At 32.4% G+C, this 57,671-nt stretch carries 54 protein-coding genes, 1 pseudogene and 1 riboswitch; of the genes and pseudogenes, 20 read left to right on the forward strand and 35 right to left on the reverse strand.

Going from position 1 to position 57,671, the window contains the following annotated elements; all coding sequences use genetic code 11:
* The 6 genes and pseudogenes from AC2D8K_RS10150 to AC2D8K_RS10175 form a co-directional block, all read right to left on the reverse strand.
* A partial coding sequence (locus AC2D8K_RS10150; protein WP_484698603.1) for an Ig-like domain-containing protein occupies nucleotides 1–4,218 on the reverse strand: 4,218 nt, incomplete at its 3' end.
* A 513-nt stretch (nucleotides 4,219–4,731) separates the two neighbouring features.
* Complete coding sequence (locus AC2D8K_RS10155) at nucleotides 4,732–5,799, reverse strand: Leu/Phe/Val dehydrogenase (RefSeq protein ID WP_484698605.1); 1,068 nt, start codon at nucleotides 5,797–5,799, stop codon at nucleotides 4,732–4,734.
* A gap of 272 nt (nucleotides 5,800–6,071) precedes the next feature.
* Nucleotides 6,072–6,410 (reverse strand): annotated as a pseudogene (locus AC2D8K_RS10160) (VOC family protein); the annotation flags it as partial.
* Between the two features lie 25 nt (nucleotides 6,411–6,435).
* Nucleotides 6,436–6,900 carry a MarR family winged helix-turn-helix transcriptional regulator gene (locus AC2D8K_RS10165; protein ID WP_484698607.1) on the reverse strand — a complete coding sequence of 155 codons (465 nt, stop codon included), beginning with the start codon at nucleotides 6,898–6,900 and terminating at the stop codon, nucleotides 6,436–6,438.
* 158 nt (nucleotides 6,901–7,058) lie between these two features.
* Nucleotides 7,059–8,204: a bifunctional cystathionine gamma-lyase/homocysteine desulfhydrase gene (locus tag AC2D8K_RS10170; protein ID WP_484698609.1), complete on the reverse strand. Its 1,146-nt coding sequence runs from the start codon at nucleotides 8,202–8,204 to the stop codon at nucleotides 7,059–7,061.
* Nucleotides 8,197–9,105, reverse strand: coding sequence for a PLP-dependent cysteine synthase family protein (locus AC2D8K_RS10175; protein WP_484698611.1), 909 nt, complete (start codon nucleotides 9,103–9,105; stop codon nucleotides 8,197–8,199). Before AC2D8K_RS10175 ends, AC2D8K_RS10170 begins: the two co-directional genes overlap by 8 nt.
* 255 nt (nucleotides 9,106–9,360) lie before the next feature.
* Between AC2D8K_RS10175 and AC2D8K_RS10180 the strand changes: the two genes are divergently transcribed.
* From AC2D8K_RS10180 to AC2D8K_RS10190, 3 genes are all read left to right on the forward strand, one after another.
* Complete coding sequence (locus AC2D8K_RS10180) at nucleotides 9,361–9,891, forward strand: pentapeptide repeat-containing protein (RefSeq protein ID WP_124228249.1); 531 nt, start codon at nucleotides 9,361–9,363, stop codon at nucleotides 9,889–9,891.
* A 146-nt stretch (nucleotides 9,892–10,037) separates the two neighbouring features.
* Complete coding sequence (gene hchA, locus AC2D8K_RS10185) at nucleotides 10,038–10,916, forward strand: glyoxalase III HchA (protein ID WP_426828759.1); 879 nt, start codon at nucleotides 10,038–10,040, stop codon at nucleotides 10,914–10,916.
* Between the two features lie 199 nt (nucleotides 10,917–11,115).
* Nucleotides 11,116–11,733 carry a LysE/ArgO family amino acid transporter gene (locus AC2D8K_RS10190; protein ID WP_484698614.1) on the forward strand — a complete coding sequence of 206 codons (618 nt, stop codon included), beginning with the start codon at nucleotides 11,116–11,118 and terminating at the stop codon, nucleotides 11,731–11,733.
* Between the two features lie 77 nt (nucleotides 11,734–11,810).
* Here the strand turns inward: AC2D8K_RS10190 and AC2D8K_RS10195 are convergent, their stop codons facing one another.
* From AC2D8K_RS10195 to AC2D8K_RS10215, 5 genes are all read right to left on the reverse strand, one after another.
* Entirely contained in the window at nucleotides 11,811–13,139 is a 1,329-nt protein-coding gene (locus tag AC2D8K_RS10195) for a sodium-dependent transporter (protein WP_484698616.1), read from the reverse strand.
* A 178-nt stretch (nucleotides 13,140–13,317) separates the two neighbouring features.
* Nucleotides 13,318–13,566, reverse strand: coding sequence for a hypothetical protein (locus AC2D8K_RS10200; protein WP_002451464.1), 249 nt, complete (start codon nucleotides 13,564–13,566; stop codon nucleotides 13,318–13,320).
* Between the two features lie 27 nt (nucleotides 13,567–13,593).
* On the reverse strand, nucleotides 13,594–14,325 hold the full coding sequence (locus AC2D8K_RS10205) for an alpha/beta hydrolase (protein ID WP_484698676.1): 732 nt from the start codon (nucleotides 14,323–14,325) through the stop codon (nucleotides 13,594–13,596).
* Between the two features lie 79 nt (nucleotides 14,326–14,404).
* On the reverse strand, nucleotides 14,405–15,094 hold the full coding sequence (locus AC2D8K_RS10210; RefSeq protein WP_484698620.1) for a phosphatase PAP2 family protein: 690 nt from the start codon (nucleotides 15,092–15,094) through the stop codon (nucleotides 14,405–14,407).
* A gap of 73 nt (nucleotides 15,095–15,167) precedes the next feature.
* Nucleotides 15,168–15,875 carry a GNAT family N-acetyltransferase gene (locus tag AC2D8K_RS10215; protein WP_484698622.1) on the reverse strand — a complete coding sequence of 236 codons (708 nt, stop codon included), beginning with the start codon at nucleotides 15,873–15,875 and terminating at the stop codon, nucleotides 15,168–15,170.
* A gap of 248 nt (nucleotides 15,876–16,123) precedes the next feature.
* On the opposite strand from AC2D8K_RS10215, the gene AC2D8K_RS10220 reads away from it, so the two are divergent.
* Nucleotides 16,124–16,372 (forward strand): hypothetical protein, encoded by a 249-nt coding sequence (locus AC2D8K_RS10220; protein ID WP_171970117.1) that lies wholly within the window; start codon nucleotides 16,124–16,126, stop codon nucleotides 16,370–16,372.
* Nucleotides 16,373–16,422: 50 nt separating this feature from the next.
* On the opposite strand, the gene AC2D8K_RS10225 is transcribed toward AC2D8K_RS10220, so the two are convergent.
* The 3 genes from AC2D8K_RS10225 to AC2D8K_RS10235 form a co-directional block, all read right to left on the reverse strand.
* Nucleotides 16,423–16,794, reverse strand: a complete 372-nt coding sequence (locus AC2D8K_RS10225; protein WP_484698624.1) for a Na-translocating system protein MpsC family protein — start codon at nucleotides 16,792–16,794, stop codon at nucleotides 16,423–16,425.
* A 112-nt stretch (nucleotides 16,795–16,906) separates the two neighbouring features.
* Nucleotides 16,907–19,480, reverse strand: a complete 2,574-nt coding sequence (locus AC2D8K_RS10230) for a DUF2309 domain-containing protein (protein ID WP_484698626.1) — start codon at nucleotides 19,478–19,480, stop codon at nucleotides 16,907–16,909.
* Between the two features lie 13 nt (nucleotides 19,481–19,493).
* Nucleotides 19,494–20,984, reverse strand: a complete 1,491-nt coding sequence (locus AC2D8K_RS10235) for an NADH dehydrogenase subunit 5 (RefSeq protein WP_484698677.1) — start codon at nucleotides 20,982–20,984, stop codon at nucleotides 19,494–19,496.
* Nucleotides 20,985–21,638: 654 nt separating this feature from the next.
* On the opposite strand from AC2D8K_RS10235, the gene AC2D8K_RS10240 reads away from it, so the two are divergent.
* Together AC2D8K_RS10240 and AC2D8K_RS10245 are read left to right on the forward strand one after the other, a co-directional pair.
* Nucleotides 21,639–21,707: a hypothetical protein gene (locus tag AC2D8K_RS10240; protein WP_219350386.1), complete on the forward strand. Its 69-nt coding sequence runs from the start codon at nucleotides 21,639–21,641 to the stop codon at nucleotides 21,705–21,707.
* 65 nt (nucleotides 21,708–21,772) lie between these two features.
* Nucleotides 21,773–21,841: a hypothetical protein gene (locus AC2D8K_RS10245; protein ID WP_219350386.1), complete on the forward strand. Its 69-nt coding sequence runs from the start codon at nucleotides 21,773–21,775 to the stop codon at nucleotides 21,839–21,841.
* A gap of 202 nt (nucleotides 21,842–22,043) precedes the next feature.
* On the opposite strand, the gene AC2D8K_RS10250 is transcribed toward AC2D8K_RS10245, so the two are convergent.
* Complete coding sequence (locus AC2D8K_RS10250; RefSeq protein ID WP_002451472.1) at nucleotides 22,044–22,661, reverse strand: CadD family cadmium resistance transporter; 618 nt, start codon at nucleotides 22,659–22,661, stop codon at nucleotides 22,044–22,046.
* A 592-nt stretch (nucleotides 22,662–23,253) separates the two neighbouring features.
* Between AC2D8K_RS10250 and AC2D8K_RS10255 the strand changes: the two genes are divergently transcribed.
* Entirely contained in the window at nucleotides 23,254–24,111 is an 858-nt protein-coding gene (locus AC2D8K_RS10255) for a trypsin-like serine peptidase (RefSeq protein ID WP_484698629.1), read from the forward strand.
* A 109-nt stretch (nucleotides 24,112–24,220) separates the two neighbouring features.
* Here the strand turns inward: AC2D8K_RS10255 and AC2D8K_RS10260 are convergent, their stop codons facing one another.
* From AC2D8K_RS10260 to xpt, 6 genes are all read right to left on the reverse strand, one after another.
* On the reverse strand, nucleotides 24,221–25,420 hold the full coding sequence (locus tag AC2D8K_RS10260; protein WP_484698631.1) for a GTP-binding protein: 1,200 nt from the start codon (nucleotides 25,418–25,420) through the stop codon (nucleotides 24,221–24,223).
* A 222-nt stretch (nucleotides 25,421–25,642) separates the two neighbouring features.
* On the reverse strand, nucleotides 25,643–26,506 hold the full coding sequence (locus tag AC2D8K_RS10265) for a patatin-like phospholipase family protein (protein WP_484698633.1): 864 nt from the start codon (nucleotides 26,504–26,506) through the stop codon (nucleotides 25,643–25,645).
* Nucleotides 26,507–26,636: 130 nt separating this feature from the next.
* Nucleotides 26,637–28,178 carry a glutamine-hydrolyzing GMP synthase gene (gene guaA / locus AC2D8K_RS10270; protein ID WP_002466433.1) on the reverse strand — a complete coding sequence of 514 codons (1,542 nt, stop codon included), beginning with the start codon at nucleotides 28,176–28,178 and terminating at the stop codon, nucleotides 26,637–26,639.
* Nucleotides 28,179–28,205: 27 nt separating this feature from the next.
* The gene (guaB, locus tag AC2D8K_RS10275) at nucleotides 28,206–29,672 is read right to left on the reverse strand and encodes an IMP dehydrogenase (RefSeq protein WP_002451477.1); all 1,467 of its coding nucleotides are present in this window, start codon (nucleotides 29,670–29,672) and stop codon (nucleotides 28,206–28,208) included.
* A gap of 36 nt (nucleotides 29,673–29,708) precedes the next feature.
* Nucleotides 29,709–30,977: a xanthine permease PbuX gene (pbuX, locus tag AC2D8K_RS10280; protein ID WP_107533229.1), complete on the reverse strand. Its 1,269-nt coding sequence runs from the start codon at nucleotides 30,975–30,977 to the stop codon at nucleotides 29,709–29,711.
* The gene (xpt, locus tag AC2D8K_RS10285) at nucleotides 30,977–31,555 is read right to left on the reverse strand and encodes a xanthine phosphoribosyltransferase (protein ID WP_484698637.1); all 579 of its coding nucleotides are present in this window, start codon (nucleotides 31,553–31,555) and stop codon (nucleotides 30,977–30,979) included. The genes pbuX and xpt overlap by 1 nt, the downstream gene beginning before the upstream one ends.
* A 267-nt stretch (nucleotides 31,556–31,822) precedes the next feature.
* A riboswitch (purine riboswitch) is annotated at nucleotides 31,823–31,925 on the reverse strand.
* A 213-nt stretch (nucleotides 31,926–32,138) separates the two neighbouring features.
* Here xpt and AC2D8K_RS10290 point away from each other — a divergent pair.
* The 5 genes from AC2D8K_RS10290 (at nucleotide 32,139) to AC2D8K_RS10310 (ending at nucleotide 38,717) form a co-directional block, all read left to right on the forward strand.
* On the forward strand, nucleotides 32,139–32,546 hold the full coding sequence (locus AC2D8K_RS10290) for a general stress protein (protein WP_484698640.1): 408 nt from the start codon (nucleotides 32,139–32,141) through the stop codon (nucleotides 32,544–32,546).
* 172 nt (nucleotides 32,547–32,718) lie between these two features.
* The gene (locus AC2D8K_RS10295) at nucleotides 32,719–33,387 is read left to right on the forward strand and encodes a hypothetical protein (RefSeq protein WP_002451481.1); all 669 of its coding nucleotides are present in this window, start codon (nucleotides 32,719–32,721) and stop codon (nucleotides 33,385–33,387) included.
* 116 nt (nucleotides 33,388–33,503) lie between these two features.
* Entirely contained in the window at nucleotides 33,504–34,373 is an 870-nt protein-coding gene (locus AC2D8K_RS10300; RefSeq protein WP_232133765.1) for a hypothetical protein, read from the forward strand.
* Between the two features lie 174 nt (nucleotides 34,374–34,547).
* Nucleotides 34,548–37,061, forward strand: coding sequence for a CDP-glycerol glycerophosphotransferase family protein (locus tag AC2D8K_RS10305; protein ID WP_484698642.1), 2,514 nt, complete (start codon nucleotides 34,548–34,550; stop codon nucleotides 37,059–37,061).
* A gap of 267 nt (nucleotides 37,062–37,328) precedes the next feature.
* Nucleotides 37,329–38,717, forward strand: a complete 1,389-nt coding sequence (locus AC2D8K_RS10310) for an L-cystine transporter (protein ID WP_002451484.1) — start codon at nucleotides 37,329–37,331, stop codon at nucleotides 38,715–38,717.
* A gap of 149 nt (nucleotides 38,718–38,866) precedes the next feature.
* Here AC2D8K_RS10310 and AC2D8K_RS10315 read toward each other — a convergent pair whose 3' ends face one another.
* Nucleotides 38,867–39,622 carry an NADPH-dependent oxidoreductase gene (locus AC2D8K_RS10315; RefSeq protein WP_002451485.1) on the reverse strand — a complete coding sequence of 252 codons (756 nt, stop codon included), beginning with the start codon at nucleotides 39,620–39,622 and terminating at the stop codon, nucleotides 38,867–38,869.
* A 222-nt stretch (nucleotides 39,623–39,844) separates the two neighbouring features.
* On the opposite strand from AC2D8K_RS10315, the gene AC2D8K_RS10320 reads away from it, so the two are divergent.
* The 7 genes from AC2D8K_RS10320 to AC2D8K_RS10350 all read left to right on the forward strand — a co-directional run bounded on the left by AC2D8K_RS10320 (nucleotide 39,845) and on the right by AC2D8K_RS10350 (nucleotide 47,632).
* Entirely contained in the window at nucleotides 39,845–40,750 is a 906-nt protein-coding gene (locus AC2D8K_RS10320) for a LytTR family DNA-binding domain-containing protein (RefSeq protein ID WP_232133767.1), read from the forward strand.
* 98 nt (nucleotides 40,751–40,848) lie between these two features.
* A complete protein-coding gene (locus AC2D8K_RS10325; protein ID WP_002451487.1) occupies nucleotides 40,849–41,712 on the forward strand; it encodes an ABC transporter ATP-binding protein in 864 nt (287 codons plus the stop codon).
* Entirely contained in the window at nucleotides 41,699–42,400 is a 702-nt protein-coding gene (locus AC2D8K_RS10330) for an ABC transporter permease (RefSeq protein WP_002451488.1), read from the forward strand. The genes AC2D8K_RS10325 and AC2D8K_RS10330 overlap by 14 nt, the downstream gene beginning before the upstream one ends.
* Nucleotides 42,401–42,898: 498 nt before the next feature.
* Nucleotides 42,899–43,468, forward strand: coding sequence for an alkyl hydroperoxide reductase subunit C (gene ahpC, locus AC2D8K_RS10335; protein ID WP_002451489.1), 570 nt, complete (start codon nucleotides 42,899–42,901; stop codon nucleotides 43,466–43,468).
* A gap of 17 nt (nucleotides 43,469–43,485) precedes the next feature.
* Nucleotides 43,486–45,009 (forward strand): alkyl hydroperoxide reductase subunit F, encoded by a 1,524-nt coding sequence (gene ahpF / locus AC2D8K_RS10340; protein ID WP_002451490.1) that lies wholly within the window; start codon nucleotides 43,486–43,488, stop codon nucleotides 45,007–45,009.
* Between the two features lie 207 nt (nucleotides 45,010–45,216).
* A complete protein-coding gene (locus AC2D8K_RS10345; protein ID WP_002451491.1) occupies nucleotides 45,217–46,866 on the forward strand; it encodes a hypothetical protein in 1,650 nt (549 codons plus the stop codon).
* A gap of 139 nt (nucleotides 46,867–47,005) precedes the next feature.
* Nucleotides 47,006–47,632, forward strand: coding sequence for an NDxxF motif lipoprotein (locus tag AC2D8K_RS10350; protein ID WP_002451492.1), 627 nt, complete (start codon nucleotides 47,006–47,008; stop codon nucleotides 47,630–47,632).
* 119 nt (nucleotides 47,633–47,751) lie between these two features.
* Here AC2D8K_RS10350 and AC2D8K_RS10355 read toward each other — a convergent pair whose 3' ends face one another.
* The 3 genes from AC2D8K_RS10355 to AC2D8K_RS10365 all read right to left on the reverse strand — a co-directional run bounded on the left by AC2D8K_RS10355 (nucleotide 47,752) and on the right by AC2D8K_RS10365 (nucleotide 49,476).
* Nucleotides 47,752–47,949 carry a hypothetical protein gene (locus AC2D8K_RS10355; protein WP_484698647.1) on the reverse strand — a complete coding sequence of 66 codons (198 nt, stop codon included), beginning with the start codon at nucleotides 47,947–47,949 and terminating at the stop codon, nucleotides 47,752–47,754.
* Between the two features lie 298 nt (nucleotides 47,950–48,247).
* On the reverse strand, nucleotides 48,248–48,826 hold the full coding sequence (locus AC2D8K_RS10360; protein ID WP_002451494.1) for a histidine phosphatase family protein: 579 nt from the start codon (nucleotides 48,824–48,826) through the stop codon (nucleotides 48,248–48,250).
* A 20-nt stretch (nucleotides 48,827–48,846) separates the two neighbouring features.
* On the reverse strand, nucleotides 48,847–49,476 hold the full coding sequence (locus AC2D8K_RS10365; protein ID WP_002451495.1) for a LysE family translocator: 630 nt from the start codon (nucleotides 49,474–49,476) through the stop codon (nucleotides 48,847–48,849).
* A gap of 414 nt (nucleotides 49,477–49,890) precedes the next feature.
* On the opposite strand from AC2D8K_RS10365, the gene AC2D8K_RS10370 reads away from it, so the two are divergent.
* On the forward strand, nucleotides 49,891–50,067 hold the full coding sequence (locus tag AC2D8K_RS10370) for a hypothetical protein (RefSeq protein WP_002451496.1): 177 nt from the start codon (nucleotides 49,891–49,893) through the stop codon (nucleotides 50,065–50,067).
* A 74-nt stretch (nucleotides 50,068–50,141) separates the two neighbouring features.
* On the opposite strand, the gene AC2D8K_RS10375 is transcribed toward AC2D8K_RS10370, so the two are convergent.
* The 10 genes from AC2D8K_RS10375 to AC2D8K_RS10420 form a co-directional block, all read right to left on the reverse strand.
* Nucleotides 50,142–50,396 (reverse strand): GlsB/YeaQ/YmgE family stress response membrane protein, encoded by a 255-nt coding sequence (locus AC2D8K_RS10375; protein WP_002451497.1) that lies wholly within the window; start codon nucleotides 50,394–50,396, stop codon nucleotides 50,142–50,144.
* Between the two features lie 558 nt (nucleotides 50,397–50,954).
* On the reverse strand, nucleotides 50,955–51,188 hold the full coding sequence (locus tag AC2D8K_RS10380; RefSeq protein ID WP_002451499.1) for a hypothetical protein: 234 nt from the start codon (nucleotides 51,186–51,188) through the stop codon (nucleotides 50,955–50,957).
* A 2,465-nt stretch (nucleotides 51,189–53,653) separates the two neighbouring features.
* Nucleotides 53,654–53,791 carry a hypothetical protein gene (locus AC2D8K_RS10385; protein ID WP_484698650.1) on the reverse strand — a complete coding sequence of 46 codons (138 nt, stop codon included), beginning with the start codon at nucleotides 53,789–53,791 and terminating at the stop codon, nucleotides 53,654–53,656.
* Nucleotides 53,775–54,260 (reverse strand): terminase small subunit, encoded by a 486-nt coding sequence (locus AC2D8K_RS10390; RefSeq protein WP_002467120.1) that lies wholly within the window; start codon nucleotides 54,258–54,260, stop codon nucleotides 53,775–53,777. The genes AC2D8K_RS10385 and AC2D8K_RS10390 overlap by 17 nt, the downstream gene beginning before the upstream one ends.
* 52 nt (nucleotides 54,261–54,312) lie before the next feature.
* On the reverse strand, nucleotides 54,313–54,615 hold the full coding sequence (locus tag AC2D8K_RS10395; protein WP_484698653.1) for a hypothetical protein: 303 nt from the start codon (nucleotides 54,613–54,615) through the stop codon (nucleotides 54,313–54,315).
* Nucleotides 54,608–55,204, reverse strand: coding sequence for a pathogenicity island protein (locus AC2D8K_RS10400; RefSeq protein ID WP_484698655.1), 597 nt, complete (start codon nucleotides 55,202–55,204; stop codon nucleotides 54,608–54,610). The genes AC2D8K_RS10395 and AC2D8K_RS10400 overlap by 8 nt, the downstream gene beginning before the upstream one ends.
* 12 nt (nucleotides 55,205–55,216) lie before the next feature.
* Entirely contained in the window at nucleotides 55,217–55,750 is a 534-nt protein-coding gene (locus AC2D8K_RS10405; protein WP_484698657.1) for a hypothetical protein, read from the reverse strand.
* A 14-nt stretch (nucleotides 55,751–55,764) separates the two neighbouring features.
* Entirely contained in the window at nucleotides 55,765–56,109 is a 345-nt protein-coding gene (locus AC2D8K_RS10410; protein WP_484698659.1) for a pathogenicity island protein, read from the reverse strand.
* Nucleotides 56,110–56,394: 285 nt separating this feature from the next.
* Nucleotides 56,395–57,036: a pathogenicity island protein gene (locus tag AC2D8K_RS10415; protein WP_484698661.1), complete on the reverse strand. Its 642-nt coding sequence runs from the start codon at nucleotides 57,034–57,036 to the stop codon at nucleotides 56,395–56,397.
* A 1-nt stretch (nucleotide 57,037) separates the two neighbouring features.
* Nucleotides 57,038–57,400, reverse strand: coding sequence for a pathogenicity island protein (locus AC2D8K_RS10420; RefSeq protein ID WP_484698663.1), 363 nt, complete (start codon nucleotides 57,398–57,400; stop codon nucleotides 57,038–57,040).
* Nucleotides 57,401–57,671 lie beyond the last annotated feature (271 nt).

The raw sequence follows: 57,671 nt of genomic DNA on the forward strand, positions 1-57,671 counted from the left end.
TGTATCATCACTTGTTACTGGATTGACAGTTGGTACAGATGGTGCTGTTGTATCTGTTACTTCAGTTGTCGCAACATCAGATTTATTACCAGCTTTATCTGTAGAAGTCACTGGTAACTCTTCTCCACCTTTTAAGTCTTCATCAGTAGGAATATTGATAACATAATTGCCATCTGCATCCGTTGTACCAGTAGCTGTATTTCCATCTGGGAACGTTACTGTTACTGTTGAACCTGGTTCCGCATGACCTGTAATTGTTGTATCTTCACTTGTTACTGGATTAATTGTTGGTACTGTCGGTGCCGTTGTATCTGTTACTGTCGTAGTCGCTGCACCAGATTGGTTACCTGCGCCATCTGTTGATGTCACTGGTAATGCTTCTCCACCTTTTAAATCTTCATTGGCAGGGATATCAATTGTATAATTACCGTCGCCATCTGCTGTCGCATTCGCTGTTGTACCATCTGGGAATGTTACTGTTACTGTTGAATTTGGCTCTGCTTTACCTGTGATTGTTTTGTCTTCACTTGTTACTGGGTTGATGGTTGGTACTTCAGGCGGTGTTTTATCTAATACTGTTGTACCAGCATCGACTGACACATTACCTGCTGCATCTGTTGCAACTACACTTAATTCTTCATCACCTTTTAAGTCTTCAGAATCTGGAATACCAATTGTGTAATTACCCGAAGCATCTGCTGTCGCTGAAGCCTTTGTACCATCTGGGAATGTTACTGTTACTGTTGAGTTTGGTTCTGATGTACCAGTAATTGTTTTATCTTCACTTGTTACATCATTAATTACAGGTTCTTTTGGTGCTGTAACATCTACAACTGTTGTATTTGCAGCCGTCGATGTGTTTCCAGCTTTATCAGTTGAAGTAACGCCTAGTGTTTCGCCACCTACTAAATCAATATTGGTAGGTACAGCCACTCGATAACTACCATCTGTTGCTGTAATGGCTTGAACTTTAGTCCCATCTGGGAATGTTACTGTTACTGTTGAGTTTGGTTCTGCTTTACCTGTGATTGTTTTATCTTCACTTGTTACTTGATTGACCGTTGGTTGATTTGGTGCTGTCGTATCTGTCACAGTCACGTTTGAATCAACTGATTTATTGCCTGCAGCATCTTTAGCTGAAGCTTTAATTGTTTCGCCACCAGTAAAGTCTTCATTAGCAGGAATATTAACAGTATAATTACCTGATGCATCCGCAGTTGTAACTTGCGTAGTGCCGTCTGGGAATGTAACTGTTACTGTTGAATTCGGTTCTGCTTTACCTGTAACCGTTGTATCATCACTAGTTACCGGGTTAATCACTGGCGCATCTGGTGCTGTTGCATCTGTCACTGTTACTTTTGGTGAAACCGCACTTGTTTTACCATTTTTAGTTGCAGTTGATGTTAATTGAGTTCCTGCAGCTAAAGGTTTTGATAAAGTTAACGTACCAGTTGTACTGTTTGCACCTAATGTAACTGTACCAATGACATTGTTATTACTATCTTTTACTGTCACTGTTGAACCAGCAGTACCATGAACGCCAATAGTCGTGTCGTTATCATCGACAGGATCCACTAATGGTGCTGGAACAATAGTATTATCTACAATATTAAATGTATTTGTTTCATCATTATCATAATTTGGTGCATCAATAGCAATTGTGTATTGACCAGCAGCTGATTTTGGAATCGTTACAGCAAATGTACCATCACTATTAACAGTAGACGTACCAATAACTTGACCCGCTGAATTTATGACTTTAGCAGTTTGTGTACCTGCATTTGGTTTTAACGTTACTGAACCACTAACTTTAGTGTCATTAATCGTAATATCTGCAGCATTAGGTTGACCTACTAATGGTGATGTATGATATGTTTTCACTTCGTCTCCATCATTTTTAGTATCGCCATCTGTGTCTGCATTATTGGCATCAGTTAATGATACTTCTCTTTCATAACGATCTAATAAGCCATCTTTATCATAGTCTTGTAATTCTAACGAAGATGTACCTAATGTGTTATTAATTAATTTACCAGCATTATCTGTAAGGTAGCCAGCAAATGTAAAATCTTCAACTTGGTCAGTTGTAGAACTAATTAAATTACCTTTGGCATCATATTGTGCATCTTTAGTTAAAATATTATTGGGACTTTGGTTTAATTTAATAACGATTCTCATACCTACTGTTTCAGGTAAACCATTATTAAATTCGATTAATTTATTTAAATCACTTGCTGTAATCGTACCATTACCATTGGCATCGATAGATAAATCAGCTACTTTGTTAGCAGCATTATATGTTTTATCAAAACCTTTTAATCCATCATAATCATATTTATCTAATTCAACACTTTGAATAAATGGAATTAAATCTTTATCAATTTGATAATTGTAGCTCCATTGTTTATTTTGAGCGCCACCATATCCGAAGATACCATTTTTGATAACTTGTTGGTCAACGATAATTGCGCCATTGTCGCCTACTTTAGTGTCTAAACTAGCCGTAGCACTACTTGCTTTAAAATCATTTGAGTTTGCTGTTGAAGTATTATTGTTTAAATCAACTAAATCTTTATCTGCATCTGTAAGGAAGTAACCACTGCTTTCAGACGTACGAATAATTGTATTATTAGAAGAATCTCTAACATAAATTTGATAATTTAATTTATTATCAGATAAATCTCCTGCATTATTTAAAATATTACTCACAGTATCATCTAATTCAATTTTACCGCCTGATGCAGTTTTAGTTGCTAAAATTTCTGCACCACCAAATAATCCACCGCTAGCTCGAATATAATTCACTTCCCAAATATTAGAAGGTGTACCGTCATCATTTTTTAATCTTGTAAATTGAACCGGTGTATTACTTCCAGCTGGGTTAACTGATATTTTCGTTACATGATCAGCAATTTTAGAGTCTAAGTTTAAGTCGATTTTATATCTTGTTCCTGAGTTAGCACCCGACATATAAGCATCAATATTAAATGGAATTGATGTACTATTTTTAACAGCATCTGAATTTAATGCTTCTGGGTCAAACACTAATGACGCAAATGTATAGTTATCTGATGTCGCTAATAATTTTTGAACATCTTGATCAGGGGATGTTACAGCTGCTGCCAACATTCTAGGTGTAGCCATTGCACGCATAAACGTTCTAGTTTTAGGTGGCGTAGCTAATGTTTCTGTACTCTTCTGTTTGTTTGCCATTTCAGTTAATGCAGCTTGTAAAACGGCTTGATTAATTTCTTCGTCTGTTGCTTTATTGAAATCAACATCTGTATTATTTAAAATTTCTTTAGCTTCTGTTTTAGACACTTGATCATTTAAGAATGATTGAACAGCTTGTTCTTTATTATCTGATGCTGCTAATTGTTTACCAAGTTCTGTATCCACTTTATTTTCATATGTTGTAGTTTGTGGCTCATTAACTTTTTCTGTTGAACTTGCTTTCTTTGATGTATTAGCAGTTTCCTTAGTTGATGTTGTTTGCTTTTCTTGAGATGAATTGTCTGTTGTTGAATTTTCATTTGTTGATTGGTCTTGTGAGGAAGTTTCTTTAGTTGTAGAGGCCGACTTATTATCTGTTGATTGAGTTTCTTTAGTAGTCGTTGTTTCTGTAGTTGGTTCTTCTGATATTTTACTTTCTTCTGCAGTTGTTGTTTTGTCATCGTTATTCTTGTCAGTCGTTGAAGAAGCATCTGATTTTTCATCAGTTACTGATGTAACACCTTTATTATCTTCAGTCGTTGTTGATGTTTTATCATTTGTTTTATTAATTGTGTCTTGTTCTATATTAGAGGAGTCTTTTGTTGTTTGATTTGAAGAAGCTTTTTCTGTGTTTGCTTGTTCGGTATTTTGTGTCTCTTCCGTATTAGATTTTTCTGTTTGACTAGTATCTTGAGTCGTTGCTGTCGTTTGATCAGCATGATTAGCTTCTTCTGACACATTTGTAGTTGCTTTGTCAGTTGCTTGATCCTCTGTACTAGCTGTTTCGTTAGTATTAGTCAGTTCGGTTATATCGACAGGTTCACTTTTATCTTTATTGCCGTCGTTATTTTGTGACGATGCATTATCTAATTCATCTGCTCTCGCTACATTTCCTACGCCAAATACTAATGTCGCACCTATTAATAACGATGCAGTACCTACCGTAAATTTTCTAATTGCATATTTGTTTAATTTGTTTGGTAAAAAGCTTTGTCTATTCTTCATTCATGAATCACCTCATATATTTTTCACAACTTTAACATTGTACGTACATATAATACTTAATTGATTGAAAATTTACAAATGTTGCAAAACCATATATATCCACGCTTTATATTCAAAAGTAAATAGAATTATTATTACCTAAAAACGAAAAAGTATTTATTCTTTTTTAGAAATAAAATCACAACTCTTAGCAAATCGACATAAATAAAACATTTGTTTGCAAATTATTTGGAACTCAATTCAATTTGTCGTTACATTTAATAATCAATTAATATTTCAGAAATTAAATTTTATGATGTTATATGCATAAAATAATAAAGTTGTGCTTTCGTATATTTCTATTAACCGAATTCATTAATAATAAACCCGAATATTCATATTTAATTTTTAATCTCCTCATTCGTTAATTTAAAATTCCATGATATTTTGTTTATACATTTTAACTATCATTTCATCCTAAAAAGTAACCCAGGACATTAATCCTGGGTTGCTTTATTGATATTTTCAGTTATTTTATTTTCTAATATCTTGAATATGGGACATTTGTTTCAATCGTGTTTCTGCAAAATGTTGTGACGCTTCTAATGGTGTTTTATGTTGTTCTTTGGCGATATCAAAGATATGTTTCACAATTTTATCTATACCTTCAATACTTTCCTTAGCACGCGTTTCATTATATCCATTCAACTCATCAGCAGTGTTGATTACACCACCACTATTCACAATATAATCTGGTGCATATAATATACCTTTTTCTTCTAACATTTGACTATGTTTGTTTTCATCTTTTAATTGGTTATTTGCTGAACCACAAATCGCTTTAACTTTTAATTGAGGAATTGTATCGTCATTTAATATACCACCGAGTGCACATGGCGCGAAGATATCCGCTTCTACTGAAAAGATATCATCTGGTTCAACAAATGTCGCATTAAACTCATCTACTGCACACTGTGCATTATCTTTATTAATATCAGTAACAATCAACTTAACACCATCTTCATGTAAAAGACGACAAAGTTCATAGGACACGTGTCCTACACCTTGAACTGCTACGGTCTTACCTTCAAGAGATTCACCATTAAATTGTTCTAAAGCCGTACGCTTCATAGCAATATATATACCATAAGCTGTCATAGGACTTGGATTACCTGCTGAGCCGAACGACTTACTTGTACCACAAACATAAGGTGTTTCTTTATGAATAAGGTTCATTTCATGCTCTGATGTACCTACATCTTCAGCTGTATAATAACGACCATTTAATGTATGAACATAACGCCCTAATGCTCTATAGAATGCTTCTTCATCTTCTTTATTAGGTGATCCCATCACTACTGTCTTACCTCCACCAAGGTCTAAGCCAGCTGCAGCATTTTTATATGTCATTCCACGTGCTAAATTCATAGCATCCTCAATTGCTTCTTCTTCTGATGCATAATCATTTCTCACGCGGCAACCACCTAATGCTGGTCCAAGCGTTGTATCATGAATACAAATGATTGCCTTTAGACCCGTTGATTGATCTTGGCAAAATACTATTTGTTCATAATCTTCTTGTTCCATTGTTTCAAAAATCATTCAAATACTCCTCCCATAAAATTAATCTACATTATTCGCATACCCTGACAATATGGGAATAATCTCGATTTGAAACACGCACAATATTAGCTAAATTATGAATTATAAGAAAATTTTTTCGTCTTTATGTTTACATTAAAAAACTGAGACAATTCAACATGTCTCAGTCACTATTTATATTTCATATCTTCAAATTGCCAATATTTTAAATGCTATTTATTGTAGTCTGCGAAATATGAGTGTACATATGTTTCTGTTTTTTCTTGTACTTCACAATAAACTTCTACTGTAAAATTGCCTGGTGCTTTAAAGTAAAAAGTATATGTTGCATGCGCCATTTCAGGATCCCATACTTCATACCCGTCATTTTTTAAGATTTGATGTATACGATCCACCTCTTCTTTACTTTCTTGCGGGAAACCAATATGGCATGTATCTGGATAATTTATATTTTCTCCTTCTATTAAATTAAACAGAAATCCATCTTCGTCATTCATAGCTGCAAACATATTGCCAGCACTACCAATACAAACTAAATCGAAATACTTTTCAAAAAATGCTCGCGTTGTTTTTACATCGTTGACCGTTATATTAATATGATTAATTTTCATAATTCAGACCTTCTTTTTCTTTATTTTATTTCTTACGTTCAATTTCATTATCTAAAATAGCTGTTGTTGCTTTTAGAAACGACTGAATGGTTTCCATTTGCTCTGCCGTATATTGATTTGTCAGTTCAGTCATATGTTGATTCAATGTTTCATAAACGTGTTGTACTTCTGATTTATCTTCATACTGTGGAACAATCATAATACTTCGACGATCTTTAGGATGACGCTCACGTTTAACATAGCCTGCTCTTTCTAATCGATCGACCAATGCTGTAACACTTCCCGTTGTAAGTCTAACTCTTCTACCTAATTCACCAGCAGTGATAGGCCCCGTCTCACTTAACATATCAATCGTAGTCCAATCATGGTTATATACATCTAATTGTTCTGCAATTTTATGTTGGTATAAAACAACTCGCCGTCCTAAATCTCTAAATGAAGTCACCATATCATCATGTTTAACATCATTTTGATTGTTATCATCATTCATTTTTAAACCACCTCTATTTACCTTGATTATCAATATATTCGATTATCTAACTACTTTAACACAATTCAGATTCTAATGAAAGATTCTTAACTTTATTTATGTAATTGCTCAAAAAAGGCCTAGGGACAACTCCCTAGACCTTAAAAATAGTGATAGCATTAGTTTAATGTATCAAGTGCTTGTTTTAAATCATTGACTAAATCATCTGTGTCTTCAATACCAATTGATAAACGGATTAATCCATCTGTGATACCCTCTTTAGCGCGTACATCTGCTGGAATAGATGCATGTGTCATTAATGCAGGAACTGATATTAAACTTTCTACTGCTCCTAAACTTTCAGCTAACGTGAAATATTGCGTGGCATGAATCACTTGTTTCGCAGCTTCTGTGTCTTTCACTTCAAATGCAATAACGCCTGTATGTCCATCTGCTTGTGCAGCATGAATATCATAGTTTAAGTGACTTTTAATACTTGGATGGAATACTTTTTGTACACTATCGTGAGACTGTAACATATCAATCACTGCTTCTACGTTACGATTAATTTGTTCCATACGTAAACCTAACGTCTTGATTCCTCTTACTAATAAGTAGCTATCCTGTGGTCCAAGCACACCACCAGTTGAATTTGAGATAAAGCCTATACGTTCTCCTAATTCATCGTCTGCAGTCACTACTAATCCTGCAACTACATCACTATGTCCACCAATATATTTAGTAGCAGAATGTAAAACTATATCAATACCAAAATCTAATGGATTTTGATAATAAGGTGTCATAAATGTATTATCTACTACAGAAATAAGGTTATGTTTTTTAGCAATCGCTACAGCACCTTTAATATCTGTCACACGTAATAATGGATTAGAAGGCGTTTCGATATATAACATTTTTGTTTCTGGTTTAATATATTTCTCAACATTTTCAATATTGGTTGTATCTACAAAATCTACGTCTAATCCGAAGCGTGTAAATACTTTTGTTAAAGCGCGGTACGTACCACCGTATACATCTGAATTTAAAATAAGGTGGTCTCCTTTATCTAATAACATAATCACTGCACTAATAGCTGCCATGCCTGAACCAAATGCGAAACCATGTTTACCATGTTCTAAGTCTGCAATAACATTTTCTAAAGACGCACGTGTTGGATTGGCAGTACGTGAATATTCATAACCTTGGCGTAAATCTCCGATATCGTCTTGTAAATATGTACTTGTTTGGTAAATTGGAGTCGTTACAGCACCTGTATAATCATCTGTTGTATGTCCGCCATGTATCATTTGTGTTTTTTTATTCATTATTCTCATTCTCCTTATAACTAAATATTTGTTTTGACATGTATCGGTCGCTACCATCAGGGAATATCGTCACGATAATCCCTTTATCTATTTGTTTTTTTAATTCAAGTGCACCTTGAAGTGCAGCGCCGGATGAGCTACCTACTAGTAACCCTTCTTGTTTAGCGATGGCTTTTACATTATCAAAGGCATGTTGATCACTAATTGTAAAAATACCTTCTACTAATGATTTCTCTAGAAAGCTAGGCCATTTTTCTGAACCAATACCTTCTGTGGCATGCGTATGACTTGGACCGCCATTTAATATCGACCCCTCAGGTTCGACGATATAATTTTTAACACCTAATGGTTGTAAGTGTCTCGCGACGCCTGTAAATGTACCGCCCGAGCCAGCACCAGCAACAAAGTAATCAATATGATTTAGTTCATCTGTTAACGCTTTACCTAATTTATGAGTATAGGCATCTGGATTATGTGTTGTTTCAAATTGATTCATATAAATCGATTGCGTGTCTTCAGCATACTGTCGGGCAACTTGTTGTGCACCTATCATGCCTTCAGCTTTTACAGTTCTTTTAACATCAGCACCTAAAGCACGCATAATTGATATTTTCTCTTCGGAAAAGCCTTCTGGTGCAAATATCACGCAATTAAGTTGGTAACGATTGGCAGCTATTGCTAAACCAATCCCTGTATTACCAGCTGTAGCTTCTACAATGGTATCACCGCGATGTAGACGCCCCTCTTCAATCGCTTGTTCAACTAAATACTTTCCTAGTCGGTCTTTTACACTTCCGCCTGGATTAAATTGTTCGAGTTTCGCATAGATTTTTACGTCTTCATCACTAAAACTCTCTAATAACACGAGTGGTGTCTCTCCTATTAAGTCATATGCAATCATATTCTATATATTCAATCATCCTTTATTCAGTGGAAAATTGAACATTCCCTTCTTTCTCAAATGGATTAATTAATTCTTATTTAACAGGTATGAATTATAAAGGATTGTACACAAATTTGCAATTTCATAGTTTATAAATTTTTATATTTTTTTACATCATTATTTTTAAATTCAATCAAATGTGTCATCTACTTTATTCTGTTATGATAATGATAATACCGTTCATACAATACAAGTAAAGGAGTTCACAATAAGATGTCAAATAAAGACTTATCATTATCTGTATTCACTAAAGAAAATTATAAAAACTTGAGCCATACAGCGACTAATTTTAGAAATTCAATGTACGATGAATTAGAAGTTAATAAAGGTCGCTTTAAAAATTGTAATTTTGATGAAGGTATTTTCAAAAATATTAATGCTATTTCTAACAGTAAAGTGGTTAATAGTAGTATGAATGATTGTATTTTTGAACAAGTGAATTTTTATAAAAACCTCTTCAAAAAAATCTCTTTTGAAAATACAACATTTGATGAAACAACGATCAATAATACAACATTCCAAGATGTTGTATTCGACGGAAATACTTTTAGCGACGTTAAAATCACAGATACTGTATTTAAAAATGTTGTTTTTAAAAAGACAGAAATTAGCAATTCAACATTTGAAAATATCAAATTAAAACATTGTATCTTTGATCATGTCACATTTAAAAATTGTAGTCTTCCTAAAAACATTGAAGAAGAATTAAAAAAACAAAATGTTGTTTTCGAAAATATTCAATAGATCATTAAACCTGTTTACTTTGACTCAACCATGATGTCTAAGTACACTTTTTTATTGATGATTCAGTATGATGAATGCGTTATTGAATGTTTAAGAGACTATTTTCATGGATATAAGCATACAAACTTAGGAAAGAAGGAATATAAATGACTCAAGATTCTAGTCAATTAAGTAAAGCACCAACTCCTGACAAAGCGGAGGATAATGCATTTTTCCCTTCACCATATTCATTAAGTCAATATACAGCGCCTAAAACAGATTTTAATGGTGTTAATCATAAAAATGCTTATACCGGTGGCAAATGGAAAGTATTAATGATTGCCGCTGAAGAACGTTATGTATTATTAGAAAACGGTAAAATGTTTTCAACAGGAAATCATCCAGTTGAAATGCTATTACCGTTACACCATTTAATGGAAGCAGGCTTCGATGTAGATGTCGCTACATTAACTGGTTACCCTGTCAAACTAGAGCACTGGGCAATGCCTACGGAAGATGAAGCAGTACAAGAAACATATAATAAGCTAAAAGAAAAATTAAAACAGCCTAAAGTATTATCTGAAGTCATCAAAAATGAACTTGGCCCTGATTCAGATTATATTTCACTCTTTATCCCTGGTGGACATGCCGCTGTTGTTGGCATTTCTGAAAGTGAAGATGTTCAACAAGCTTTAGATTGGGCATTAGATTATGATAAATTTGTTATCACATTATGTCACGGCCCGGCAGCATTATTATCTGCTGGATTAAATAGAGATAAATCTCCATTTGAAGGATATTCTGTATGTGTCTTCCCAGATGCATTAGATGAAGGCGCAAATATCGATATCGGTTATTTACCTGGTAAACTTAAATGGTTAGTCGCTGACTTATTGACTAAACAAGGACTTCAAGTTGTAAATAAAGAAATGAGTGGCCAAACTCACCAAGATCGTAAATTATTAACTGGTGATAGCCCACTGGCTTCTAATAAACTTGGACTTCTTGCAGCGGATGCATTAGTAGAAGCCGTCCAACAATCATAAGTAAAATCATATTTAATCGATATATTTTCATGCCCTAGATACATTCGTAATGATGTATCTAGGGCATTTTAAAATGGCTAAACGATTCAATGTTGAAAATTATATATTGCTTTTGTATAATTTTTTAAATATTCTGATATTTGTTTCTTAATTTATCATTTTACTTAATTTCAAGTCAAAAGTGAGAGAGGTATTTTTTATGCAACCGATCATTCACGGTTTCTTATTAGCACTAGGTCTGATTCTACCTTTAGGTGCTCAAAATGTATTTGTATTTAATCAAGGTGCAAATCAAAAGAAATTAACTAAATCATTACCAGTGATCGTCACAGCTGGCTTATGTGATACTACTTTAATAGTGTTAGCTATTTTAGGCGTATCCTTAATCTTAATGTCTCTTCCTATTTTACAGTTAGTCATTTATATCATTGGTCTCGCCTTTCTATTATATATGGCATGGTCATTATGGAATGAAAAGCCTAGTCATTTAGAACATATGGAACCCATGAGCCCCAAAAAACAAATCGGCTTCGCATTATCCGTTTCATTACTTAATCCTCACGCAATTATGGATACGATTGGTGTAATTGGAACAAGTGCGTCTATGTATCATGGCACCGAAAAGATATTATTTGCTGGCGCTACTATTTTAGTATCTTGGATTTGGTTTATCTTATTAGCGATACTCGGTAAAATGATAGGTTCGATCGATAAAACAGGAAAATACATTATTATTCTAAATAAAGTTTCAAGTGTTATCGTACTCATCGTAAGTTGTATAATTATCAAAAATATCTGGCATATTTTAGCCAATTAATACAAATAGGGCTTATCGAAATTTAAATTTCGATAAGCCCTATGGCATTTATAATGATGTTGTTCTCATCGTATAAATTAAAATAATTGAACAATAAATACTAAAATAATGACTACTGGCATTACAAATTTAATTAAATAATACCATGGTAAAAACAATTTGAATTTGTCTCTTCCAAAGCTTTCTTGTAGCAGCTGTTTATCCAACAATTGTCCTACTACTAATGTTGTGCCAAGTGCCCCTAAAGGCATTAATATATTCGAAACGACAAAATCCATATTATCGAATATTGTACCTGCGCCAAATTTAACGCCACTCAAACTTCCAAATGATAATGTCGCTGGAATACTAATTAAAAAGACCAGTATACTTGCGATCAATGCGACAGGTTGACGTTTCGTATTATCATTTTTCGTAAAATTAGAAACGTTTAATTCTAACAGTGAAATGGATGATGTTAACGCTGCAAATAAGAATAAAATTAAAAACATCAGATAAAAGGCAATACCAAAGTGCATTTTATCAAATACAAGCGGTAGTACTTTGAATAATAATCCTGGACCTTCTTGTGGTTGATAACCAAATGTTTTCAAAGCAGGAAAAATAGCTAAGCCCGCTAAGACCGAAACTAAAATATTCATCAATACAATGGAAACCGCTGATGATTTAATAGTCATTGTCTTCGGTGCATAACTTGCGTATGTAATCATTCCAGTTGTTCCTAATGATAAGGTAAAGAATGATTGACCTAACGCAAATAAAAAACCTTCCATTGAAATATCTTCCACTCTAGGTTGTAACAAGTAACGCACACCCTCTAGCGATCCGTCTAAAGATAATGATTTTACCACTACAATAATTAAAAAGATAAATAATAGTGGCATCATGATTTTGGATGCTTTTTCCAACCCTTTTTCTACACCTAACATAACAATGATCATCGTTAAGAAGATAAAAATACCCTGTCCTAAAACAGTAAGCCATGGATTACTAATCATTGCTTCAAAATTGAGTTGTGTCAGGTGAGTTGTATTTAAACTCAATATTTGCCAAATAACATTCCCCATATAAATAATAATCCATCCGCCAATGACACTATAGAAACCAAACAATATAAAAACTGCTAAATTCCCGTTCCACCCAATCACATTGAGCCACTTTTTACCTGTGAGTTTACTATAGATTTGAGTTGTATACGTTCTTCCCATTTTCCCTACTGTAAATTCCATAATTAATAATGGCAGTCCTACAAAAATGGTAAAAATTAAAAACATTAATAAAAAGGCGCCACCACCATATATACCAGCCATATAAGGAAACTTCCACATTGCTCCTAATCCAATTGCGGAACCGGCACTTGCTAATATAAACCCAGTAGAAGTTTTCCATTCTGATTGCTTACTCATATTCACTCACTTCCTTTAATGCGTTAAAGCGTTTATGTACTTAAGTAACACTTTACCATTAGTTAGTTATAAGTGCAATATTCATACAAATTATCAGAATAATAAAAAAAGAACAGCCCATAACGTTGCCTTTCATTTAATACATTGATTAGCATCAGTTATGACTATTCTTTATATTTTAATCTTCGCTACTATAAGTAATCGTTTGGCCATCATTTACTTCTTCAATTTCTAAACTTTCAATATGATCGACATTAATATAATGTATTGAATCACCTTTTTCTAGATAAAGATAAGGTAATTCATCAAACTCATCTATAATTCTTCTAACACATTTGTCCTTATCGATGCCCTTATCAAAAGTCTTAAATTCTGTATATCTGTGGCCTGAAATCGTAATATAGGTTAATAAAAATGTTCTCGTCACAGTTGAACACCACCTTATTGCTAGTTTTTATTTTTGAGTGAAAAACTCAACGATATCTTGTTCTAATTCATCTCTTCCTTCACCGTGGGTCATTAAATGTTGATTTAGTGGAAAATCTTGAATTGATTTATTATCGCTACTAATTTGATTAAAAATATAGTGTGCACTTTCTTCATAAGCCGCTTCATCTTGTCCACCATATAAAATTCTAGAGGTCGATTGAATATCATGTAAATTTGACATAATATCATTAATAACACCTTGAAATACTTTAATTTCATCTTGATATTGGTCAATTTGGGCTAATAATTCATCACTCTCATCCTCAGAAAGTCTCATAATCTGATTCATGCGTTTGCCATATTTTTCTAAGCGCCAAGCTATACCAGCTTCTGTTTTCTCGCTAGGTGCAGACATCACTACGATACGATTTAATTCAACAGTTTCAGCTAATCGTAATGTAAATAATCCACCTAACGATACACCGGCTGCATTAATGACTTCGTATCCTTCTTTCTTTAAAAACTGGTACGCTTCTTGCACACATGCCCACCAATCATTAACATCATACTTATTAAACTGTGTAACCGGTAATCCATGACCAGGATAGTTAGGTACATAACACGTGAATCCTTGTTCATTCAACGTTGTAGCAAGATGCTTTACGTCTTTAACAGTACCTGTGAATGAATGTAATAACAATATAGCTTGTTGACTTGTCCCTTTTAAATAAAGTGGACTTGGTGATTTAATATTCATCATAAAATAACTCCCCTAGTTTTAATTATCGTATATACAACGGAAACATGCCTATATATCCATTCTCATTTTACAATTATTAATGTATAACATGTTTATTCTTTTTAAACTTGATTCGCTCAAACAGTGGGTAAACCATTAACCATAAAGCTATCCAGGTTAAACCTAATGTCACGCCACCAACTACATCTGACAGATAATGCGCATGGAAATATAATCGACAAATCAAAACGCTTATCCATAATATTAATGCAAGACCGCTCAAAATAGATTTAAAGACCGCTCTTTTAATTAAAGGCATCACCACAATCAATAAAGTGATAAAAAACAATGTACTCGCATTAGAGTGCCCACTAGGAAAAGAAAACCCTGAGTCAATGGCTAAATGATTATACGGTCTCATTCGTTCGATTGTCATTTTAATCAAAATATTAATTAATGTTCCACTTAATATTGTGCAAATAAACCATATAGCTAAACGCGGATATTTAAATAATAATATTATTGTAATGATCACTGACATCACAATGACACCACTAACATCACCAATCGTGGCACAAAATGTCATATAATAGTTCAACATGTCTCCTTCAAATTGACGTTGTGGCGTACCGAATGTAGTAGTAAACCAGTCTAGTGAATGGCTATCGACAAATTTTAAAAATGGTATATCTTGTATAACGCCGACAGCCATTAAAATAAATATCATCATACTTATGATAAATAAAGGAATCGTAAACATACCTGTTGTTGCCCGTCTATTTTTCATACTTTCTCCTTTATCCTTTATCTTATTCAATCATTCCTTATCTCTATTTTATAAAAAACAAAAGGAAATTCGCTCAGTCTCGTGCCCTATTTATATCTTGTAATCGAATACGTTGTTGACCGGCTTCATCAAAATTATTCGGACTTAACCATTGTTCGAAACGTTCATTTAATATCGGCCATTCCTTGTCAATCATTGAGTACCATGTTGTATCCCGATTACGTCCCTTATATATTACTGCCTGTCTAAACATACCTTCGTAAGTAAACCCTAATCTCAATGCTGCCTTTCTAGAAGGTTCGTTTAAACTGTCACACTTCCATTCATATCTACGATACCCTAATTGTTCAAACACATATTTCGCTAGCAAATATTGAACTTCAGTGGCGACTTTCGTCTTTTTTAATCCATTTGAATAATGGACATTTCCAACCTCTATCTTGCCATTAATCGAATCAATATTCATTAATGATAAGTAACCTAACGCTTTTTCACGCTTATGATCAATAATAGCAAAATAATACGAGTTTACATTAGACATTAAACCTTTAATATACTCTGAAAAAATACTGTAATCATGGATTGGTTCGCTAAACAAATAAGTCCAATTCGCATCATTATCTTCATTACATAATACGTCAAACAAATCATTAATGTGTGTTTCACTTAATTTAACTAATGAACTATACCGTCCGTCTAATTGTTTAATATCCGGGAAATTCAGCGGTTCAAAATCTGTTACGGACTCACCTATTGGTTGATGATGTATATTCCTTTTCATAAACAACCATTCCTTCATTTTTGAAATCTTAATATGTATTATAACTGATTCTTTTATATTACGTACCTTATAATATTCGATTATAAAATATAAAATGAAATACTATAGCATTCTTTATTTCTAATACCTTTTGCATATAAAATATTGTATAATTGAAATAATTATAAATTTCAAATATATGACTATCACACATTAAACCTTGTACCACATACACTAATCCATTGTGCTTGATAGTAGGGAAGGCATTCATTATGAGCAAAATAATTATGATTTATCTCGCATTATTAATTACATTATTTCGCTTTTTCTTACCTATCCATCCATCATTCGAAACATTATTATTTTGGTTATTTGTCCTTTATATGATACCTATCATTTTATGTGTCATTGGTTTCAAAGGCGACAAATTAATCGCCACTATGGTTATAATTCCAAATTTATTAGGTATTATTTATCGACTATATGTCTACATTATGTATTTAATATATTTGAAATAAAAAACAGTATGACCTTTTCATTCTCGTAAGATCATACTGCTCTATAAAATTTAACTTTGGTTAATCATTTTCTCAAAATTATCTTCTAATTTAAATACAATTACTCTCTCTCCAGTAACTGTACTCAAATCACTATGAAAACTACTTACTTTGACACCAGTAATCTCATATATAAGGTCATTGAGATCATCTTGTCCTGACTCTACTAATTCAGATCTTGTGCGTTTGATATTTAACAATCCTTCACTGGTCTCACATACACGATATTCTGCAGGTGTTAATATACCTTGTAAATTGATAATGATCATATCTCTTAATATGTCTGTCTTAACCGATAATGAACCTCTACCTAAAAAATCTTTTTCCCATTGCGTGATGGCTTTACTGATTTCAGCTTCATATACACCTTTAGATTTTTTCATATAGACGACTCCTAAACATTAATTAACTATAGTTTAACATCTTATCTACTATTCGGAAATAATAGGATCATCGCTATAATCTACAATTACTTTTTAATATACCGCCTATATTTTACCAATCTTTCCAACTGTTTTTTTCATCTATGCTAGCTAGTCTCACCCATCCATGGTCCACTTTTTGTGCAAATTTCTGATTTTCATTAAGTAATCTTTGAATATGTGTGTCTGGTGCTTGAATAACAACTAATAAACGTATGGGTGAATGATAAATTTCATTATCTTGTGCCATCACTGATTGCCATGGTAAACCATACATCAAATCACTGGAGTTCCCTTGCATAACACCAAGTCCAGATGTTACAGATTGCGTTCTTTTATTACCGCTGCCATAAAAATGAGGTGCCACAGTAGATGCGTAATATTGTAAGTTAATCCATTGTGCAACAAGCGCTGGGCCTGAAATAATTGTATTCAGAATATGACCATCTTCATCTTGTGACCAATCATAATTATGCAAGAATGCACGTGCTTCTAAATTACTATTTTCAGTAATCGAACGTTTCCCAATAATAAATTCTGCATTTTTAGCCAAGCCCCATTCAGGTCTAATTTCACTCCAGTCACTTGCATATTGATACGCTTCAGCAACTGGATCTTTATGTACTTTATCTAAGTTTGGTAAATGTGCTAAACGCTCTAAATTAGACTTGTAACTCACTTGAGGCATAACTGATTCTAATAAATCAAAGGCTTGTTTTGCACTTTCAGTTAATTCTGGTACATAAATCCATTCTAATTCATCTACAGACGTTTTATGTTCGGCTGCCACAAATACAGTTTCATCTGGAATGATAATGCCATCTTCTTTAAGTGCTGTTCTGACTGATGACTGGTTACATAATATAGCTAATAACTTAGCATTGAAACCACTAGACGCACCGCCACATGCACCACATTCTAAAGAAGAATGGTATGGGTTATTATGCGATTCACTACCGTGACCGCCTAAAACGATGAGTGGTGCAAAGTCTTTGGTTAAGTCCATTAATTGTAATGCTTGCTTACTAAATTGAATTTGTTCTTCCTCTGTTAATCCGATTGGCAATTCCGAATACACGTGATGTTCACGATCAATTGATAATTTTGTCTCAGGTTTTTGAAGCCATTTCTTTGTAAAACGATGAACAAACTGTCTAGCTTGGGTAGGTATGAGTGTATTAGCAATCGTATTTATACTTAAGAATGGTCCGCTTAATTCTGGTAATAATAAACTAGGTAACACGTTATGTTTCATTAATTTAAATGTATAAAACATTGATGTAATCGTATGTTGTTGTTGTTGATAACGTTCTAGTTTATGTCGTTCTGCATATTCTTGAATTTTATATGCTGGTGGCACCATCACCGGTAAAGATTCATGCTCAAATTGAGCATCAATCACTTCTTTTTTTATAGGTAAACCAAAGAACCCAGCAATACCAATCGTTTCAAACGGTCCTTCACCTTCAAGATGGCGACGAAATGGTTCAGAACGGACATCGATACAAAATGCTAACTGCGCTTGTATCTTTTGAGACTTATTTCCAGATTGCGATTCATAAATCGTATTGACTAAGTCACGTTCATGCGTTTCTTCCCAAGCGTTAAGCCATAAATTTTGAAAATATTGACGTTGAAATAGACGCGCAAAATTAAGATATCTTAACTTTAGTTCATCTGATAGGTTAAGCCATTCTTCTAACGATAATTCCGCATAAAATATAAACGCACAAACGAATTCAATTTCTTTATGATGATGTAACTCTGATAATTGAAATTGATCTTTAGTAGTGGTTAATAATACATATTCGGTAGCTAATCTGATTGCTACATAATCTGTTAATAGCTCCCGCTCTGATTCATTTTCTTCCGCTCTGTAATACATCATCCCTGCCCATCCAGGCAAAGCCAGTAACTGACCTTCTATATAAGATTGCCTATTATCATTAGTAATATCTAACTTGGTTAATACATGATTAATTAATTCATGTGACTTTGATGGCATGTGGCGGATCAATTGTCTAGCTTCTTTAGTTAAAGCAGGGTCATGTTGTGCTAAGTGTAACCACGCTGTATAAAAGCCTTCTTCTCGTTTAGGCATCGTCCAACTCGATTGAAATTGATCTAAGTATAATTTAGACCACTTAATGATATGTACATCTACCTCATCAATTAACTTTTCATTTTTATGATTAACACGGTCCGCACTCTTAGGTCTGTGTAAATCTGTTTGCTTATTCTTTTTAATTTGATCCGGCAATGATCTCAAAATATCACGACGTATTTGATTACCTAAAAGGTGATCTGGCACACGCTTAATATGTTGAATATTATTGATATAGCGTTTTTCAAGGTCAGTTTCAATATTAATTTCCGCCGTTTGAAGTGCATCATTTAATAAAGATTCAAAAATATCTACATCGATTTCTCCATGTTCTTTAGCATCTTCGATAGCATTGTGATTAGGATAAATATCAACATCTCTGATATCTTTCAACCAAGTTGCTACTTCGTTAAAAGTTTGGTTTTCTAAACCTTCCCAAGGATTTCTTGCCGCAAAAATCGAAATCGGAGACAACGGTGTAATAACACGTTTCGCATTTGAAACAATCATTGCTATATCATTCTGTTGTTGTGAATTAACCATATTTTTCACCCTTTTATAAATACTTTTTCAAATAATTCGGATGGCTTTCAATGGATGCAGATTTAGCTTCACCCAATTTAACTAGCCATAAATACAACACAGCAAAGGTGTGTGAATTTCGATGACGTGCTACCCAAATACTTAGAATACTTCCAAATACAATGATGCCAATACTTAATATACTGCTTAGTAATGGGGGATGTGTCACACTAATATACACTGTGTTTAATAAATAATTAAAGAAATGATGTGTCACGATATACACTAAGGCAACAATAACAATCATGCCGATACCAATTACTTTGCCCATTGCAGATTTACTAAATGCAACGAGTTGATTCCATGACACCATTAATGACCATGCTAAAATAAGTGCACTAATTAATTCATATGCGCTATGATCACTATTGAACCAGAAAGCAAATGCAATCACTACCGCTAACAATCTGCCAAGTACAATCCAACTATATGATTGCTTAGCTGTGAGTGGTGTAGGAATATTAAATCTACCCACAACAGAACCAGATTGTAAAAATAATGTAGCTTTAAATACACCGTGCAATACTAGATGTATAATAGCTGCTGAATATGCACCTAATGCACATTGCACTAACATAAAGCCCATTTGACTCATCGTCGACCCAACAAGTTGACGTTTGTAGTCAACATGAACAAGGCTTATCCCTGAACCTAACAATACAGACACACTCGCGATGAATAACAACACTGTAATCGCGATTGGGTTGTCAAATACTGGAGAGAAGCGTGTTAATATAATACCCCCAGCGTTTACAATACCTGCATGCATAATTGCTGATACAGGTGTAGGCGCCGCAACAGATTCTATCAACCAACTTTGGAAGGGAAATTGAGCCGCTGGGATAATCACAGCAAGCACAATAAATAAATCAATAATCAATTTCATACCAAAAGACAGGTGACTATAATCAACAGCTACTGCGTCGATATACCAATGACCAGTTGAAACAAATAACAATAGCACGGCAATCACTAGTGATAACCATCCAACGATAAACAGTTTAGCTGAAATTTTCGCCGCTTCATGCGGCACTTTCCAGAATCGATTGATCCTGATTAATAAAGTCAGACACAACAACGTTGCACCCCAACTTAAAACCATTAGTCTTAGATCCCCACTTAACCAAGCGACAGACGCAAATACAGTGATGAGTGTAAACAGCGGAAAGTATTGTCGATAGTTTTTATCACCAAGCAAATAACGTACACAAAACTTTTGTATAATAAACCCTAATATTAAAATAAAACTTCCCATTAACCACGCTAATTTATCTAACGTAAAAGGTCCGATGATTATTGGATTATTTACTGTAAATAATCCAATTAGGCCTACTATGATTGGTAAAACAATAATATACATATGTATCTTGATATATTGCGTAGGAATCGAAGCAGATAAAAATATTAATCCGCTAATCATTGCTAGCAACAGTGTAATAAGAAACAAAATTAAGAGTACACTCATACTGACTCTAGATACCTCCTTGATAAAGATTCGATCATTTAAATTTATGTATAATAAAAAGCCTACAATAGTCACTTCCCCAATTTTTACATATGAGAAACTTGCTACTGTAGGCTTCATTTTAACTTGAAATATTATCATTAAGATTTCAACATTCAATACTAAAGCATACATTCTCTATCTAAAAAGTATGTATCTTAATGTACTATCTATGTTAAAATCCTTCATTTACTTGATTGATTCTATTTCCATTTAAAAAGCTACCTGCTTATCAATATATCCGTTCAAACGTTAATTACTCCTTGTCTTTCGACATACACTTAAAAAATAATTAGCATACATCGCTAGCTAAGGCTTAATTTTACTTTTGAGCATAACAATATAAATATAGTTGATTCTATTTATTATGTCAAACTTCATACAAATCAAGAGACTTTTCTCTAAAAAAGTCATTATATTACAACTTTAAAACAACTTTGTAAAGTGAATGTAAACGATTCCAACACAGTACACACTTAGGCATGAAAGACTGTACTGTTTTCATATAAACGAACCACTTATGACCTCTAACATACGAGTTAGGAAATTTCACCATATCTACTGAATATCCTCGTTACAATGTAATTAACAAATCAATCGAGGGAGGTAATTATCATGGGAATCATTTCAGGTATTATTTCTTTAGTTAAAACAATCATCGACCTTGTTAAAGGTAACAAATAATTCACCTTATTACTTGCTACACAAACCTAGATTTCACTAAAAATTTGAATTGGAGGGATATTATCATGGGAATCATTTCAGGTATCATTTCTTTAGTTAAAACAATCATCGACCTTGTTAAAGGCAACAAATAATAAGATGACTTCAAAACTTGTACAAACCCAAAATAAACTACAATTGATAGAAATGGAGGACTAAATCATGGAAATCGTAACAAGCATCATTTCAATCATCAAAACAATCCTTGGTTTCTTCAAATAATAAATCATGATACATAAAAGAGGTGGGACTTATTCCCACCTCTTTTATTTTTGGTCGAGAGCATCTATTGCATAGTTAAAATATAAAATGAAATAGTGTAGTTAGCGTATCATTTTCAACTATAATAAAGATTCCGAGAGCTATATAAACAACTGCCATAATCCAACGATTAAATTTTTCAACGATTTCTCCAATATCCTTAATATCGGCTAACCGTTGTGCTGTATAAATAAGTACAAAAATAAGAATCACGAATACAATGAGCGTCACAATAAGCTGACTGAAATTTAAAGACACAAAGTAAGGTACAAACAAACCAATATTATCTGCACCACAACTTGCTATCGTTACCAGAGCAACAATCCCCACTAATTTTGACAAACCCTTATCATTTAAAGCATCTTTTGCTCTTTTTTCTCCTTCACAATCATCAAAAATAGCAACTTTAATGCCCAAATAAATGGGTATTAAACCTAATAATCCAAGCATCCATTTTTCAGGAACATAGTGTAATACAAAAGCAAAAAATAAACTAATAATAATTAACGTCATCGATCCTAAAAATTGGCCTATATAAATATCTCGATATTCCTTTTTAGTATGTGCTCTAGCGAAATAAATTAATAAAATGACTAACAAATCTATGGCAGTTGCCGTGTATAAAACTATCGCTGTAAATATAATTGAAAGCATCCATATCACACTCCATCTATACATAGCTATTGTACATCATCTCTGTTTATTTTTTTAAAATCTATGATAGATGACATAAAAAAGAGATTAGAACAAAAAGAAACGCCCCCACTTTATAAGAAAAATGTGACATCTCGATATCAGGATTTCCCCGATTAGCTCACAATACGTCAAATTTTTAGAAGCATCTAGTTTAAATGTAACGTTTAACACATCGTTAAGGTCTAATGAAACCTTGAGGAGCTTTATTCTAACCTCTCATTGGATAAAATGATTTTTCTTTATAATAAAAATTATCATATCTATATAAGAAAAGATATAGATATTTCGTGAAATTATTTGGTAACACCATATTTTTGATATATAAACATGTAGATGGGCACTATAGTTGAAAGGATTAATATTTGAACCTTTATCCTAAAATTAACAAATAATCATTCTATTAATATCATTAAATAATTATAAAAAGATTTGCGTTTTCTATTGTAATACAACTTATTTCGCATATAATTGGGGATAACAAAGTTTAAAAATGGATAAACACATATTTTAAATGATTTCATACTAACCAATCACAAAGGGGATTTATATTTTGCCATATTTCAAACCAATTAAAACAATGATTTGTAGTACATTAATCGCTTCACTTGCAATGTCTACAACAGCCACACTGTCAAACCAGGCACATGCAGACACAGATTATTACTATCGTGATGGATTAAATTATCCTTCAGATCAACAAGCATATCAAAAAGCTAAAAAAATTAGTAAAAGTTCGATTAGCATTCAACATTATACGAAAGCGAATCAAAATAATTTAAAAGCCATTGGTCGTGTATCTAACATGAACGGTCATAAAGGGAAAGGTAAGGATTCGATGGGAACAGGCACTGTAATTGGTGATCATACTTTAATTACCAATGCACATGTCATCGATGATAAAAATGGAAAAGCTGCTTCCGCTAAATATATTACTTTCGCAATGAATCGTGACGGCAAGCATATCCCATACAAATTCCATGCATCTAATGTTAAAAAACTACCGCATTATGATATTGCTATTGTACATACTAAAGAAAAAATGTCTAAATATGCTAAGCCTATTCGTATCGCATCAGATAAAGAAATCAATAGTCTAAAATTTAATACACCACTTTATTCACTAGGCTACCCTTGGCAAAATGGTGATAATACGAAAGCCTATTACAGTCAATTAAGACTCACACAATTTTCAGCCAATGGTACTGAAATAATGACTAAAGATATCTTTAGAGCAGGTGCCTCAGGTTCTCCAATGTTAGATAGTAAATATTCAAAAATTTATGGTCTACGTACTTATGGTTATAATTTATGGAACAATTCTACTGACAAATATGCCAAACAAGAGATGGCTGGCGGTGAATCTTTTAAAGGTAAAGCAGGTCAATTTGTAAAAGATAATATTAAATAATATCAAAAGGTACGCAAATCACTACAATTATCATTTAAAGTAGTATCATTGCGTACCTTTATTTTTATATGTTTTTTTCACGTGAAACTTTTTGATTCATCCATTGTAATTATTGTTGTGTGATAGTCCAATGATATGGGTCTGAAAATTGTGACCAATCCGCATCGATTTCACAACTATCTAATAAACACTGATCTAGTGATTTAACAATCTCTTCTTTCTCTAAATCTGTCCCAATAATCACAAATTGTGTATGTCTATCTCCATATTCTATATCCCATTCTTCAGCAACATCAGGACGTTCTTCCAGAATACTCTCCTGTTGAGCCTTTGACATACTTGCTACCCAATACGTCACTGGATGAATCGAACATGATGATCCTGCTTGTGATAACAGGCAAGCGACATGATTATATTGCGCTAACCAAACAATACCTTTGGCCCTTACAATATTATCTGGCATTTGTTTTAACCATGCATTAAATCTTTCAGCATGAAATGGAAGTCGACGGCGATATACAAATGAAGAAATCCCATACTCTTCTGTTTCTGGTGTATGTTCAGCATGTCCACCTTCTGTTAATTCTTTAATCCACCCTGCAGACTCACTCGCCTTTTCAAAATCAAAACGCTGTGTATTCAATACTTCTTTTAAATCGACTTCTGAATTAACTGTTTTAATGATCTTAGCATCCGGTTGTAATGTAGTTAAGAATTGTTCTAAACGTCCCAATTCTTTTTCGGAAACTAAATCTGTTTTATTAATAATCATTACATCACAAAATTCAACTTGGTCAATCAGTAAATCAGCAATCGTTCTTTCATCTTCATCACTTACACTTTGATCACGATCCATTAATAAATCTTCTGAATTGATATCATTGATAAATCGATTTGCGTCGACAACTGTAACCATCGTATCTAACCTACAAATCGCTGTTAAATCAATACCTAATTCTTCATCTATATATGAAAATGTCTGAGCCACTGGTACAGGTTCAGAAATACCTGTAGATTCTATAACAATTTGATCGATGCTACCTTTTTTAACAATACGTTCAACTTCTTTGAGTAAATCATCTCTTAATGTACAACAGATGCAACCATTAGATAACTCTACTAATTTTTCATCCGTACGTGACAAGCCCCCGCCTTCTGCCACTAAGTCTTTATCAATATTAACTTCACTCATATCATTTACAATAACTGCGATACGTCGTCCTTCTCTGTTTTGTAAAATATGATTTAATAACGTCGTCTTACCAGAACCTAAATATCCACTTAATACAGTTACTGGAATTTTAGCCATAATATACGCCCTCTCTTATTTTCAAATAGTAATTATTACGTTTTACATTTTATCGGATTAATTCCGATTTATCAATAACGATTTTTATCTTAATAGGACTATTCATCATATTATTTTTACAAATATAAAAGGCATAGTCTTAAGCATCTAGGATGTTTAACTCCCCTAAATACTTTTAACTATACCTTTCAATACAAAGAATAATATATTATATCAATTCATCTATGTGTTTAAAAAAGACTTTAATTGTTCATAATCTGCAGCACCTTGTTTAATGGCTGCTTGTGCAATTTCTTCTCTCATATCAGCATTCACAGTATTATATTGATAAGCTTGTAAAATTGACACCACTTCGTCACTAGGTTTTACAACATAAATATCTTTCCCATCAGCTTTCATTTGTTCTACGAGTTGATCAAGCGCATATGGTGTTTCAATTGGTAAGTTAGTAGTTAACATAATCACTTTATCTACATCATCAACGACATCCGGATTTTCCATTGAATAAGACCCACCATCATAATAGTGGTATCCACTAATTGGAATCGGTTGCCATACGCCTTGTAACGCAGAACTCGCTGCTAGTGCATCTATTAATGCTACACCAGATTGTGCATTAAATACTTTACGTTCAGATGTCTCTAATTCTGTTGCGACAATATTTAGTTTGTCATTCCATTCTAACGGCACACTACCTAAACGATGTCTAATCATATCACGACGTGCGTCTAGTGATACATTGGGCTGAGTATTTTTAGAGATTTCTCCCATACCATCAACCCAAGCCTTAGTTGATTTACTTTCTTTCGCTAATTGATCAAACGCTTGGAATAATTCTCCCATTTCTTTATCAGAAATAGGTGTTGTTTCATTAACCTTTTCAATAATTTGTTCCTGCCAAATTGTATCCCAATCAATCATCGACGATATCGTTGTACTTACTTGAGACCCTGCAGATGTACCAATGATATAATCCACAGTTCTTAAATCGAGTCCTTTGTCAAATAAACCTTTTAAATATCCAATGTGAAATGCGATACCATAATGACCGCCACCACTTAATGCTAATGCTACTTTTGAATTCATATGAATTAACCTCTTTATCTTTTATATTCGCTTACAATTGTAACTGGTAATTATATGTAGATAAATTTTTAAGCGTTGTAGTATAAAAAAGTCCTCTAACCTATACGGTTGAGGACTATATCATAGTATCTTATTCCCATTCTATTGTACTAGGTGGCTTAGAGGTAATATCATAGACAACGCGGTTAACGTGATCCACTTCATTAACGATTCGACTTGAAATCTTCTGTAAGACTTCCCAATCGATACGCGCAAAGTCACTTGTCATGCCATCAATTGATGTTACAGCACGGATACCGACAGTGTGATCATATGTACGGTAGTCTCCCATAACACCTACAGATTGAATGCCTGGTAATACAGTGAAATATTGCCAAATGTCTCTTTCAAGACCTTCTTCTCGCACTACTTCTCTTAAAATCGCATCTGATTCTCGTACGATTTCTAATTTATCTTCCGTAATTTCACCAAGCACTCGGATACCTAAACCAGGGCCTGGGAATGGTTGTCTCCATACTAAATGCTCAGGAATACCTAATTCGATACCTAATGCACGTACTTCATCTTTGAATAACGTATTAATCGGTTCGATAAGTTCAAATTCCATATCTTCTGGTAAACCACCCACATTATGGTGAGATTTAATTGTTTGAGCTGTTTTTGTACCTGATTCAATCACATCTGTATAAAGCGTTCCTTGGGCTAAGAAGTCTACACCCTTTAACTTAGATGCTTCGTCATCAAATACATAAACGAATTCATTACCAATAATTTTACGTTTCTGTTCTGGATCTGATACACCAGCTAATTTTTTCATGAAACGATCTTGTGCATTCACACGAATAATATTCATGTTGAAACCTTCACCGAATTGTTCCATAACCATGTCGCCTTCACCTTTACGAAGTAATCCATGGTCAACAAAGATACAAGTCAATTGATCACCTATTGCTTTGTGTAATAGTACCGCTACTACAGATGAATCAACGCCACCACTCATCGCACATAATACTTTACGGTCTCCTACACGTTCACGAATTTTTTCGATTTCAATTTCGATAAAGTTTTCCATTGTCCATTCGCCTGTACAATTACAAACACGGCGAACAAAGTTTCTTAAAAGATCATTACCGTATTCCGTATGACGTACTTCTGGATGGAATTGTACGCCGTAGATACGACGTGATTTATCTTCAATAGCAGCATAGTTTGTACTTGGACTATCTGCAATCACTTCAAAGCCTTCTGGAATTTCAATGACTTTATCTGAGTGGCTCATCCATACAGTTTGTTCTGATGGTAAACCGAAGAATAACTCGTCAGATTTTGCATTAATAATTGCTTTACCATACTCACGCTCATTAGCACGTTCCACTTTTCCGCCTAATAATTTAGTCGTTAGTTGCATTCCATAACAAATACCTAATACAGGGATACCTAAATTATAAATTTCTGGATCAATAGTGAATGAACCTTCTTCATAAACTGAATTAGGACCCCCAGATAATATAATACCTTTAGGATTCATACGTTTAATTTCTTCTATAGAAATTTCATGGTCGTGCAATTCGCTATATACACCCATTTCACGTATACGTCTTGTGATTAATTGATTGTATTGGCTACCAAAGTCTAGGACAAGAATCAACTCTTGCTCTTTCGCCATTTCCATAATTGTCGTTCTCCTTTAAATCTATAGTTAGAATGAATAGTTTGGTGATTCTTTAGTAATTTGAACATTATGTGGGTGACTTTCTGCTAAACCAGCAGGTCCCATACGTGTAAATTGTGCTTCTTCTCGTAACGTTTCTAAATCTTTAGAACCAGTGTAACCCATACCTGATCTTACACCGCCCATAAGTTGATAAATTGTATCTTGTAAAGGCCCTTTGTAAGCTGTACGTCCTTCAATACCTTCGGGTACAAATTTCTTAGGTGTTTTGTCTTCTTGGAAGTAACGGTCGTTTGAACCTCTTTCCATTGCACCTAATGAACCCATGCCACGGTATACTTTGTATTGTCTACCTTGGAATACTTCAGTTGCGCCTGGGCTTTCTTCAGTACCTGCTAATAGACTACCTAACATAACAGCATGTCCACCAGCTGCTAACGCTTTAATAATATCACCTGAGAACTTAATACCACCATCAGCAATAATCGCTTTACCATGTTTACGTGCCTCAGTTGCACAATCGTAAACAGCTGTGATTTGTGGTACACCTACACCTGCAACAACACGTGTTGTACAAATTGAACCTGGACCGATACCAACTTTAACAACATCTGCACCCGCTTCAAATAAATCTTTTGTCGCTTCTGCAGTCGCAACATTACCTGCTACTAATGTAATTTCAGGGAATTTATTTTTAATATGTTTAACTTGTTCAATAACACCTTTTGAGTGACCATGTGCTGTATCGATAACAAGTGCATCCACACCTGCTTCAACTAATTTTTCTGCTCTAATGTCAGTATCTTTAGAAATACCGATTGCTGCCGCTGCTAGTAATCGACCATTAGCATCTTTAGCCGCATATGGGAATTCAAGCACTTTTTCAATATCTTTAATAGTAATTAATCCTTCTAAACGACCATTTTTTACTAGAGGTAGCTTTTCAATTTTATGTTCTTGTAAAATTGCTTCTGCTTCGTCTAAAGTCGTACCTACTGGAGCTGTGATTAAATCTTCTTTTGTCATAACATCTGAGATTTTAATTGAAAAATCTTCAATAAAACGTAAGTCACGATTAGTTAAAATACCTACTAACTCTCTGTCATCTAAATTATTTACGATTGGCACACCTGAAATACGATATTTACCCATTAAAGCTTCTGCTTCATATACGCTTTCATCAGGTGTTAAATAAAACGGATTACTAATAACACCATTCTCTGAGCGTTTTACCTTTTGTACTTCGTCAGCTTGTTCTTCGATACCCATGTTTTTATGGATAACGCCTAGTCCACCTTGTCTTGCCATCGCAATAGCCATTTTAGATTCTGTAACTGTATCCATACCCGCAGAAATAACCGGGATGTTTAATTTAATTTTATCTGACAAGCGAACACTCAAATCAACATCACTTGGTAACACGTCTGATTGAGCTGGAATTAATAATACATCATCGAATGTTAATGACTCTTTAGCAAACTTATTTTCCCACATTTAAAAACAGCCTCCAATATTATATAGTTTGTTCTATTATTTCACATTTTCTTCACTTTGTTTATAGTTTATACCATTAAAAAAGAAATTTAAGATAATTGCAGAGATAGCGCCTAACACGATACCATTTTGAGTTAACCATGCAAATTGTTCCCCTAAACCTTTAAACGCTTGAGGTACGGCACTAATACCAGTACCTAAACCTACAGACACTGCTATAATTAATAAGTTATTTTGGTTGGCAAAGTTAATATTACCTAAAATACTAACACCGTATGCCATTACCATACCAAACATCGCTATCATCGCACCACCTAAAACTGGTAATGGAATGATATTAGCTAAGGCACCTAGTTTAGGAATACAGCCGCATATCAGTAATAAAATCACCATGCCATAAATCACTTTATTTTTCTTAGCACCTGATAAAGATACTAAACCAACATTCTGTGAATATGCTGTATAAGGGAAAGCATTAAATAATGACCCAATCACAATCGCAAGACCTTCCGCAGTGTAACCTTTTCGAAAATCTTTTCGCTCTAATCTCTTCCCAGTAATCTCACTTAATGCGTGATAGACACCAGTAGATTCGATCAAACTCACTATAGCGACAATAAAGAACACTAAAGTTGCGCCTACATCAAAACCAAAGCCTGAAAAACGGAACGGCACAGGAATGCCTACCCAGTGCGCTTCACCTACTTGCTTAATATCTACAAGACCAAATATTGCTGCTAACACTGTCCCAATAATTAATCCAATTAAAATTGCGATTGATTTTAAAAATCCTGTCGTAAACCGTTGTAAAATCAGTATCACAATGAGTGTCACCCCACCTAATACTAAATTCTTTGGATCACCATAGTTTTTAGCACCTTCTCCACCAGCTAAATAATTCATTGCCACTGGCATTAAATTGATACCAATAATCGTCACAACACTTCCTGTCACGACTGGTGGAAAGAACTTAACTAAATGAGAGAAGAATGGTGCGATGATAATTACTAAAATACCTGATAAAAATAATGAACCATATAATACGCCAAGTCCTTTTGTCTGTCCAATTAAAATCATGGGTGCTACCGCTGTAAATGTACACCCCAATACAATTGGTAATCCGGTACCTGTAACTTTGTTCACTTGTAAGAATGTCGCTATACCACACATAAAAATATCAACTGTTACTAAATATGCAATCTCTTCTGGTGTGAATTTCAAACTTGTTCCTACGATAATAGGAACTAAAATCGCTCCGGCATACATCGCTAATAAATGTTGAATACTAAGAATGAAATTTTTCATTAATTTTCACCCAATAACGTCACTTTATTACCTTTTAATGATGCTACTTTACATAAAGATGATACGTTTAGACCTTCTGCTTCGAGTCTTTGTCTACCATTTTGGAAGCTTTTCTCAACAACGATACCAACACCTGCTGTTTTAGCGTTAGCTTGTTGAACAATATCGTTCAAACCAAGAGAAGCATCGCCATTTGCTAAGAAATCATCAATAATTAAGACAGTATCGTCTTCCCCAAGAAATTCTTCAGAAACAATGACTGTGCTTGTTTTATTTTTAGTAAAGGAATGAATATCTGTTTGGTAGAATCCATCCTTTAAAGTACTTGGCTTAGCCTTTTTAGCAAATAAGCAAGGTACATCAAAATGGAATGCTGCCATTATTGCTGGAGCAATACCAGATGCTTCAATAGTTAATATCTTTGTAATACCTTCATTCTTGAATTGATCAAAGAATGTTTGCCCTACTTCATTCATTAACTTTGCATCAATTTGATGATTTAAAAATCCATCTACCTTTAATACCTTTTCATCGATGACTACACCATCTTCTTTTACTTTACGTCCTAACGACTCCACCCAGAAAACCTCCTCAATATTATGTAATCCATAGACTTGTTGATACAAAAAAATCCCCAAACTTTTAATAAGTTTCAGGATCTATGAGGGAACGTGCAATACATTGCGTATAATTGCAAATAAAGAAGTAGATACGCCAAATTAATCGATAATTAAAAATGTATACATTTAGATACAGTGGTTCCTTTGTAAGTCATTTAAAGAAACTTATATCGATGACACATTACACTAGTCCTTCGTGTTGTTTGAACGATTTAAACTGCTCCTAAGTATTGAATTGTTACCCATAGTCATGTCGTTCAAGGCGACATGGTAGAAACTTCTAAAGCCATATTCTTCAGATTATATGAGTCATATAAATTATTTTATGATGATAGCAAATTTTAGCTACTTTTTCAATAACTATTAAATACGATCATCGTTGAATTAACAGTATTTTATACTGAAAGCGTTTGACATATAATTTAAAATTAAATTAGGTAGATAAAGCAGTAAAATTATATATTTATATAAACAAAAGTTTTATAATTAAATGGTAAGGGTATAGATTTTGAAAGTAGAGAAAATATAAGGGGCGATAATCATGGCAGAAATTACAGTAGTAAAAGACAAATCTGAATTATACAACGTAATTAACCAAAAGAAATCTGAAGGCTATTTAGAAAGTGAACTTGCGGTTATCAGTCGTTCAAAATTATATTTAGATGATTTACATGACTCTCAAGTTAGTTTAATCGCTACTGGCGGATCATTTAGTGACCGTATGTCTAGATTACTTATCGGTGAAGATGGCGAACAAGCTGTTCTTACTAGATACGATTTAACTGATGAAGAAATTGAAAATCATAAGCAAGATATTCTAGACAACAAAATTTTAGTTGTTGCAAGACGCGACCGTAGTTCTCATAATGAAGTAGAAGAAAATAATGCAGCCTATGAAGAACTTGATATTACACATTATGCTGCTGAATCTAAAGGCCCAAAAGCTTAAAACAATCCCGTCAAAATGAAATGGATATAAAAAGAACACCATAACTTGTACGCTAAGCCGTTTAAGTTGTGGTGTTTTACTTTACTATCATAAACGTCACTATATTAATTTATCCATTTATAGAAATAAACTTATGCTATAATTTAAAAAATATATTTTTGGGGGTGCCGTGATGGAATTTAAAGCAATAACGTCTGTTAAAGATCCATTTTTCAAAGAAGCATTACAAATTTATGACTCAAAGTTAGATATTAGTCTTACCGAAGACAGCCATATTTTCAAACAATCATTAGAAAACAATAAAACCGAAAAGGATTATGCCTTTATCGTTGGTATTGAGAACAATGAAGTGATTAGCATGGCAACAGCACATTATGAAGCGACTACTAATTCCGCTTTCCTTATATATCTTATCACCAAAAATAAAGATAATCATGACGAAGTCATGTCTATGACCCTAGATAAAATCGAGGAACAACTCAATGTCTACGCTAATGAAATTCATGATAGAAACATTAACTTTATAATGATGGAAGTGCCTAAAGAACCCTTAACAACTGATGAAGAAACAAACAAAGTGCTTGAGCGTCGTCGACAGTTTCTCTATGAACATCAATTTGAAAAACAAAGTGAAATTGATTATATCCATCCCAATTATACAACCGACGATAACCCTAAAGACATCGACTTATTTATCAAAGCCAATATTGTCTTATCTAAAGATATTTATGGTACAAGTGTGAAGTCTAATTATATTTTGAAATATGTCTTTGCTAATGGCATTTCAAGAGAGATTATATACCCTCTACTAGAACAAATGAATTTAAGAAGTCCACTGTAACATGACTTGAAATCAACTATGATTAACGGTAAACTATCATATAAGGTAAGACTGACGTTTCACTAACCGAAGACAAACGTCAGTATACATAAACCATATATGAAAGGACTTTATTAATGTTAACTAAAGAATTCGCACAACGCGTCGAGCTAAGTGAAAAACAAGTCCGTAAAATCGTCCAACATTTAGAAGAACGTGGCTATCAACTTAGTAAGACAGAGTACCGTGGACGTGAAGCTACTGATTTTAAAGAAGAAGATATCGAATTATTTAAAGATATCGCAGATAAAGTAAAACAAACGAATAGCTATGATTTAGCATTTGAAGAACTTGAAAAGGAAAAAGACTTCCTGCAAGTATTAGTAAAAGAAGATAATAGTCAATTACCTACTGATCAGAATATTTCACAACTTGTTGAAGACTTACGTAGTGAAATTCAAAAAATGCGTGAAGAACGTCAAATGTTAGGTCAAATGATTAGTCAAGTGCACCATCAACAACAGGAACTTAAAGAGTTACAAAATCAAATCACATCTAAGATTGATGCGAATACTGAATCATTAAAAGCGATTCAAACAACTCAAGATGCAATCCAGTCAACACAGCAGTCTCATACTAAAAAGTTAGATGAACAACAAGCTATCGCTTCTGAATCAAGTGCAAGTCATCAGTCAAGCCAAAGTCACCAACCTAAACAATCTACTTCACCTTCATCAAGTGAAAGTAATTCAGTAGCATCTACTTCTACTTCAACATCTCATCATTCAAATAGTTTGAGTAATGTTGACGAAGCGACTAAAAGTGAGAGCACCTCACTAAGTACATCTGAACAATCAACATCACTATCAGAAACAACATCACACACTACTTCAGAGTCTCAAGTTACAAATACAAATAATCATACTGAGTCACAATCATCTCCTCTAGGCCATCCAGAACCTAAGGAAGAGAAAAAAGGCTTTTTCGCAAGATTATTTAACTTATAGTAAATATAAGGTGGGGTATCGGTTAAGACAAAAGTGTATCACTTTAAGTCTCAACCGGTGCTTCGCCTTTTTTATATCAATATCTTACTCCAATTCTTATAATGATGTTATAATATATAATAACAAATATATATAAATGTTTTACGCTATATCACAACAAAGGACTGACACACTATGAGAAAAGCGACACAATCATTAATCAAAAATCAGTTTAAAAGAAAAACCTCCTTTTTAACTAAACCAATTAAAGCGTTTAATAAATCTCCTTACTTCAAAAAAGTGATGACATATGCACATTATTATGAAAAAAATAAAGTTAATCCTTCACATATACTTTATCAAGTAACCGATGGCAAAAGCATGACCGATAGTCCTTACGCCATTTTTTTATATTTAACGCGTCATAAGGCATATCAACACCTACATCATACATGGGTTGTAGATTCTGAAAGTACGGCTCAACATTATCGTAAACAATTTCAACATTTATCCCATGTATCATTTGTCATTAAAGAATCAAAATCGTATCTAAAAGCATTGACCACTTGTAAATACCTTATAAATAATGCTACATTTCCAGCGTATTTTACGAAAAAAGAAAACCAAGTATATATCAACACGTGGCACGGCACACCTTTAAAACATATGGGATTAGATATTCCTCATTCCCTTATCAAAACGCAAAATACAATGCGTAATTTTTTAATTTCTGATTACATCATATCGCCAAACAAGCACACAACAACTATTTTAAACCGTGCTTTCAAGTTATCACCTATTTATCAAGGTGAATTTTTAGAAATAGGTTATCCACGTCTTGATTTAACAATCAATTCAACAGAAGTAGATATTAGAAAAAGATTAAGCACATTTGTACATTTAAATCAGAAAAAAATAATATTATATTGCCCTACTTGGCAAGGCACGGATGTAAATAAACCTATCATAGAAGAAGACAATATCTATAATGAAGTTAAATCATTAGAATCTATAACAGGTTATCAAGTGTTATTAAAAGTACATCCTTTTGTATATAAGAAAATAGCTCAATCAGACAATTTAAAACCGTATCTTGTACCTAATACCTTTGATACTAATCAATTATTAACAGTCGTAGATTTAATGATTACAGATTACTCAAGTATTTTCTTCGACTTTTTAGTCACTGATAAACCTATTATTTTTTACACAACTAATCATGATGAATACGCTCGTACTCGTGGATTGTATATTGATAATGAGCGACTTCCTGGTCCAGTTTATACAAACATTAATGATGTCGTTCAAGGCATTCAAAACGAAACCTATAAGCAATACGATAAAAATTATCAACAATTTAAATCTCAATTCTGTTCATATGATGACGGTAATGCTTGTCAAAGATTAATTAAAGCAATCTTTAATACTTCATTCAAACCAATCCATCCACATGCAGATAGTGAAAAGCAAAAGACGAAATTACTATTTTATCCTGGTGGTTTAAAGAACAACGGTATTACTACTTCAATGTTGAACTTACTTGAAAATATTGATTATGAAAAATACGACGTCACATTAATGGTGACTAATAACAAAAGTATTGAATTCAAAAATAATCTCAATCAAATAAATGCTAATGTTAGAGTGCTATTTAGAAGTAGTCCTTTCCTTACTTCTTTTAAAGAATTATATCGCGTAGAATTTATTAGACAACGCGGTGTATATCATCACTTTGAAGAAGCTATTCATCCAAAGCACCTCTATCGTCGTGAAATGAGAAAAGTATTCGGAGATATTCAATTTGATTACGCTATCGACTATAGTGGATATGCATTTTTCTGGGGAAATTTAGTATTAGCTACCAATGCGAAGAAAAAATATATTTATATGCATAGTGACATGCAAGATGATCAAAACAGAACGGTTAATGGAAAACGACCTCACTATCAAAATTTAAAAACATTGTTCAGTATTTATAAACGTTTTGACAAACTAATTAGCGTATCTGAAGCAACAATGAAAGTGAATCAACAAAAATTTTCATCTACGGTCCCCAAAAATAAATTTAATGTTTGTAGAAATACAATCAATTACTCAAAAATCAAACGTCTAATGAATGATAATAGTGAAATCTATAATAAAGATGGTAAACAAGTTATCGTGTCTTATTCAGATGGTAACTTATTTAATACGCCATTTGATCATAGTCATTTTAATATTGTCTTTATAGGTCGATTGTCACCGGAAAAAGGTATTGATTTACTCATTCAAGCAATTCATGAATTAAAGACAAAACATCCTCACATCAGACTTTATATTCTAGGTGATGGACCTTTAAAAGAAACATTGGTAAACATGATTAATCATTTAAATCTAGAACATAATGTGTTTTTATTAGGCCATCAACGCAATCCGTTTTATTTATTAAAACGTGCTAATTTATTTGCTTTAACTTCACATTATGAAGGACAATCAATGGTTATATTGGAAGCTTTATCTGCTGGGACACCAGTATTAGCGTCTGACATTATTGCAAATCGTTACGTTTTAGAAGATGGAAAATATGGCATGCTAGTTAAAAATGAGGTTCAATATATAGCCAATGGTATTGAAACATTCATTAAAGGAACACAACCTAGCTATAGTACATTTGATGTCGAATTTTATAATAAAGCAGTCATGGATGAGTTTTATAGTTTATTAGATTAACTTAAATCGTTACTGACCATCCTATTAATCCATTTTATATAGTTGTTACATTCCAATTCTTTTATCTGGAGTGTAACACCTTTTTTTTTATATTTTCTTTCTGACATTCCACAAATAAGTATTATTTGATCAAACAATTTAATACTTTACACATTTTTAATTATAAAAAATATACCTTTTAAGTTTATAACCTTGAATTATAAAAATATGAGTAATATTCTTAATACATAAATTTAGAACATAATAATTAAAAAGGAGTGTTATTCATTGGACTCATTTTTAACTGTGATTAATGTTATCGTGCTTATTGCCTTCATTATTATGCTAAATGTCATGGCCAAAAAACACATTTCATTTCCTAAACGTGTATTTACTGCCTTAGCTATAGGGATCATTTTAGGCATCGCAATGCATTTAATCTATGGAGTCGACTCAAAAGTAATCAAAACGACAAGTGATTGGTTTAGTATTGTAGGCGATGGATATGTCGCACTATTACAAATGATTGTCATGCCGTTAATTTTTATTTCTATCGTTTCTGCATTCAGTAAAATACAAATTGGGGACAAATTTGCTAAAATCGGTAGTTATATCTTCATGTTTTTAATTGGGACTGTAGCTATAGCTGCCTTGGTGGGTATTGGATATGCATTACTCTTCGGTTTAGATGCATCTTCCATTGATTTAGGTAGCGCTGAACATTCACGCGGTAGTGAAATCACTAAAGAGGCTAAAAACTTAACCGCACATACATTACCACAACAAATCTTAGAACTATTACCTAGCAATCCGTTCTTAGACTTTACAGGTGAAAGAACAACATCTACGATTGCGGTCGTTATCTTCGCTTCATTTGTGGGCTTTGCATACTTACGTGTTGCACGTAAAGAACCTGAACATGGCGACACACTTAAACGAGGTATTGAAGCGATTTATTCTCTTGTCATGGCTATTGTAACCTTCGTATTACGATTAACACCTTATGGTATCTTAGCTATAATGGCTTCAACGATTGCTACCAGTGACTTCGCCGCTATCTGGACTTTAGGTAAATTTATGATAGCGTCTTATGCAGCATTAATTACGATGTATATCATTCACCTCGTAATTTTAACTATCCTTGGTATCAACCCAGTCAAATATATGAAGAAAACATTTGAAGTATTGGCCTTTGCCTTTACATCACGTTCAAGTGCTGGTTCTTTACCGTTAAATATTCAAACACAAACAACACGTCTTGGTGTACCTGAAGGTATCGCTAACTTTTCCGCAACATTCGGTTTATCCATTGGACAAAATGGTTGTGCAGGTATCTATCCTGCGATGCTTGCGATCATGGTTGCACCGGTTGCACATGTAAATATCGATTTACAATTTATCGTGACATTAGTAGCCGTGGTTATTATCAGTTCCTTTGGTGTTGCTGGTGTAGGTGGCGGTGCTACATTCGCATCTATATTAGTCTTATCAACACTAAATTTACCGGTTGCATTAGCCGGCGTCTTAATTTCTATTGAACCTCTTATTGACATGGGTCGTACTGCTCTTAATGTTAATGATTCTATGTTAGCAGGCACAGGAACTGCCAAACTCACTAAAAATTGGGACAAAAAAGCATTCGAATCTAATGAATATGGTGAACTGACAACAGATTAAATATTTTAAAATAAAAGGGAGGAGACAACTTATAAATTGTCCCCTCCCTTTCTCATATTAATTTATTAAACCTACAATTAGCGCTACACTAATCTGTTATCTACAATTATCACTAAACTCATAACATCACTTTTGATTATATAATGCTATTACCGTTTGATTAATCCTGCATCATTAAGTTGATTTAGCATGTCTAATCTTGTTTTATTTCCTAGGAATGATTCAATTTGTGCTGACCAAGTTTCAGTTCTTTCTCCATTGGTACGCGCTTTATAATAATCACTTACCGTTTGATCATACGTTTTTAATTCATTGATTTGTTTTTCTTTATCTGAATTATATTGGTTTCTATGGAAAACATGTTCTAATGGCAAACGAGGTTTTGCAGAACCATTTTCATTTTCTGCTGGTTCACCAATAGCCATACCAAATAATGGGAAAGTATACTCAGGTAAGTCTAAAATCTCGCGTACACGACCAACATCATTACGTAATGATCCTAAGTAAACAATTCCGTAACCCATATCCTCAGCTGCAACAGCCATATTTTCAGCAACAAGAGCTACATCAATCGATCCCACTAACAGACCTTCAGCCGATTCAAAAGAAACTTCCATATTTGATTCCACATTCTCATTAATTAAATTATGACGATAATAATCTAGAACAAAAACAAATAAGTAGCCATTCTCAACAACATATGGTTGACCTGATACTTCCTTTAAATCCTCTTTAATTTCAGGGTCATCAATACCAATGATTGAATAAGTTTGTAAATAACTAGATGTAGAAGCACTTTGACCTGCTTCCACTAATTTTTCAACTGTATCTTCACTTAAAGGTGTTGATTTAAAACGGCGCACCGAGTGATGTTTTTTCATTAATTCATATACATAATCTGACACTATTTCCACTCCTACTCTCGAAAAAATAATATTTTCGTTTATAATCTTTAAATATTGTATACCCTTTTCGACTGGAAATTAAATTAATTGGATTTATAGCGACTATTGTATCTTAATCTTCAACACATAATTTTTTTATTAATAAGGTAAAAGTTTAAAGTTATAAAAATAGCGTTTTTTAGTTATACTATAGATAAATAAGACTTGTAAGGGGTATTAATGATGATTTACTTAAATAAAAATGCTCGAAAGAAGCAAGATATAAAAACTTCTTTAATTTCAATTATCGCAGAAGAAGAAATTCAAAAAGAGATAGTTGAGGCAAATCATTCTAATGACTTAATTTATTGCTTCTTATTAGATAATGTTTTTCCAGAAAGAATGAAAGTAAAAGAAATAATAAAATTTTGGATCAAGTGGTACAGTATTGATACAACTATTGATGATATTCTTTATACTTTTTATTTATCTAAATTTGACAATAAATTTGTAAAAAACTTAACTATTTCAGAAAGCAAACTCCTTAAAATAACTGGAGCTCTACTACACCCTTCCAAAAACATTTTACTCAAAGAACCTATTCAAAGTACCGATCTAGAAACAAAAGATATCATCATTACGTTATTAAACAATCAAAAGCACACAAAAAATATTATCTGTCTTACTAACCATACAGAAGAAGCCCTACTCATGACTAATAACTCTTTCAGAATTTCAAAAGATGTCCTTAAACCTGTTGAAATTTCAACAGAATCAAAAGAAGATAGTACAAAAAATCTCGAAGTAAAGCAAATCCCTAGGTTAACTGTTAAATTAAATGACAAAACAATGTTTCTAGATCCTAGCGATATTGATTATATCGAAAGTAGAGATGGAAAAGTTCAGATTCATGTAAATAATGAAACTTACGAACATGATGCTACTTTACAATCCATGGAAGCCTTAATACTTCCATACGGATTCTACAGATGTCATCGTTCTTATATCATCAATCTTCAAAAAGTTAAAGAAATTATTTCTTGGTCCAAAAATTCATATTCTATAAGACTAAATTATTCGAAAGATTCTTTAATTCCTATCTCAAGAAATAAAATAAACGAAATCGAAGAACATTTTAGAATTAAATAGATACATTTCAACTCATCCAGTTTACATTTCATCCTATTTTTAATGATGTAACTAGCTGTTCCTCCTATTCTTAAATTAGATTACAAAGGAGGATGACTATGGAAAATATCATAGAAATGAGTGACGTAACTAAAAAATTTAATAGCGAAGTCGTAATTGATGATATGTGCATTGAAGTGAAAAAAGGAGAAATATTTGGTTTTTTAGGACCGAGTGGTGCAGGCAAAACTACTACGATAAGTATGCTTATTGGAGCCTCACGTCCGTCAAAGGGAAGTCTAACAGTCAATGGATTTAATAATACTAATATAGGTTCTAGTAAATTCATGGCGACAATTGGTATACTAACCGACATAAGTAATACATACGAAAGATTAACTATATATGACAATTTGAAACTTGTTGCCCAATTATATGACGTTCCTTTATCAAAAGTAGAAGAAACTTTAGAACTAGTTAATTTAAAGTATGCTAAAAATAAAGTATGTAAAAATCTATCAGCTGGAATGAAGCAAAGAGTTCTTCTAGCAAAATCATTAATCCATTCACCCGACATTCTATTTCTAGATGAACCAACCTCATCACTAGACCCAACAACTAGAAACCACATCCACAGAGGATTGAAAGCCTTAAATGAAAAAGGCACAACTGTCTTCCTTACAACTCATGATATGGAAGAAGCTAATAAATTATGTGATAGAGTCGCATTTATAAACCATGGTAAAGTGAAATTAATTGATACACCTCAAAATTTAAGATATTCATTTTCAAATCACTCTCTAACAGTAATTAATCATGAAGACATAATGAAAACAATGAAGATTAACAAACAAACAGCAGACTATATACATGATTTGATGCTAAAAGATGAAATTAAATATCTATCTACAGACCTACCTACGCTTGGTGAAGTGTTCTTAAAAGTAACCGGAGAGGAGTTAAATGATAATGAAAATGAATAGATTAACTGCCCTTTTCGAAAAAGAATTAAAAGAAACATGGCGAAACCCTTCTGTTTATTTAATGCCTTTACTCGTCATTGGCCTTACACTTTTATATCATTTTATGCTTAATGAAATGGAGACTAATAAAGAACAAAAAATATTCTTCATAGTATTAATTATTAATTTTTCATTTATAATGTGCAATACAGCAATTACTTTACAAAGTATCGCAGAAGAAAATGATAAAAAGACATTGATAGGATTAATCCAAACACCAACTACAATGTTAGAAATCCTATTATCAAAAGCACTTTTAGGTATAATATTATCTGTAATCATTTCCGTAATTAGTCTCTTATTATTGGGACAAAGTTTTTCAATTAATTGGAGTGGTTTTGTTTCGCTATTATTGTTACTTATATTCTATACATGTCTAGGCATTTTAGCTGGCTTACTATCAAACACTATAGGAAAATCTCAATTTTATAATTTCATTATTATATTCCTATTTGGTATGGCACAAATGAAAATGTTCTTAGATACAAATGAAATCATCGATAAAATTTTATCTTTCGTCCCATCTAATTTAGTATTCACTTTATTATTAGAAGAGGAAGCTAATAACTTAATTTATTTATCCATTTGGGTAATAAGTATTGTAATTTTAACAATCATGACATATAGAAAACGTTCAAAATTACAGTAATTTAGACCTTCCAAATTTAATTTGTTCTATCTTCAAAAACACGTCCAGGCTACCTAATAGTTTCATTAGTTAGCCTGGACGTGTTTTAATATCACCATTTAATTAAAGTCTAATAATGTTAACACTATAACAAACCTTCTTTTATGAAAGTTTTGAAACAACATGTTACTATCAGAGTATAGTGTAATGTAATAAAATTACACTATATTATCAATAACAAGTGTTTAGTTGAGAATGTTAATGACTATTTTAAGTGTAATAACAGTGAATCATTTCATTAATATCATTCATTTCACTTAAACTATCAATTTCATTAATAGGCTTATAATACTTGTATTATCAATTTCTCAACGAGTCATTAAATATATAAGTTGATGAAGTTGACTATTTAAATCCTAAATGTAATAATAATTAGTAAGAGATTAGAATTATTATAAACAAACAATGATTGTTATCTAATTCTAATAAAACATTTCAAATATCAGGAGGAATTTACCTATGTCTTTAATTAATAAAGAAATCTTACCATTCACAGCACAAGCTTATGATCCAAAGAAAGATGAATTCAAAGAAGTATCTCAAGAAGATTTAAAAGGTTCTTGGAGTGTAGTTTGCTTCTACCCAGCTGACTTCTCATTCGTTTGTCCAACTGAATTAGAAGATTTACAAAACCAATATGATAAATTACAAGAATTAGGCGTAAATGTATTCTCAGTTTCAACTGATACTCATTTCGTACACAAAGCTTGGCATGATCATTCAGATGCTATTAGCAAAATCCAATACAATATGATTGGTGACCCTTCTCAAACTATTACTCGTAACTTCGACGTATTAGATGAAGAACTTGGTTTAGCTCAACGTGGTACTTTCATTATCGACCCTGATGGCGTTGTTCAAGCAGCTGAAATCAATGCTGACGGTATCGGCCGTGACGCAAGCACATTAGTTCACAAAATCAAAGCTGCTCAATATGTACGTCAACATCCAGGTGAAGTTTGCCCTGCAAAATGGGAAGAAGGTTCTGAAACTTTACAACCAGGATTAGACTTAGTAGGTAAAATTTAAGGAGGCATTATTAGAAAATGCTTAATGCTGATTTAAAACAACAATTAAAACAATTACTTGAGCTTATGGAAGGCGACGTTGAATTCGTCGCTAGCCTTGGCTCTGACGATAAATCAAAAGAATTAAAAGAGTTATTAGATGAAGTAGCTGAAATGTCTGCGCACATTTCAGTTACTGAAAAATCTTTAAAACGTACACCTAGTTTCTCAGTTAATCGCCCTGGCGAAGAAACAGGTATTACTTTCGCAGGCATTCCATTAGGCCATGAGTTCAACTCTCTTGTATTAGCTATTTTACAAGTTAGTGGACGTGCACCTAAGGAACAACAATCTGTGATTGATCAAATTAAAGGATTAGAAGGTTCTTTCAATTTCGAAACTTACGTAAGTTTAACTTGTCAAAAATGTCCAGATGTCGTTCAAGCATTGAACTTAATGAGTGTAATTAACCCTAACATTACACATACAATGATTGACGGTGCTGTCTTCCGTGAAGAATCTGAAAACATCATGGCTGTACCAGCTGTTTTCCTAGATGGAGAAGAATTTGGTAATGGTCGTATGACAATTCAAGATATTCTTAACCAATTAGGAAGCACTGCAGATGCATCTGAATTTGAAGGCAAAGACCCTTACGATGTATTAGTTATCGGTGGTGGCCCTGCAAGTGGTAGTGCTGCGATTTACACTGCACGTAAAGGGTTACGTACTGGTATTGTTGCAGACCGTATCGGTGGTCAAGTTAATGATACTGCTGGAATTGAAAACTTCATCACTGTTAAAGAAACGACAGGTACTGAGTTTTCTTCTAATTTAGCAGATCATATCGCTCAATATGATATCGATACAATGACTGGTATTCGTGCAACAAATATTGAAAAAACAGATAGCGCTATTCGCGTTACTTTAGAAAATGACGCTGTATTGGAAACTAAAACAGCCATCATTTCAACAGGTGCAAGTTGGCGTAAACTTAATATTCCTGGCGAAGATCGTTTAATCAACAAAGGTGTTGCTTTCTGCCCACACTGTGACGGCCCTTTATTCGAAAATAAAGATGTTGCAGTCATCGGTGGCGGTAACTCAGGTGTTGAAGCTGCAATCGATTTAGCAGGAATTGTTAAACATGTTACTGTATTTGAATACTCAGATGAGTTGAAAGCAGACAGTGTTCTACAAGATCGTTTACGTTCATTATCAAATGTCGACATTAAAACTAAAGCCAGAACTACTGAAGTCATCGGTGAAGATCATGTCACTGGTATTAAATACGAGGATATGAACACTGGTGAAGAACAAGTCGTTAATTTAGACGGTATCTTTGTACAAATCGGTTTAGTACCTAACACATCATGGATTTCTGATGCAGTTGAACTTAACGGACGTGGCGAAGTTGTTATTGATCGCAATAATAGCACTAATGTTCCAGGTATCTTCGCTGCTGGTGATGTAACTGATCAGAAAAACAAACAAATCATCATCTCAATGGGTGCTGGTGCTAATGCCGCATTGAATGCTTTCGATTATATTATTAGAAACTAATTAAATGGATTCAGCATTTCATTAATATATATCTTCAAAACAGAATTCCCCTATGGAATTCTGTTTTTTTATTATTTAATTCTTTAAACATGTTATGATGGAATTAATGAAAAGTTTTAATCTTTAACATCGTTGGGTTTTTACAATATCAAGAAACTGTTTTCTAGTCTAAATCCATCTCATATCATAAATTTTAAAGGAGCTATTATGAATACCTTAAATCATATTACCAAAGCAAAAATCTATGAAATTCAATCTTTTTTAGACATCCCTAGAAAACTTTCACCACTTGAGACATTACATATTGCTTTTAAATCACATCACATTAACTTCATTTATAACCAAATGGATAAAACCGAACAAGACTGTATTAAATCTATGCTAGACAGCTACGATAATCCAGTCTTAATCAATGAAGATATTAAACATAAATGTAATTTATCAGAACGCTTAGGTTTTATTTTTAGAACTTCAACAAATACATTTATGGTAGATACTCACTATTTAAATCAAATCAATACACATGTTTTCGCTAATCATTACCAAAATAAAGTCCAAGACGAAGATGGACAGCTACTTATTCAACAGTTAGATCAATTAGATAAAGAACTTTTCAATGCCATTCAACATACATCTTTGAAAGATTATTTATCAACTTTGAAATCGAAAAGCTTACAAGACATTTTGAAATTTTACCAAATTAAAAGTCCGTCAAAAATTAAAAAATCAGACGCCGTCAATTTAATTCATGATACCTTTTTCAAAGATGATACATTATTAGAAAATGTCTTTAATCATTTTAAACCGTCATCTTTGTTCATGTTACATCAAATCATTAAAGGCCATACCAATTACAACAACAACATTGATTTAGCAGCTACAGTCGCTGAACAGACAAATTTACATACTGTGTCAGACGTTTTAGATCACTTATTTATATTTAATTATAATGAGCGCCATAATATCATATCTATTCCCTATGACGCTTTAGATTTTATTCAAAATTACATTAATAATAAGGGTGGTATTGAGACTTTCCTTAGTCAACAAGAGCAACATATCGCTTCTGAGGATAATCAAGTACTCGAGACTCTACGTTTATATAGTAAAGATACTGCGATCAATGATGACGATGTCTCTAGTACTACTGTTAAAGAAGACATTAAAGATCAAGAAACTGAAGTACCTGAACTTGAAATCTACATGGATCCCGAAATCCGCCAAAATTTAGCCGAAGAACAATTAATTCAATTTAAAAATGATAAGAACATGCAACAGTATATAACACCCTTCAATATCTATTTTGCGATAACGAATTTATATGGCTATGCATCATTAGAACGTGTGGTTCATTTAATGAAACACTTATACAACAGAGATATGACAGAAAAGGACATTAAAGATGAAATAGAAGCTATGGATATCAACCAATTAGTCATCGTCCAAAATGAGATGTTATTACACCCAGTAATTCCTATGCTCGCAAATAGTGATGAGATAGACGATCCACTAAAAGGATTTTATGAACCTAGCCATCTCGATGAATTATTAATATATGCAAATAATGAATTTTATACACGTAATACCAAATTGAAACAATTCATCAAGTTTCTTAGAAATAACATAAAAGAAGATGATGATATTAAAAAGGAAAAAACCGTAAGATATATCTTATTCCACCTAAGAATAGCACCAGATGAAGCTCATGCAGTCGAGATGATGAATAACTTGATTAAACAAAATAAACTTTTACCAATACCAGATAAAAAGTTATCTAAACAAATTGAAAAAGGATGGACACACCTACGTTTATGGAGTTTGCGCGGTTATACTGTTAATGAAACAAAATCACTTTAATTATTTATACACAAAATGTTCATAGTTCATAAATAACTAAGTGCTTAAACATTCAAATCATTTTTGATAAGTGATACGCTATAATATGTAAGAATTTAAAATAATGAATATTGTATGAATAAAAGGAGTTCCAAACCTGATGAAAAAAAGAGTTCTACTCACGTTAATTTTATCTTTTGCACTTATCTTATCAGCTTGTGCAAATAAAAGTGAAGATGATAATGATCATGATTCACATAGTAGTGCCCATGCACCTAAAAATGCTAAGCAATTAAAGGAAAAAGATATTTTCACATCTAATAAAAACAATGCTACTATCAGTGAAGACGAAATGAATAAAGCATTAAAAAAATATCTACAAGTTAACAGTGATATTTTAGATAATAAGTACGTGATGCAACATAAATTAGACAGACAGAGTGATAGCAGCACTAAGATTACTAAAAAGCAATCCAAACAATTAAGTGAATTGTCTAATCTTGCAGTAAAAAACGACTTACACTTTAAAAAGTTTGTGAATAATAACAAGATTCCAAGTGAATATAAAGATCCAACTAATCGTATTATCAAATATTTTAAAGCACTTAATAGTACAATCGCTAATGTTGATGAAGACATTGAGCAATTGAATTATCAACCACAAAATTCAATCAATGTCGTAGACGTACCAACCAACTATGCAGGCGATGTAAACAAAAAGCAACAAGATAAAATCAAATCTTTCTTAGACAAGAAAAATATCAAAACTGATGTATTTGATAAATAAACTAAAAAGCTTCTAACCGTTATAAAATTTGCGGATTAGAAGCTTTTATTTATATCTTAAGCCAAATTGACATCACGCGACGTCTAAGTCACACTATAGATAGTTAAACTTTTATTTACTCATTTAAAAAATATTTTGGAGAGTGACAAGATGAAGTTACGTGTATCTTTTGTAGTGCTCGCGATTTTATCAACAGTGTTAACTATTTTAATGTGTGCTAAATATCCCACTGGGCCTAATACAATCAGTTTGGATAAGCCTGTAGAACTTTGGTCTGCAATAGGTACTATGGTAGCAATAGCATTACCTGCACTCATATTATGTTTTTTCAACTATATGACAACCAGAATTATTTCAAGTATTCTTCAAATTATTGCGGTTCCAGTATGGGCATTATTGGCACTTATCGCATTCTTTATGGAAAACTATTGGATTGGCGTTACCGCTACTATATCTTCAATTTTAATTATAATAAGTGTTTTTGTAACGCTCATAGTGGACTCATCGAAACAAAAGAAAAGGTCAACAAATTAAAATGTATCTATTTAGACTACTGGACGTCTTAAATTTAAAAAAGTGAAATGCACCTTTCATTTAGGGGCATTTCACTCTTTTTTACATTTCAATAAGATAAGGTTTACAGTTCTCAATTTTAGCAGTTAACGCTTCATCTTTCGTTATTTGTTCTAAATACACAAAGATACATCTAATGACAACCTGATGAGCAACTATGACAATTTGATCTGCATTAGGATCAACAATAGAATTGAAAAAAGTTGCTACTCTATTAAATACGTCTTGATAACTTTCTCCTTCTGGTGCTTTTTGAGTAAAGCTATGACGGAAATCTTTGAAGTTATCATCATTAAAATATTTATAAAAGGTTTCATCCTGTGACACTTCTTTTTTATATTTCCCTTCAAAGACACCTAGCGATCTTTCTTTTAATAAATCAGTAAATGTTGTCGGTATATTATAAGGAAATATTGCTTCATACGTTTGTTGTGTTCTTAATAAGCTTGAAACGTATACATGATCAATGTTTTTATTCGTAAAATAATTTACCAATGCTTGTGCACTCTCCGTACCTTGCTCCGTTAATGGCACATTAAGTTGACCACAAAAATAAGGCTCTCCATACTTATTATCATAATTGGATTTAGATTCACCATGTCTTACTAAATATATTTTCATTTTGAATCTCCTCACTCATATTAACTTGTTTTACTTAATAATAAATTAATTGATAATCCAATTAAAATAATTCCTACCGCATAATCAAAAATAGCTTTAATTTTAGGATTACTGAACAGTAATTTAATATATTGAAATATAAAGACGCAGAATAGGAACCAACAACATGTTACAAGCACTACCGATAATGCTAAAACTGCAACTTGAGAGGTCATATGTATATTTCCTTGTGATAAGAATTGAGGTAATATACTCATGTAATAAAGTAATGCTTTAGGATTTAATATCGTACTTAAGAAACCTTGTCTATATGATGATAGATATGACACTTGATTTAAGTCTTGTTTTTTATCATTAAATGACATCGATTGACGTGCTGATAAGATAGAGCGTACGCCTAAATAGATTAAATAACATGCACCAAGTACTTTAATCAAAACAAAGACATAATATAAACTTGTTAATATGTATATAATTCCAAAAATAGCTAAACTAGCGTAAACAATATGACCCGTGGTAATACCTAATGCGGACATCATACCGTTTCTTTTCCCTGAATGGACCGTATTTTTCATTACAATTAGAAAATCAGGTCCAGGTACAATGATGATTAAGAGTGAAATCAATATAAATGTTAATATACCTTCCAAAATGAATCCCTCCATAAAGCTATCGTATCAATCCATGCATAAACATACAACACTTCGAAAAATATTAAGAATTGACTAACTATTCATGCATATATGATAAATAAAATTAAAAAATGAATGATATGATTGCATATTTATAATTAAATGTACACAACGAAAAATTTATTTTAGAATTAAGTTGTTTTAATTGGTAATATAATATAATTCATGATATTATATACATGTAGTTAATAAGTAACTACAAAGTCTTTTATATTCATGAACATAATACTCCTGGATGGCGTTACCCAGCGTCATCCTCTTTTTTTGTCTAAATTTAAATGATATATATTTTTATAATCACTTTCCTCAATATAACTCTTCAATTATGATCAATCGATTAGGGTACGTAACCAATGAGGAGGTATATATGTTATGAAAATAATGATTATTATTTTAGGTATACTCGTCATTTTGTCATGGTTGTTTTTATTTTATATTTACAGACAAAATGGTTATAAAAGTAATTCAATTAAAGTACAAAATATCATCCTTTTAGCATGTTTACTAACACTTCTAATGACCATTTTAGCTAGTATTTACGTAGAGTAATTGGGCTACTATTAAATAATAAAAAAATAGAGATGTCCTTATCAATTAAGGTCATCTCTATTGCTATGTTACAATTATTTTTTTCGTAAAGCTTTTAAAATAAGTGATACCACGAAAATTAAAATAATTGAACCTAATAATGCTGGGAAGATATAAATTTTACCTAGTTCTGGTCCCCAATGTCCAAAGATCATTGAACCAACCCATGCACCTACGATACCAGCAATAATATTACCTAAAATACCGCCTGGGATATCTTTACCAAGAATTGCACCTGCAATCCAACCGATAAGACCACCTACGATGATCATTCCTATTAATCCGAACATGTGTCTTCACTCCTTTCAATACATAATTATCATTATGTCTACCTATGGTGTATACCCCATAATCACATCCCGAAACAATTTTAGTTAAAAATTTATTAAAACTAGTAAAAAAATAGATATTTATATATTGATAATTATTAACCATTCATTTAAAATTTCTAATTGCAATTCATTCAATAACGAATGCACAATAAACAAATGGGATGGTACCGACTTATTATTTTCTAAGAATATGAAAGGTTGTATCATCTTGAACGCAAATAAAAATAAATTTTTCATTTTTAAAATAGGCTTCGATTTATTAAGTGCGATATCTATTATTTTAATTCTGATCATTATTACACTCAATTTTTATATTAATGGTCATTTACATGGTCAATTTGAGATGGGTTTTCATGTTGAAAGCAATCAAATTTATCTACTTTCTTTTCTTATTATATTAATTATTTTAAGTAGTTTAACTTCATTTTTATTAGGTCGTTTTAATAACAACCATTAAGAAAAGCTATGGCACTGACATCAAATCAGTTTCAGCCATAGCTTTTCTTTATTCGTGATTTATTTTTCGTGTATAGAGCGCTCAGTTTCATCCTCTTCATCATCCTCTAAAAATAATGTATCAATGACTTCATAAGCTGTTAACAATAGTCCTAGCGTCACTGCAGTATTCGCAGAATGATTGTCAAAGAACTTTACAACGCTAATTTTTTCTAAAAAATGAAAAAAGGCATTATCAATACCGTAATCAAAGTTAAAATACGTAATTACTATACCAATTGCAAATGTAATCATTAAATTAATACATACACCTTTAATTACTTCATTCACTTTAGAATTGATTACCCATCACCCCGTAAAAATCAATAAATCATTATGTATACTTTAAGCTTAACAAAAATAACTAAGCAACTCCACACATGGAAAAATTCAAAGTCTTCAGATTCACATTATTTACATATTGAATATCCCTCATGAAGTTTTTGAAAACAAAAAAGAACCTCATAGGCTAAGCCTACAAGGTTCCGACAATAAACTATATATTATTGTTCTTCTTTTATATAGACATATTTTATAACATTCCATCAACAATCAAAACGCCTATAAATCAGTATATATAGCTATGCCATCATTAAATTAAAGTTCATACTCTTGCTCTTTGTTTCAAAATTATGCCCTTTTTTTGCCCTTAAAATTGTTTGATTCCACGTGGAATCATCAGAAAGTTCTTCACTAACTTTTATAAATTTAGTTACTTGAGTTCTGTTTTAATTTACTGACTTTAATCAATTTGATCACTCACTATGCCAAGATCATTTTCTTTAACTTGCTTTAATCTTCTGCTATTTCATAATTAGATTTACTAATTATACTGATCTTGCATTTCATGACGCCAAATTCATTTACCATTAACACACATAGTATAGTTACGAAATAATATTTGCCACTGTAACACAGGACGTTTCTCAGAACATAAAAAAATACCATACCTATTTAAATAGATATGGTATTCTTTAAAGATTGAAAAAATATTGAAGATCTTAAAAACGAGTGACCAGCTCTACAGATATTATAACCGATTTCTAATAATTTAAACATAAAAATACCACACCTTAAAAAAGATGTGGCATAACTTAGTTAAGCTAAGTAAAACAATGGAGATTTGAATGAAAATAGATTTGCTTAAAATCTATTATACGTATAACCGGTTTCTAATAATTTAAACATAAAAAACACCACTAATTAAAGTGGTGTTGGGGTTTTCATGAATATTATACAAAGGGGTAGATCCAACTGGCTCCATTGACTCTACCATTGTCTAACCGATTTCTTATATTTTAAACATAGTATTCACTAAATAAATTAAAATATCTGTTAAACTAAAAATATATGAATTTTTAGTGAGGTGATGGTGCATTGACCTTTGTCATAGTATGCCTATATATACTCTGTGTTATTTGTCTTTTGCTGTTCTCTTATTATCTATACATGTTATTTAATTTAATAGACCACCATCATAAGATAATTTACACATTATGGACTATTTTATATGCAATATGTACGACGGTTATTATTATACTATTATTTAAATTCAGTTGATTCGATCATTACAATTCTTATTCAATACAGAAAACCACACTCTTATTTGAGTGTGGCGAAAAGATATTTAAATGCGTAAGCAATAATGGAGTTGGGGAACTCCGTAACTAATCATAACATTTTTACAAATTAAAAACCACGATCACAATGAACGTGGTTTTGCAGAAAGTAAAAGATATTTTATGAGTTCTCACTTCATGTGATATTTATGTTATAACATACCATCGTACATAAAAACAAGATTTAATATGTCATTCAATAAAAAAGCAGTCACTATGACTGCTTTTTACACAAATAGAAACAAGAGGGAATATTTCAAAGCAAAATCACTACAATTATTTTGTAGCGTTTATATTCCTATTTTAATGTATCATTATTTTACTAATGATGAAATCACATTAATTTACAATTTTTTGACAATCCTTTCATAAAAAAACCGTATCATAACTGATACGGCCAATGACTCTGAGTTAAAAAGTATGTCGAATTTACCCAGTGACATGCATAAGTAAATTAGTCAGGGATTTTTTATAGCTTTCTACAAAGGGTTGCATGTATTGTATATAATACCATAAAAATAAGAACAGTTAAATAAACTGTTCTTAAATAGTAACGAATATATGAGGTTATCAATTACTAATATATATAATGTAATATTGAACTCTAAAATGCAAAAATTTACTATTTTATTTACGTAACTTTAGATGTAAAAAGTTTTGGTTTTAGACATAGATTATAACACACTTACAAAGACTTTCACAATACAAAAAGATAGCCACTAGGACTATCTTTCGAAAGAAAACTAATAATGATGATAGAATGCCTCGTGAGAACGTAATTAATATCTCACTAATATTAATCTAACATTAACTTCTTATAAATATAACCCCAAATGAAGCATTTTACAAAAATAAAAAACTACCTTATTAAGATATGGTTAACGAAAGCTTTTCTAATAACAAGAGATTGGGTGAAAATCTAAAGGAAAATAATTATTTAATAAATAGAAGATAAATACCATATCTTAAATAAGTGTAGTAAAAACTATAGTTTTTTGAGTGTTTCAAGTTATACAAATGCATAACTCTTACATTAATATAGCCATTTTTTTAAGTATTAAACATAGATAAGTAGATATATTCCTTCTTAAATCTCACTATTTAGATATTATTCTCCAATTCTATTAAATCTCGCTCATTCTTTTCATCCTCTTGACCAATACTATCAATAAATACTGGTGTCGCCACATTCATATCTACTATATCTATATATATTCGGTATTTATTCCACTTCTTCATCCCATTCGCCTATGTTAATTTCAAAATTACGATTTGTAATTTCTTGTTTATCTGTAAATAATTTATGATATTTACCCAACATATCACGAGCACGTAAGCGATCGCTAGGCTTAATAGGTACTTCTATTAGCTCAACATATTCATTATAAACTAACTGAACCTTACCATTCTGTGGATTCTCTTTATATTCACCACGTTTAACTACAACTTCCTTTGTTTCAGTCTCATCACCAACTGCTGAATTAGTTAATAGATGCAATAGCTCATTAGCGCTTAATACACTTTCATCTATAACTTTTTTCTTTTGCTCTTGGATATAATCATTAATATGTTTCTTCTTTAACAAGCGACACCCAGATACATGTGCCGTTTTAGGCGAATAACCAGCCGTTATAGCGCTCTGCGTAACATTTAATGTTCTAATATACTCATTCACAAAGCGCTCTTGTTTCGGCGTTAATTTGTCCATATACTCACTCCTTAATATAAAGATTGCCTACCCGTGAGGATAGGCGTTTAGTTTAGTTAACAACTCTATTCTTTCGAGCTATTTCCCGTAAGCTCATACCATCAATATTTTGCTGATGAATATTCTTAGATCTTTCAGAATTAGTTACACGATTCAAGCGTGCATATTCTTGAATAGATTGAGTGTCTCTCAATTTCTCTTTTCTATTCTCTTTTTCGACTTGAGCATTAATTTCTTCTCCAATACGGTCAACATTTTCCCAATCTTCATCAGTTATAATTACATTGCCATCTTCATCAGTACCAGCAATTAAATTGGCTATTACCTTTTTATATAATTCATCTTTTCTATCCATGTTGTCGCTCCTTTACAAACTTCAATTTTTGATTTGTACCTATAATCGGCAATTCACTCTTAGAAACATAATACTGTGGTGCATATTCTCTAAAATGAGGTCTTAAATCACTTCTTATTTGAGCATCTTCGTCGAAATTCTCACGTCTATAAGGAATTGCGTAACGTTCAAACTCCTCTGTGTATCGTTCATTTAAATCATTAATTTCATCGATAATACCGTTGTATTGTTCAATGATTGGTTGAAATTTAGCTATTAGTTCTTGTTTTTCATCCTCATATAACTTGGGTAATTCAGATTGATGTTTAATCAATTCAATAGCTTTTTCTTTTCTAGTTTCATCAAATACTTCTTGTTTAGTAGTAAGACGTTTGTTGATAGCCTTTAATTGCTTTTCCTCTTTATCAGTTGTTTGATATAGTTCATCTGCCTTATCATCTTCACCATTCGCTACTAACTGTTTATATTCCTTTTTATCTGCTTTGATTTTAGCTTGTAAGTCATTACGTTGTTGTTCTAATTCACTAATTGCATTGCGTTGATCAGTTACAAACTGATTGTACTCTTCAAAATATGATTCTGTTTTCATTTTCACTTCTCCTTATACTAACTGCATTTGTTTTTGTTGCCTATCTTGTTTCAAACGTTCTTTAATACGTTGCTTACGAGCTTTACCGTCTATCTTACGCTTTTCTTTTTCTACTTTGATTTCTTCTTGCATGGATTGACGTTTGTTATCTTTAGTAGAATTCACTAATTGCAAAATGTCATCACTAATTCGATTTAATAATTCATCATCAATCAAAATACTATCTTTTTGATACCTTTTAATTTGTCGTTGTTCATCATCAGAATATTGAGATAATAATTTATGAAATTGTTTTAAATCATTCTTTGAGTGACGTTTATATTTGTGTAGCTTATCTCGTTCTTCAATAATAGATAATGCTAAATCTTCTATGTGATTCGACTCATAGGACAACTGCATAGTGTATGGATCAATAAACATTCTCGGATAATGCAGTGCGTACATATCTTCTATTCGTTGTTCCCATTCATCAAATGCTTGCTTTAGGTATGCAGCATTATATTTTGTCTTTAGGTGCTTAACTGCAAATTTTTGTACTAATTCCAAATCACTACAACCTTTTAGATTTCCATTTCTTCTATAGCATCAATACGTGCTTGGCTGCCCTCTATCTGACGTTGAATACTAGTGATAGCATTACGTCTATCAAGCTCATTCTCAATCATGTAATAGCCTCTGTGTGTCTTACTGTAGTTGTAACCAATTGGATAATGGTATTGAAGTATTAAGCTATTGATAGTTAAACGTAACCATCTTTCATTAGTTCGATTAACTGATATTCCCAATTGATTTAAAATATTGGTTTTAGTAATATATTTCTTAGACGTATTTCTTATCACATTGAGTACTTGGCGGTGTTCATCGGGTAAGTTGTACGTCTTTTCTTTTTCTATCATTTTTTGCATCTGTTTCACCTCACTTATTCAATTACTTTATACCTTAATTATACTAAATTTACACGAAAAACACAAACTAACGTTCGTTATTTATGCCATTGTTACTTTTTCTTAACATACATTATTTTACTGTTAAATAAGCTTTTAAAAGTATTTAAGTAGTAAAATGTAGTATATCACCTAAAGAACTAATGTTCGTATTTCAAAAAATTCGTACCCTAGTGTATTTCTACAACAATTAACATTTATTAGCTATTTATAGGAGCCACACACTACATGTGACCCCTTTTAACCTTACTTATTCAAACTGTAAAAAGATGCTTTCAATTCACTTAACTTACGCTCTAACGCTTTGTAATCCTCTTGTGTAGCATTCTCGTCTTGCACAAATTCAGTTATCAACTTCAATCCCTCAACTAACTCTGGTGCTGGTTCATTAATCCCTGTTGCTAACTGGTACATTAATTCAATGTTACCTATCACATCAGCATTACTAGACTGAATGCCCTCAAGCTCATCAACGTTTAAGCTACCCTCAATGTAAGTGAAGATATCAGTATTATTGCTTTCTGCGAATGTCTCAAGTCCATACATAAAATACTCATCGTTAAATAGATTATCTGCCATCATATCGCTAATAGACATATGCTCATCATCTTCTATTTCATAACCAGCATAATGACCCTCAATATTTCTTATAAGCCCCTCAGTGTGCTTAGGAGACGCTAATTCAAACGCTTTTCTCACATTGCAGTCTTGAATGTAAATGTGACCGTACAAATTACCTTCCATGATCACATACACCATATCAAACGGATCGTTATATATTTTGAATCCAAACGGTGTCTTTTTGCTACTTTCTAATAAACCTGTGTAATATCTTAATAACGTGCCTGCTCTTGTTTCAAATTGATTTGCGATTATTTCTATTTTCATATTAGACGCACTCCATTTCTTTCTTACAAATATTAAATGCAACAGGCAACCAATGATCTGTTTTAATATATTTAGACTTCACTATCGGTAAGTCCAACCCTTTACCATCAACTAGATAAATAATTGGTGGACAAATATCCATCTCAATTAATCCAGCTCGTTTAAGTTCAGCAATTATATTAAATGCTTCTTGGTTCCATCCAATCCAAAACACCACATTTGGATGTTGGCCACTTGTATATGCTCCATCACCTTTATAATTAAAGTTATTTTCTTCGAATACATTTTCTATTTCTACAAAAGTAGTTCCATCGTGTGATTCTATATATTCTAAAATTTCTGATTTTAATTGATTTTTATTCATTTTCTTCCTCCTAAAATTGTATAGGTGTCCCACTGTCTTATTTGCATTGTTTTTTAGGACACGCAAAGACACCCTTCAATCCTCACTCCCTCAAGGGGTTTGATTAATCTGTCTTACTGTCTCCCTACTTACTACCTATATATCTATATTTCGTACTTTGTCTATATATATTCTGTAAAACTTTTAACTAAAAACTATCAAGACACCAAGACACTTATAGCATGGTATTACTGCCACAAGGGATTAAAGGTGTCTTAACCCTGTCTTATAA

This window comes from Staphylococcus sp. 510 (assembly GCF_057219715.1).

Coding starts and splice junctions, on each gene's coding strand:
- AC2D8K_RS10155 (WP_484698605.1), bottom strand. CDS start 5,799: ATGATTTTTGAAACAATGGAACAAGAAGATTATGAACAAATAGTATTT.
- AC2D8K_RS10165 (WP_484698607.1), bottom strand. CDS start 6,900: ATGAATGATGATAACAATCAAAATGATGTTAAACATGATGATATGGTG.
- AC2D8K_RS10170 (WP_484698609.1), bottom strand. CDS start 8,204: ATGAATAAAAAAACACAAATGATACATGGCGGACATACAACAGATGAT.
- AC2D8K_RS10175 (WP_484698611.1), bottom strand. CDS start 9,105: ATGATTGCATATGACTTAATAGGAGAGACACCACTCGTGTTATTAGAG.
- AC2D8K_RS10180 (WP_124228249.1), top strand. CDS start 9,361: ATGTCAAATAAAGACTTATCATTATCTGTATTCACTAAAGAAAATTAT.
- hchA (WP_426828759.1), top strand. CDS start 10,038: ATGACTCAAGATTCTAGTCAATTAAGTAAAGCACCAACTCCTGACAAA.
- AC2D8K_RS10190 (WP_484698614.1), top strand. CDS start 11,116: ATGCAACCGATCATTCACGGTTTCTTATTAGCACTAGGTCTGATTCTA.
- AC2D8K_RS10195 (WP_484698616.1), bottom strand. CDS start 13,139: ATGAGTAAGCAATCAGAATGGAAAACTTCTACTGGGTTTATATTAGCA.
- AC2D8K_RS10205 (WP_484698676.1), bottom strand. CDS start 14,325: ATGAATATTAAATCACCAAGTCCACTTTATTTAAAAGGGACAAGTCAA.
- AC2D8K_RS10210 (WP_484698620.1), bottom strand. CDS start 15,094: ATGAAAAATAGACGGGCAACAACAGGTATGTTTACGATTCCTTTATTT.
- AC2D8K_RS10215 (WP_484698622.1), bottom strand. CDS start 15,875: ATGAAAAGGAATATACATCATCAACCAATAGGTGAGTCCGTAACAGAT.
- AC2D8K_RS10225 (WP_484698624.1), bottom strand. CDS start 16,794: ATGAAAAAATCTAAAGGTGTATATGAAGCTGAAATCAGTAAAGCCATC.
- AC2D8K_RS10230 (WP_484698626.1), bottom strand. CDS start 19,480: ATGGTTAATTCACAACAACAGAATGATATAGCAATGATTGTTTCAAAT.
- AC2D8K_RS10235 (WP_484698677.1), bottom strand. CDS start 20,984: ATGAGTGTACTCTTAATTTTGTTTCTTATTACACTGTTGCTAGCAATG.
- AC2D8K_RS10250 (WP_002451472.1), bottom strand. CDS start 22,661: ATGCTTTCAATTATATTTACAGCGATAGTTTTATACACGGCAACTGCC.
- AC2D8K_RS10260 (WP_484698631.1), bottom strand. CDS start 25,420: ATGGCTAAAATTCCAGTAACTGTATTAAGTGGATATTTAGGTTCTGGT.
- AC2D8K_RS10265 (WP_484698633.1), bottom strand. CDS start 26,506: ATGAATTCAAAAGTAGCATTAGCATTAAGTGGTGGCGGTCATTATGGT.
- guaA (WP_002466433.1), bottom strand. CDS start 28,178: ATGGAAATGGCGAAAGAGCAAGAGTTGATTCTTGTCCTAGACTTTGGT.
- guaB (WP_002451477.1), bottom strand. CDS start 29,672: ATGTGGGAAAATAAGTTTGCTAAAGAGTCATTAACATTCGATGATGTA.
- pbuX (WP_107533229.1), bottom strand. CDS start 30,977: ATGAAAAATTTCATTCTTAGTATTCAACATTTATTAGCGATGTATGCC.
- AC2D8K_RS10290 (WP_484698640.1), top strand. CDS start 32,139: ATGGCAGAAATTACAGTAGTAAAAGACAAATCTGAATTATACAACGTA.
- AC2D8K_RS10295 (WP_002451481.1), top strand. CDS start 32,719: ATGGAATTTAAAGCAATAACGTCTGTTAAAGATCCATTTTTCAAAGAA.
- AC2D8K_RS10300 (WP_232133765.1), top strand. CDS start 33,504: ATGTTAACTAAAGAATTCGCACAACGCGTCGAGCTAAGTGAAAAACAA.
- AC2D8K_RS10305 (WP_484698642.1), top strand. CDS start 34,548: ATGAGAAAAGCGACACAATCATTAATCAAAAATCAGTTTAAAAGAAAA.
- AC2D8K_RS10320 (WP_232133767.1), top strand. CDS start 39,845: ATGATTTACTTAAATAAAAATGCTCGAAAGAAGCAAGATATAAAAACT.
- AC2D8K_RS10325 (WP_002451487.1), top strand. CDS start 40,849: ATGGAAAATATCATAGAAATGAGTGACGTAACTAAAAAATTTAATAGC.
- AC2D8K_RS10330 (WP_002451488.1), top strand. CDS start 41,699: ATGAAAATGAATAGATTAACTGCCCTTTTCGAAAAAGAATTAAAAGAA.
- ahpC (WP_002451489.1), top strand. CDS start 42,899: ATGTCTTTAATTAATAAAGAAATCTTACCATTCACAGCACAAGCTTAT.
- ahpF (WP_002451490.1), top strand. CDS start 43,486: ATGCTTAATGCTGATTTAAAACAACAATTAAAACAATTACTTGAGCTT.
- AC2D8K_RS10345 (WP_002451491.1), top strand. CDS start 45,217: ATGAATACCTTAAATCATATTACCAAAGCAAAAATCTATGAAATTCAA.
- AC2D8K_RS10350 (WP_002451492.1), top strand. CDS start 47,006: ATGAAAAAAAGAGTTCTACTCACGTTAATTTTATCTTTTGCACTTATC.
- AC2D8K_RS10355 (WP_484698647.1), bottom strand. CDS start 47,949: ATGAGTGCAGGTAATGCTATTGCTACCATAGTACCTATTGCAGACCAA.
- AC2D8K_RS10360 (WP_002451494.1), bottom strand. CDS start 48,826: ATGAAAATATATTTAGTAAGACATGGTGAATCTAAATCCAATTATGAT.
- AC2D8K_RS10370 (WP_002451496.1), top strand. CDS start 49,891: ATGAAAATAATGATTATTATTTTAGGTATACTCGTCATTTTGTCATGG.
- AC2D8K_RS10375 (WP_002451497.1), bottom strand. CDS start 50,396: ATGTTCGGATTAATAGGAATGATCATCGTAGGTGGTCTTATCGGTTGG.
- AC2D8K_RS10380 (WP_002451499.1), bottom strand. CDS start 51,188: ATGATTACATTTGCAATTGGTATAGTAATTACGTATTTTAACTTTGAT.
- AC2D8K_RS10385 (WP_484698650.1), bottom strand. CDS start 53,791: ATGAAGAAGTGGAATAAATACCGAATATATATAGATATAGTAGATATG.
- AC2D8K_RS10390 (WP_002467120.1), bottom strand. CDS start 54,260: ATGGACAAATTAACGCCGAAACAAGAGCGCTTTGTGAATGAGTATATT.
- AC2D8K_RS10395 (WP_484698653.1), bottom strand. CDS start 54,615: ATGGATAGAAAAGATGAATTATATAAAAAGGTAATAGCCAATTTAATT.
- AC2D8K_RS10400 (WP_484698655.1), bottom strand. CDS start 55,204: ATGAAAACAGAATCATATTTTGAAGAGTACAATCAGTTTGTAACTGAT.
- AC2D8K_RS10410 (WP_484698659.1), bottom strand. CDS start 56,109: ATGCAAAAAATGATAGAAAAAGAAAAGACGTACAACTTACCCGATGAA.
- AC2D8K_RS10415 (WP_484698661.1), bottom strand. CDS start 57,036: ATGAAAATAGAAATAATCGCAAATCAATTTGAAACAAGAGCAGGCACG.
- AC2D8K_RS10420 (WP_484698663.1), bottom strand. CDS start 57,400: ATGAATAAAAATCAATTAAAATCAGAAATTTTAGAATATATAGAATCA.